This is a genomic window from Oscillibacter acetigenes, assembly GCF_025567605.1.
In the GTDB taxonomy this organism is placed as follows: Bacteria; Bacillota; Clostridia; order Oscillospirales; family Oscillospiraceae; genus Oscillibacter; species Oscillibacter welbionis.
In genome coordinates this window covers 150261-204322 of record NZ_JAOQKG010000001.1, presented here as the reverse complement: position 1 = coordinate 204322, position 54062 = coordinate 150261, and the positions used below count along the sequence as shown (strand labels likewise).

The 54062-nt window shown below is 62.4% G+C and carries 62 protein-coding genes, 3 tRNA genes and 1 other annotated feature (2 of these 66 cut by a window edge); of the genes, 32 read left to right on the top strand and 33 right to left on the bottom strand.

Annotated features, from left to right (window positions below; genetic code table 11):
• Positions 1-368: the 5' portion of a Fur family transcriptional regulator gene (locus OCV80_RS01055; protein ID WP_025544061.1), read on the bottom strand. It extends 61 nt beyond the left edge of the window; the window shows 368 of its 429 coding nt (coding positions 1-368); it begins with the start codon at positions 366-368; its stop codon lies off the left edge, out of view.
• A 200-nt stretch (positions 369-568) separates the two neighbouring features.
• Here OCV80_RS01055 and OCV80_RS01050 point away from each other — a divergent pair, with 200 nt between their 5' ends.
• Positions 569-982 carry an entericidin EcnA/B family protein gene (locus OCV80_RS01050; RefSeq protein ID WP_021748139.1) on the top strand — a complete coding sequence of 138 codons (414 nt, stop codon included), beginning with the start codon at positions 569-571 and terminating at the stop codon, positions 980-982.
• A gap of 179 nt (positions 983-1161) precedes the next feature.
• A complete protein-coding gene (locus OCV80_RS01045) occupies positions 1162-1779 on the top strand; it encodes a DUF4230 domain-containing protein (protein WP_021748140.1) in 618 nt (205 codons plus the stop codon).
• A gap of 33 nt (positions 1780-1812) precedes the next feature.
• Here OCV80_RS01045 and OCV80_RS01040 read toward each other — a convergent pair whose 3' ends face one another.
• From OCV80_RS01040 to hisG, 12 genes are all read right to left on the bottom strand, one after another.
• A complete protein-coding gene (locus OCV80_RS01040) occupies positions 1813-2463 on the bottom strand; it encodes an HAD family hydrolase (protein ID WP_021748141.1) in 651 nt (216 codons plus the stop codon).
• 128 nt (positions 2464-2591) lie between these two features.
• Complete coding sequence (locus OCV80_RS01035) at positions 2592-3425, bottom strand: PHP domain-containing protein (RefSeq protein WP_136891012.1); 834 nt, start codon at positions 3423-3425, stop codon at positions 2592-2594.
• On the bottom strand, positions 3422-4057 hold the full coding sequence (gene hisIE, locus OCV80_RS01030; RefSeq protein ID WP_021748143.1) for a bifunctional phosphoribosyl-AMP cyclohydrolase/phosphoribosyl-ATP diphosphatase HisIE: 636 nt from the start codon (positions 4055-4057) through the stop codon (positions 3422-3424). The genes OCV80_RS01035 and hisIE overlap by 4 nt, the downstream gene beginning before the upstream one ends.
• Positions 4058-4134: 77 nt before the next feature.
• Positions 4135-4890 (bottom strand): imidazole glycerol phosphate synthase subunit HisF, encoded by a 756-nt coding sequence (gene hisF, locus OCV80_RS01025; protein ID WP_136891014.1) that lies wholly within the window; start codon positions 4888-4890, stop codon positions 4135-4137.
• A complete protein-coding gene (gene hisA / locus OCV80_RS01020; RefSeq protein WP_136891015.1) occupies positions 4884-5603 on the bottom strand; it encodes a 1-(5-phosphoribosyl)-5-[(5-phosphoribosylamino)methylideneamino]imidazole-4-carboxamide isomerase in 720 nt (239 codons plus the stop codon). Before hisA ends, hisF begins: the two co-directional genes overlap by 7 nt.
• Positions 5604-5620: 17 nt before the next feature.
• Positions 5621-5803, bottom strand: coding sequence for a hypothetical protein (locus tag OCV80_RS01015; RefSeq protein WP_021748146.1), 183 nt, complete (start codon positions 5801-5803; stop codon positions 5621-5623).
• 20 nt (positions 5804-5823) lie between these two features.
• Positions 5824-6303 carry a pyridoxamine 5'-phosphate oxidase family protein gene (locus OCV80_RS01010; protein WP_267288148.1) on the bottom strand — a complete coding sequence of 160 codons (480 nt, stop codon included), beginning with the start codon at positions 6301-6303 and terminating at the stop codon, positions 5824-5826.
• Between the two features lie 11 nt (positions 6304-6314).
• Complete coding sequence (gene hisH, locus OCV80_RS01005) at positions 6315-6926, bottom strand: imidazole glycerol phosphate synthase subunit HisH (protein ID WP_021748148.1); 612 nt, start codon at positions 6924-6926, stop codon at positions 6315-6317.
• Complete coding sequence (gene hisB, locus OCV80_RS01000) at positions 6927-7514, bottom strand: imidazoleglycerol-phosphate dehydratase HisB (protein ID WP_021748149.1); 588 nt, start codon at positions 7512-7514, stop codon at positions 6927-6929.
• A 12-nt stretch (positions 7515-7526) separates the two neighbouring features.
• Complete coding sequence (gene hisC / locus OCV80_RS00995) at positions 7527-8591, bottom strand: histidinol-phosphate transaminase (RefSeq protein WP_021748150.1); 1065 nt, start codon at positions 8589-8591, stop codon at positions 7527-7529.
• A 4-nt stretch (positions 8592-8595) separates the two neighbouring features.
• Entirely contained in the window at positions 8596-9882 is a 1287-nt protein-coding gene (gene hisD, locus OCV80_RS00990) for a histidinol dehydrogenase (protein WP_267288147.1), read from the bottom strand.
• Positions 9879-11456: an ATP phosphoribosyltransferase gene (gene hisG / locus OCV80_RS00985; RefSeq protein ID WP_021748153.1), complete on the bottom strand. Its 1578-nt coding sequence runs from the start codon at positions 11454-11456 to the stop codon at positions 9879-9881. The genes hisD and hisG overlap by 4 nt, the downstream gene beginning before the upstream one ends.
• Positions 11457-11766: 310 nt before the next feature.
• Here hisG and OCV80_RS00980 point away from each other — a divergent pair, with 310 nt between their 5' ends.
• Positions 11767-12003, top strand: coding sequence for a helix-turn-helix domain-containing protein (locus OCV80_RS00980; RefSeq protein ID WP_025544054.1), 237 nt, complete (start codon positions 11767-11769; stop codon positions 12001-12003).
• A 46-nt stretch (positions 12004-12049) separates the two neighbouring features.
• Here OCV80_RS00980 and OCV80_RS00975 read toward each other — a convergent pair whose 3' ends face one another.
• Positions 12050-12862, bottom strand: coding sequence for a hypothetical protein (locus OCV80_RS00975; protein WP_136891016.1), 813 nt, complete (start codon positions 12860-12862; stop codon positions 12050-12052).
• Positions 12826-13527 (bottom strand): MerR family transcriptional regulator, encoded by a 702-nt coding sequence (locus OCV80_RS00970; RefSeq protein WP_136891017.1) that lies wholly within the window; start codon positions 13525-13527, stop codon positions 12826-12828. The genes OCV80_RS00975 and OCV80_RS00970 overlap by 37 nt, the downstream gene beginning before the upstream one ends.
• A gap of 188 nt (positions 13528-13715) precedes the next feature.
• Here OCV80_RS00970 and OCV80_RS00965 point away from each other — a divergent pair, with 188 nt between their 5' ends.
• The 3 genes from OCV80_RS00965 (at position 13716) to OCV80_RS00955 (ending at position 15712) form a co-directional block, all read left to right on the top strand.
• A complete protein-coding gene (locus OCV80_RS00965) occupies positions 13716-14060 on the top strand; it encodes a cupin domain-containing protein (RefSeq protein ID WP_021748157.1) in 345 nt (114 codons plus the stop codon).
• Between the two features lie 124 nt (positions 14061-14184).
• Complete coding sequence (locus tag OCV80_RS00960) at positions 14185-14673, top strand: RNA polymerase sigma factor (RefSeq protein ID WP_025545819.1); 489 nt, start codon at positions 14185-14187, stop codon at positions 14671-14673.
• Complete coding sequence (locus OCV80_RS00955; RefSeq protein WP_158629712.1) at positions 14657-15712, top strand: DUF4179 domain-containing protein; 1056 nt, start codon at positions 14657-14659, stop codon at positions 15710-15712. The genes OCV80_RS00960 and OCV80_RS00955 overlap by 17 nt, the downstream gene beginning before the upstream one ends.
• Positions 15713-15913: 201 nt before the next feature.
• On the opposite strand, the gene OCV80_RS00950 is transcribed toward OCV80_RS00955, so the two are convergent.
• Genes OCV80_RS00950 through mtnA form a run of 3 tightly spaced genes read right to left on the bottom strand, consistent with a single transcriptional unit; the run spans position 15914 to position 18069 of the window.
• Entirely contained in the window at positions 15914-16207 is a 294-nt protein-coding gene (locus tag OCV80_RS00950; RefSeq protein ID WP_021748160.1) for a hypothetical protein, read from the bottom strand.
• A gap of 3 nt (positions 16208-16210) precedes the next feature.
• Entirely contained in the window at positions 16211-16945 is a 735-nt protein-coding gene (gene deoD / locus OCV80_RS00945) for a purine-nucleoside phosphorylase (protein WP_136891019.1), read from the bottom strand.
• Positions 16946-16992: 47 nt separating this feature from the next.
• Positions 16993-18069 carry an S-methyl-5-thioribose-1-phosphate isomerase gene (gene mtnA / locus OCV80_RS00940; protein WP_136891020.1) on the bottom strand — a complete coding sequence of 359 codons (1077 nt, stop codon included), beginning with the start codon at positions 18067-18069 and terminating at the stop codon, positions 16993-16995.
• Between the two features lie 243 nt (positions 18070-18312).
• Between mtnA and OCV80_RS00935 the strand changes: the two genes are divergently transcribed.
• Positions 18313-18813 (top strand): hypothetical protein, encoded by a 501-nt coding sequence (locus tag OCV80_RS00935; RefSeq protein WP_119311607.1) that lies wholly within the window; start codon positions 18313-18315, stop codon positions 18811-18813.
• 136 nt (positions 18814-18949) lie between these two features.
• Here OCV80_RS00935 and OCV80_RS00930 read toward each other — a convergent pair whose 3' ends face one another.
• The gene (locus OCV80_RS00930; protein WP_021748164.1) at positions 18950-19471 is read right to left on the bottom strand and encodes a nitroreductase family protein; all 522 of its coding nucleotides are present in this window, start codon (positions 19469-19471) and stop codon (positions 18950-18952) included.
• Positions 19472-19566: 95 nt separating this feature from the next.
• Positions 19567-19791, bottom strand: a complete 225-nt coding sequence (locus OCV80_RS00925) for an HpcH/HpaI aldolase family protein (RefSeq protein ID WP_021748165.1) — start codon at positions 19789-19791, stop codon at positions 19567-19569.
• 187 nt (positions 19792-19978) lie between these two features.
• On the opposite strand from OCV80_RS00925, the gene OCV80_RS00920 reads away from it, so the two are divergent.
• The 5 genes from OCV80_RS00920 to OCV80_RS00900 all read left to right on the top strand — a co-directional run bounded on the left by OCV80_RS00920 (position 19979) and on the right by OCV80_RS00900 (position 24507).
• Entirely contained in the window at positions 19979-21142 is a 1164-nt protein-coding gene (locus OCV80_RS00920; protein ID WP_021748166.1) for a pyridoxal phosphate-dependent aminotransferase, read from the top strand.
• Positions 21143-21287: 145 nt separating this feature from the next.
• On the top strand, positions 21288-21536 hold the full coding sequence (gene spoIIID, locus OCV80_RS00915) for a sporulation transcriptional regulator SpoIIID (RefSeq protein WP_025545171.1): 249 nt from the start codon (positions 21288-21290) through the stop codon (positions 21534-21536).
• Between the two features lie 46 nt (positions 21537-21582).
• Complete coding sequence (locus OCV80_RS00910) at positions 21583-21843, top strand: hypothetical protein (RefSeq protein ID WP_021748168.1); 261 nt, start codon at positions 21583-21585, stop codon at positions 21841-21843.
• A 155-nt stretch (positions 21844-21998) separates the two neighbouring features.
• Positions 21999-22991: an LCP family protein gene (locus OCV80_RS00905; RefSeq protein WP_021748169.1), complete on the top strand. Its 993-nt coding sequence runs from the start codon at positions 21999-22001 to the stop codon at positions 22989-22991.
• 79 nt (positions 22992-23070) lie between these two features.
• Positions 23071-24507, top strand: coding sequence for an S-layer homology domain-containing protein (locus tag OCV80_RS00900; protein ID WP_119311608.1), 1437 nt, complete (start codon positions 23071-23073; stop codon positions 24505-24507).
• A gap of 64 nt (positions 24508-24571) precedes the next feature.
• Here the strand turns inward: OCV80_RS00900 and OCV80_RS00895 are convergent, their stop codons facing one another.
• The 4 genes from OCV80_RS00895 to OCV80_RS00880 are packed head-to-tail and all read right to left on the bottom strand — an operon-like array spanning position 24572 to position 28764.
• Complete coding sequence (locus OCV80_RS00895; protein WP_021748171.1) at positions 24572-24865, bottom strand: NifU family protein; 294 nt, start codon at positions 24863-24865, stop codon at positions 24572-24574.
• Positions 24862-26385 (bottom strand): ATP-binding protein, encoded by a 1524-nt coding sequence (locus OCV80_RS00890; protein WP_119311609.1) that lies wholly within the window; start codon positions 26383-26385, stop codon positions 24862-24864. Before OCV80_RS00890 ends, OCV80_RS00895 begins: the two co-directional genes overlap by 4 nt.
• Positions 26386-26397: 12 nt before the next feature.
• Positions 26398-27768 carry a vWA domain-containing protein gene (locus OCV80_RS00885; RefSeq protein WP_119311610.1) on the bottom strand — a complete coding sequence of 457 codons (1371 nt, stop codon included), beginning with the start codon at positions 27766-27768 and terminating at the stop codon, positions 26398-26400.
• Between the two features lie 18 nt (positions 27769-27786).
• Positions 27787-28764: a hypothetical protein gene (locus tag OCV80_RS00880; protein ID WP_119311611.1), complete on the bottom strand. Its 978-nt coding sequence runs from the start codon at positions 28762-28764 to the stop codon at positions 27787-27789.
• Between the two features lie 182 nt (positions 28765-28946).
• On the opposite strand from OCV80_RS00880, the gene OCV80_RS00875 reads away from it, so the two are divergent.
• The 15 genes from OCV80_RS00875 (at position 28947) to OCV80_RS00805 (ending at position 44249) form a co-directional block, all read left to right on the top strand.
• On the top strand, positions 28947-29333 hold the full coding sequence (locus OCV80_RS00875; RefSeq protein ID WP_025544972.1) for a GntR family transcriptional regulator: 387 nt from the start codon (positions 28947-28949) through the stop codon (positions 29331-29333).
• Positions 29330-30184 carry an ABC transporter ATP-binding protein gene (locus tag OCV80_RS00870; protein ID WP_025544971.1) on the top strand — a complete coding sequence of 285 codons (855 nt, stop codon included), beginning with the start codon at positions 29330-29332 and terminating at the stop codon, positions 30182-30184. Before OCV80_RS00875 ends, OCV80_RS00870 begins: the two co-directional genes overlap by 4 nt.
• Positions 30181-30792, top strand: a complete 612-nt coding sequence (locus OCV80_RS00865) for an ABC-2 transporter permease (RefSeq protein ID WP_025544970.1) — start codon at positions 30181-30183, stop codon at positions 30790-30792. Before OCV80_RS00870 ends, OCV80_RS00865 begins: the two co-directional genes overlap by 4 nt.
• 109 nt (positions 30793-30901) lie before the next feature.
• The gene (locus OCV80_RS00860; protein WP_136891022.1) at positions 30902-31129 is read left to right on the top strand and encodes a hypothetical protein; all 228 of its coding nucleotides are present in this window, start codon (positions 30902-30904) and stop codon (positions 31127-31129) included.
• 501 nt (positions 31130-31630) lie between these two features.
• Positions 31631-33241: a CTP synthase gene (locus tag OCV80_RS00855; protein ID WP_136891023.1), complete on the top strand. Its 1611-nt coding sequence runs from the start codon at positions 31631-31633 to the stop codon at positions 33239-33241.
• 172 nt (positions 33242-33413) lie between these two features.
• Entirely contained in the window at positions 33414-34487 is a 1074-nt protein-coding gene (locus OCV80_RS00850; protein ID WP_136891024.1) for a M24 family metallopeptidase, read from the top strand.
• A gap of 35 nt (positions 34488-34522) precedes the next feature.
• Complete coding sequence (locus OCV80_RS00845; protein ID WP_136891025.1) at positions 34523-34816, top strand: TipAS antibiotic-recognition domain-containing protein; 294 nt, start codon at positions 34523-34525, stop codon at positions 34814-34816.
• A 179-nt stretch (positions 34817-34995) separates the two neighbouring features.
• Positions 34996-36609 carry a putative manganese-dependent inorganic diphosphatase gene (locus OCV80_RS00840; protein WP_021748184.1) on the top strand — a complete coding sequence of 538 codons (1614 nt, stop codon included), beginning with the start codon at positions 34996-34998 and terminating at the stop codon, positions 36607-36609.
• A gap of 404 nt (positions 36610-37013) precedes the next feature.
• The gene (locus OCV80_RS00835) at positions 37014-38021 is read left to right on the top strand and encodes an ABC transporter substrate-binding protein (protein ID WP_021748186.1); all 1008 of its coding nucleotides are present in this window, start codon (positions 37014-37016) and stop codon (positions 38019-38021) included.
• Positions 38022-38311: 290 nt separating this feature from the next.
• Positions 38312-39253: an ABC transporter permease gene (locus OCV80_RS00830; RefSeq protein WP_021748188.1), complete on the top strand. Its 942-nt coding sequence runs from the start codon at positions 38312-38314 to the stop codon at positions 39251-39253.
• Positions 39246-40040, top strand: coding sequence for an ABC transporter ATP-binding protein (locus tag OCV80_RS00825; protein WP_119311617.1), 795 nt, complete (start codon positions 39246-39248; stop codon positions 40038-40040). Before OCV80_RS00830 ends, OCV80_RS00825 begins: the two co-directional genes overlap by 8 nt.
• 162 nt (positions 40041-40202) lie before the next feature.
• Positions 40203-40451, top strand: a binding site (T-box leader).
• A 157-nt stretch (positions 40452-40608) separates the two neighbouring features.
• The gene (locus OCV80_RS00820; RefSeq protein ID WP_021748191.1) at positions 40609-41613 is read left to right on the top strand and encodes an ABC transporter substrate-binding protein; all 1005 of its coding nucleotides are present in this window, start codon (positions 40609-40611) and stop codon (positions 41611-41613) included.
• A 34-nt stretch (positions 41614-41647) separates the two neighbouring features.
• Positions 41648-42511 (top strand): fumarylacetoacetate hydrolase family protein, encoded by an 864-nt coding sequence (locus OCV80_RS00815; RefSeq protein ID WP_136891026.1) that lies wholly within the window; start codon positions 41648-41650, stop codon positions 42509-42511.
• Between the two features lie 27 nt (positions 42512-42538).
• Complete coding sequence (locus OCV80_RS00810; protein ID WP_021748193.1) at positions 42539-43483, top strand: ABC transporter permease; 945 nt, start codon at positions 42539-42541, stop codon at positions 43481-43483.
• Complete coding sequence (locus OCV80_RS00805; protein WP_136891027.1) at positions 43476-44249, top strand: ABC transporter ATP-binding protein; 774 nt, start codon at positions 43476-43478, stop codon at positions 44247-44249. Before OCV80_RS00810 ends, OCV80_RS00805 begins: the two co-directional genes overlap by 8 nt.
• Positions 44250-44287: 38 nt before the next feature.
• Here the strand turns inward: OCV80_RS00805 and ilvA are convergent, their stop codons facing one another.
• Positions 44288-45481 (bottom strand): threonine ammonia-lyase, encoded by a 1194-nt coding sequence (ilvA, locus tag OCV80_RS00800; RefSeq protein WP_036629692.1) that lies wholly within the window; start codon positions 45479-45481, stop codon positions 44288-44290.
• Between the two features lie 258 nt (positions 45482-45739).
• Here ilvA and OCV80_RS00795 point away from each other — a divergent pair, with 258 nt between their 5' ends.
• The gene (locus OCV80_RS00795; RefSeq protein WP_249390830.1) at positions 45740-48217 is read left to right on the top strand and encodes a cation-translocating P-type ATPase; all 2478 of its coding nucleotides are present in this window, start codon (positions 45740-45742) and stop codon (positions 48215-48217) included.
• A gap of 51 nt (positions 48218-48268) precedes the next feature.
• Here the strand turns inward: OCV80_RS00795 and OCV80_RS00790 are convergent, their stop codons facing one another.
• The 5 genes from OCV80_RS00790 to OCV80_RS00770 form a co-directional block, all read right to left on the bottom strand.
• Complete coding sequence (locus OCV80_RS00790; RefSeq protein ID WP_136891028.1) at positions 48269-48916, bottom strand: aspartate/glutamate racemase family protein; 648 nt, start codon at positions 48914-48916, stop codon at positions 48269-48271.
• A 16-nt stretch (positions 48917-48932) separates the two neighbouring features.
• Positions 48933-49817, bottom strand: a complete 885-nt coding sequence (locus OCV80_RS00785; RefSeq protein WP_021751543.1) for a YitT family protein — start codon at positions 49815-49817, stop codon at positions 48933-48935.
• 103 nt (positions 49818-49920) lie between these two features.
• Positions 49921-50217 (bottom strand): sigma-70 family RNA polymerase sigma factor, encoded by a 297-nt coding sequence (locus OCV80_RS00780; protein ID WP_021751542.1) that lies wholly within the window; start codon positions 50215-50217, stop codon positions 49921-49923.
• Complete coding sequence (locus tag OCV80_RS00775) at positions 50198-50431, bottom strand: hypothetical protein (protein WP_036631428.1); 234 nt, start codon at positions 50429-50431, stop codon at positions 50198-50200. Before OCV80_RS00775 ends, OCV80_RS00780 begins: the two co-directional genes overlap by 20 nt.
• On the bottom strand, positions 50428-50616 hold the full coding sequence (locus OCV80_RS00770) for a hypothetical protein (RefSeq protein ID WP_025544094.1): 189 nt from the start codon (positions 50614-50616) through the stop codon (positions 50428-50430). Before OCV80_RS00770 ends, OCV80_RS00775 begins: the two co-directional genes overlap by 4 nt.
• A gap of 142 nt (positions 50617-50758) precedes the next feature.
• Between OCV80_RS00770 and OCV80_RS00765 the strand changes: the two genes are divergently transcribed.
• From OCV80_RS00765 to OCV80_RS00755, 3 genes are all read left to right on the top strand, one after another.
• Positions 50759-50834: transfer RNA gene (locus OCV80_RS00765), tRNA-Thr, on the top strand.
• 10 nt (positions 50835-50844) lie between these two features.
• Positions 50845-50929: transfer RNA gene (locus tag OCV80_RS00760), tRNA-Tyr, on the top strand.
• Between the two features lie 216 nt (positions 50930-51145).
• A complete protein-coding gene (locus OCV80_RS00755) occupies positions 51146-51892 on the top strand; it encodes an XRE family transcriptional regulator (protein WP_119311619.1) in 747 nt (248 codons plus the stop codon).
• A 52-nt stretch (positions 51893-51944) separates the two neighbouring features.
• Here OCV80_RS00755 and ymfI read toward each other — a convergent pair whose 3' ends face one another.
• Complete coding sequence (gene ymfI / locus OCV80_RS00750) at positions 51945-52679, bottom strand: elongation factor P 5-aminopentanone reductase (RefSeq protein WP_021748997.1); 735 nt, start codon at positions 52677-52679, stop codon at positions 51945-51947.
• A gap of 111 nt (positions 52680-52790) precedes the next feature.
• Between ymfI and OCV80_RS00745 the strand changes: the two genes are divergently transcribed.
• A tRNA-Val gene (locus tag OCV80_RS00745) sits at positions 52791-52867 on the top strand.
• Between the two features lie 493 nt (positions 52868-53360).
• Here OCV80_RS00745 and OCV80_RS00740 read toward each other — a convergent pair.
• Both OCV80_RS00740 and OCV80_RS00735 read right to left on the bottom strand, forming a co-directional pair.
• Positions 53361-53513 carry a hypothetical protein gene (locus OCV80_RS00740; RefSeq protein ID WP_155979286.1) on the bottom strand — a complete coding sequence of 51 codons (153 nt, stop codon included), beginning with the start codon at positions 53511-53513 and terminating at the stop codon, positions 53361-53363.
• 282 nt (positions 53514-53795) lie between these two features.
• Positions 53796-54062: the 3' portion of a hypothetical protein gene (locus tag OCV80_RS00735; RefSeq protein WP_119311621.1), read on the bottom strand. 75 nt of this gene lie beyond the right edge of the window; the window shows 267 of its 342 coding nt (coding positions 76-342); its start codon lies beyond the right edge, outside the window; its stop codon occupies positions 53796-53798.

Below are 54062 nucleotides of genomic sequence, written 5' to 3'. Positions count from 1 at the left end.
GCACAGCGCGGGCAGTGTCCGGTGAATATCAGGGTGTGGCCCGTGACCACGCAGCCCCGGGCCGCAGCCAGACGGTCCAGCCTCTCGTCATAGGGCACAGTCTCCAGATCCAGCACAGCCCCGCAGGCGCGGCAGCGGAAATGGGTATGGGGCCGAGTCACCGCGTCAAAGCGGGTCACAGGGCCGTCCAGCTCTGTCAACCGCCCCTCCCGGGCCATCTGCTGGAGATTGCGGTACACGGTCCCCAGGCTCAGCCGGGGCATCTCCGGCTTCAGCTGCTGATAGACCATCTCCGCCGTGGGATGGGCGCGGCTCTCCAGCACAGTCTGGTAGATCCGCTCCCGCTGCTGGGAAAAACGCTGCGGCATAGGCTTTCTTCCTTAAATAGTAATAATTACTATTATTTATATATCATATCCTGCTGGAAAATGCAAGCACTTTTTCAAAATTCGGACAACATTCGACTGTCCGGCGCTGGCGGAAACTTCCGCTGCTAAATCCAGACGCCACGGAGACAATAACACCTGGGTATCGCGAAACAAACGCCCGCGCAAAGGGAGGTCAACCCATGAAAAGACAGTTTACGCTCTTGCTGGCCTCTGTCCTGGTGGTGTTTGCCCTGACCGCCTGCGGCGGCAACGACAAAGACACCAACCAAGATAACAACGGCCAAAACACGGTCGGAGAGGATATCCAGAACGCTGGCGAAGACATCATGGATGCCGGCGAGGACATCCTGGACCCCGACAACAACAATAGCAACAAGGACAACGGGACCGGCGATCACAAGAACGACCAGAACACCACCGACAGAGGTGACAGTGCCCTCACCGGCGGCGACACCACCGTGGAGGATGCCGTCACCAAGCAGAACAGCCGTCCCGGCGTATCCTACGGACAAATGCTGCGCAATGCCCGGGTCCACGATTCCGACGGGCTTCTGACGGACCACGAAAATGCCGCCAGCGGCCGCACAGCATAAAAACGGACAGAGAAGCGTTTTGCCTGCTTGAACAGGAAGACGGCGCGCAGAAAACACACAGGGCCGCGGCAACAGCTGCGGCCCTGTCTTTTTCCGAAAGGGCTTGGGAAGGTCCTTGCCTTTTCCAGGGAACATGGTACAATAAGGCAAAGCATACATTTTGTGGAAAAGGAGCCGCTATGAGCACTGTGAAAGAACCCCTCCACCCCCTGAGGACAGCCCGGTACCTGTGGCTGGGCATCCTTCTCTGCGCCCTGGTGGGCGGCGCCTGCTTTCTGGGCGGGCGGTGGTCCGCCGGCCGGTCTGAGACAGCGAAAATAGACACGGTCGTCCTGCAGAATCAGCTGTCGGAGATCCGGGAGCTGGCCACGGTCACCTACGCCTACACCAACATGGCCCAGTTCGAGAGCAGCAACGACTTCTACGGGGTGAAAATCCCCTTCACCACCAAGTCCTTCATCCTTACCTACGACGGCACCGTCAAGGCCGGGGTGGACCTGGACGGGGCGGAGGTGTCCGTCAGCGGCACCACGGTCACCATCACACTGCCGGAGGCGGAGATCCTCTCCCACGAGATCGATGAGGACAGCATGGAGGTGTTCGACGAGAAGACCTCCATCTTCAATCCCTTCACAGTGGAGGATTTCACCTCCTTCCAGTCGGATCAGAAGGCAGCCATGGAGGAAAAGGCCCTGTCCCGCGGGCTTCTGGCGGAGGCTCGCGCCAAAGCCGTCTCCAGCGTAGAGCAGCTGTTTGCCGCCGCACTGCCGGACACATACACCGTCACGGTCCAATAAAAAACAGAGGCGGAGCCGCGGCTCCGCCTCTTCTCATGCCAGGATATAGTCCCCCAGGGCCTCCGGCGTGTCCGCCAGATGGTCCGCCCCGGCGTCCTCCAGCTCCTGCCGGCTCCGAAATCCCCAGGTGACGCCGCAGGCCGTCAGGCCGCCGTTGTGGGCCGTTTGCATATCCACGCCGCTGTCTCCCACAAACAACGTCTCCTCCGGGCGCACTGCCAGGTCGGCCAGCAGAGCGTGGATGCCCGCCGGGTCCGGCTTCACCGGCACTCCCTTGACTTGGCCCCGCACCAGATGGAAGACACCGGGAAAGTAGTGTTCCACGATCTCCCGGCAAAAGCCGTCCGCCTTGTTGGAGTAAACCGCCAGGGTCACTCCCCGTCTCCCCAGCCGCTCCAGCAGTGCCGGGATGCCGTCATAGGGCCGTGTCTCGTCCATGTTGTGGGCGCCGTAATAGGCGGAAAACTGGGCGAGAGTATTGGCCAGCAGCAGGGGACTGCGGCTCTTCTCCGGAGAAAACCGCCGCACCAGATTGGGGATTCCATGGCCCACCATGGTCTTGAACTCCTCTGCGGAGTACTCCGGCCAGCCGTTCCGGCGGCAGACCCAGTTTCCGGCATTGGTCAGGTCCTGAATCGTGTCCAGCAGGGTGCCGTCCAGGTCAAAGATCACTGTATGATACATGGCCCGTCTCCTTTGTTCTTCGGTAAGATTGTTTTTATTTTATCAATTTCTCCGCACCGCTACAACTGGCATTCAAACCGAAAGGCGCGGTTTTCACCGCGCCTTTTTTATGAAAGTTTCCCGTCATTTCACAGGGGGCAGGGCTTCCAACCCCTCCCGGTCAGCAGAACACATTCCCGGAAACCCGCCGCTCTTGCCAGCTCCGCCGCCTGGCCGTAGCCGTACACGACCGTTTCCGGGCTGTGGGCGTCGGCGGTGAGGATGATCTGTCCTCCCATGCCCCGCCACTCCCGCAGAAGGAACACCGCCGGATAGGGCGTGTCCCGGTATCCCCGGGAGATGGCGCCGGTGTTGACCTCCAGCAGCGTGGCATCCGGGTCCGTGTGGTGCAGGGCCTCCAGCGCCGCCGTGCGGCAGCGGGGATCGTCCTCGTCAAACAGGGCATTTCCCCGATTCAGCTTGGTCACCAGGTCAATGTGGCCCAGAATGGCGGGTCTTCGGTCCGCCATGGCGGCTACATCCCGGTAGTAGCCCTCTGTCAGGGCCAGCATATCGCCGCCGAACATCTGGTCCCGGCAGGCGATCAGCCGCTCCCGGTCCCAGTCTATGCCATGGTACTTCCCGGTCTTCGGGTCATAGAGGTTGTGGACGGAGCCGATCCAGTAGTCCGCCCAGTCCGGAACCGGCTGTGCGGACCGGCTGTCCTGCTCGATACCCAGCAGGACCTCCATCTGTCCGGCGTATTCCTCCCGGAGGCGTAGCACCTGCTCCCGGTATTCCGCCGGATCGGTTGGCAGGACGTTGCCCGCGTCGTGGGGGATCTCCGTGTGGCTGTGGCCGGAGGCGCCGAAGAAGCGGACCCCTGCCGCATACGCGGCCGCAGCCATCTCCGCCAGGGTTCCCTTCCCGTCGCAGAGAACGGAGTGGGTGTGGACGGAGCAGCATTCCGGTGTCAGATTCATTGCATCCGCTCCTGCTTCACCTTGTGGTCGATGACATGGCGCTTCTCCAACTCCGCCGTCACGTCCTCCAGGGTGATGCCCATCTGGACCATCAGCACCATCACATGGTAGGTCAGGTCGGCGATCTCATAGATGGTCTCCTCCCTGTCCTCCTTGCGGCCGCCGATGATGACCTCGGTGCACTCCTCACCCACCTTCTTCAGGATCTTGTCCAGGCCCTTTTCAAAAAGATAAGTGGTGTAGCTGCCCTCCTTGGGATCGGTCTTCCGCCCTTGGATCAAGCGGTACAGGCCCTCATAGCTGAAAGCCTTCAACTCCTCGGAGAGGTAGACCGGCCGGAAGAAGCAGCTCTCCGCCCCGGTGTGGCAGGCGGGGCCGTCCTTCACCACCTCCACCACCAGGGCGTCCTTGTCACAGTCCGCGGTGATGGACACCACATGCTGGACGTTGCCGGAGGTCTCCCCCTTGCGCCAGAGCTGCTGGCGGCTGCGGGAGAAGAAGCAGGTCCGGCCCTCGTCAATGGTGATGGCCAGGCTCTCTGCGTTCATGTAGGCCAGGGTCAGGACCTCCTTGGTGTAGTGGTCCTGGACGATGGCGGGGATCAGGCCGTTTGCGTCAAATTTCAAATCCATGGTGCTGTCTCCTTTTCTTGGGTATGCCGCCCGTGGGCGGCTGGGACTCCGCTTCCCGTCCGGGACCGGGCGTTCTGTCAGATCCGCATCTCCACGCCTTGCGCCCGCAGATAGTGCTTCAGCTCCTTGATATCCACCTGCCGGGTGTGGAAGATGGACGCCGCCAGCCCCGCATCGATGCCGGGGTGGGTGAAGAGCTGGGCAAAGTCCTCCATTTTCCCGGCGCCGCCGCTGGCGATGATGGGCACGCTCACCCGTGATGCCAGGGCGTCCAGCATCTCCAGGTCAAAGCCCTGCTTGACGCCGTCGGTGTCGATGGAGTTCAACACGATCTCCCCGGCGCCGTCGGCCACGCCCCGGGCGGCCCACTCCATAGCGTCGATGCCGGTGTCCTCCCGGCCGCCCTTGGCGAAGAGGCGGAACTGCCCGTCCACCCGCTTCACGTCCATACTGAGCACCACGCACTGGTCGCCGTACTTCTTGGCTGCCGCGCCGATGATGGTGGGGTCCGCGATGGCGCCGGAGTTGACGCTCACCTTGTCGGCGCCGCATTTCAAGACCCGGTCAAAGTCCTCCAGCGTCCGGATGCCGCCCCCTACCGTCAGGGGAATGAAAATCTCGCCCGCAACCCGCCGCAGGATGTCCGTAAACAGGTTCCGGCCCTCCGCAGAGGCGGTGATGTCATAGAATACCAGCTCGTCCGCCCCGGATTCGTTGTAGAACCGGGCCATCTCCACCGGGTCTGCCATATCCCGCAGACCCTCAAAGTTGGTCCCCTTCACCACCCGGCCGTCCTTCACGTCCAGGCAGGGGATGATCCGCCTGGCTAACATGCGCCCACCTCCCGGATGACCGTTTTTAAATCCAGACGGCCCGTGTACAGGGCCTTGCCCAGAATGGCGGCTTTGGCCCCGATCTTCCGGAGCTCCCGCAGCTCCTCCAGACTGCTGACGCCGCCGGAGGCGGTGATGTCCAGGCCCTCAATTTTTGCCAGCTCCCGGTAGAGCGCCAGATTGGTGCCCTGTTCCGCCCCATCCCGGCTGATGTCCGTATAGATGACGGTCTGGACGCCCGCGTCCCGGAGGCGGCGGCAAAAGTCCACGCCCTTTTCCGCAGACAGCTCCTTCCAGCCGCTGACGGCCACGTAGCCGTCCCGGGCGTCCACCCCCACGGCGATCCGGTCGCCGTATGTTTGGGCCATCCGCTCCGTGAAGTCGAAATCCTTCACCGCGATGGTGCCCAGGATGCACCGGCCCACACCCAGATCCAGGTACCGGCGGATGCGGTCCTCGTCCCGGATTCCGCCGCCCACCTCGATGTAGAGGCCACCCTGTCCGGCAATGGCGGCGATGGTGTCAAAGTTGGCCAGGGTGCCGTCCTTGGCGCCGTCCAGGTCCACCACATGGAGGTATCCGGCACCGGCAGCGATGAAGTCCCGGGCCACGGCGCAGGGGTCCTGGGCGTAGACCGTCTCTTTGTCATAGTCTCCCTGATACAGGCGGACCACCTGTCCGCCCCGCAGGTCAATGGCGGGAAAAATCTGCATAGACCACGTCTCCTCTGTCAATCTTTGTTCTTGTTGTCCAGAAGCACCAGCACCAGACCGATGATCCCACAGAGCAGACCCACCGGGGCCCAATAGGCCCGCATCCAACTAAGAATCGTGAGCGCAGGGGGCTCAAATCCGACCAATACCAGCAGAATGCCGAACAGGATCCAGGCAAAACCCAGCCAGATCCGCCTCATGCCGTCTCCTCCCAATCTAATTATAGGTGCTCCTTGCAGGAGAGCTCCTCCGCATCCAGCCGCAGGACGCACACGGCGTCCACCGCCGCGTCCGGAAAGGTCCAGTCCCCGCAGCAGGTAGCCTGGCGCATGATAGCCGCCAGACCCCGCCGCCTCTCTTCCGCCGTCTCTACCACACGGATGGGGCCCTCGCCGATGACGCTTTGAAACGCGGCGGTGTAGCCGCAGGCCGCCTCCGCCCCCTGAAGCCGGTAGCCGGTGTCCAGCTCGAACCCGGCCCAGCCGTTTCGGCGGACCAGGTCCACCTTCCGCCCCTCCGCGGCGCCGTGGAAGTAAAAGACATGGCGGCCGCCCTCCACCGTGTGGCCGAAGTTCACCGGCACCACGTAGACGCCTCTGCCGTCCTGAAGGCCCAGGCGGCAGACTTCACATGCGTCGATAACCGCCCGGACCTTCTCCGGAGCCGTGACGGCCCTGTCCTGTCGTCTCATAGGTCTCATGGCATCCTCCCTCACAGTTCTGCAAAGGCCCGCAGCAACCGCAGTCCCGTGTCCCCGGATTTCTCCGGGTGGAACTGGGTGCCGTAGACGTTTCCCCGGCGCACCACACCGGTGACATCCACATTGCCGTACCGGGACGCGGCCAGAGTGCCGGCGGCGCAGTCCCGGGCATAGAAGCTGTGGACGTAATACACATACTCTCCGTCCCGGACGTGGCGGAACAGGGGGTCATCTTTCAAAATCTGCAAGCTGTTCCAGCCCATGTGGGGGACCTTCAGCGTCTTGTCCGTCAGGTCCCGGCGGAGGTCCACTACTTGGCCGGGCACCAGCCCCAGGCCGGGGTGCTCCCCGTACTCAAAGCTCTTGTCAAACAGCAGCTGCATCCCCAGGCAGATGCCCAGGAGAGGCTTCTTCTCCGCCTCCTCCTGAATCACCGGCACCAAGCCGGTGGCATCCAGCTTGGCGCGGGCGTCCCCAAAGGCGCCCACGCCGGGCAGGATGATCCGGTCTGCCGCCCGGAGGCGGCCGGCGTCGCCGGTGACCTCCGCCTCCAGGTCCAGGGCCCTCAGGCTGGAGAGCAGAGAGAACAAGTTCCCCACGCCGTAGTCTACAATTGCAATCATTTACAGCACACCCTTCGTGCTGGGAATTTCATCCCGGTGTTTTTCGTCCGGGGCCACAGCCATCTTCAAGGCCCGGCCCGCGCCCTTGAACACGGCCTCCAGAATGTGGTGGGTGTTCTCCCCGGCCATCTGCCGGATGTGGAGGGACATGGGGCACGCCCGGACGAAGGCCAGGAAGAACTCCTTGCCCAGCTCCGTATCGAAGTCCCCCACCCTTTGGGCGGGCAGGTCCACGGACCAGCCCAGATAGTCCCGGCCGGAAAGGTCGCAGGCCACCAGCACCAGCGTCTCGTCCATGGGCAGGAGGAACTGGCCGTAGCGCGTGATACCCCGCTTGTCCCCCAGAGCCTCTGCAAAGGCCCGGCCCAGGCAGATGCCGATGTCCTCCACGCTGTGGTGGCCGTCCACCTGGGTGTCCCCCTGGCAGCGGATGGTCAGGTCAAAATCCCCATGCCGGGCGAACAGCTCCAGCATGTGGTCCAGGAACCCCACGCCGGTGGCGATGTCCGCCTTCCCAGTGCCGTCCAGGTTTAAAGAGAGCTGGATCCGGGTCTCCCGGGTGTCCCGCCTGATATCAGCAGTGCGCATCTCTCCGCCTCCTTACAGCTCTTCCAGGATGGCCGTCAGCTCCTCCACCAGGGTCTCCATCTGCTCCATGGATCCGATGGTAATGCGGATATAGTCCCGGATCCGGTCCGCGTCGAACCAGCGGACCAGGACGCCGTTCTCCTTCAGCTTCCGGTACAGGGTCTCGCCGGGAAGCTGGCTGTGGCGGGCAAAGACGAAGTTGGCCTGGGAGGGCAGGACAGTGAAACCCAAATTCTCCAGCTCTCCCACGGTCCAGGCCCGGGTCTGCCGGATGGCAGCGGTGCAGGCGGCGAAGTACGCCTCGTCCGCCACAGCGGCGGCCCCTGCCGCGATGGACAGCCGGTTTACATTGTAGGGATGGAAGCTGTATTTCACCCGGTTCAGGTCCGCGATCAACTCCGGGCTGCCCAATGCGTAGCCCACCCGACCGCCGGCCAGGGACCGGCTCTTGGACATAGTCTGGGTCACCAGCAGGTTGTCATAACGGTAGATCATGGGCACGCAGCTCTCGGCGCCGAAGTCCACATACGCCTCGTCCACGATCACCACTCGGTCTGGGTTCGCCTCCAGCAGCCGCTGGATGTCGTTCCGGGGCACGGCAATACCGGTGGGGGCATTGGGGTTGGCGATGACAATGGTGCCGGGGAAATCCATATAGTCGTCCACATGTAAGGTGAAGTCCTCCCGCAGGGGGATTATCTTCACATCCAGATCGAACAGGGCAGCCTGGGACTTATAGAACCCATAGGTAACATCCGCAAAGGCCACGGGTTGCCCCGCTCCGCAGAAGGCCCGGAAGGCAAAGGCCAGCACCTCGTCAGAGCCGTTGCCCGCCAGCACGTTCTTGGCTTTCAGCTCATAGCGCCTGGCGATGGCCTCCGTCAGCGCGGCACAGGTGGGGTCGGAGTACAGGTTCAGTTTCAGGATCTCCGCCCGGTTGATGGCCTTGAGAACCTTGGGCGACGGGGGGAAGGGGCTCTCATTGGTGTTCAGCTTTACATACTGCTGATCCTGGGGCTGCTCGCCGGGGGTGTAGGGGGCAAGGCGCTCCGCCTCCTGGGAAATCCAGCGGCTCATGGGATCACTCTCCTTTCTCTTCCGTGCGGGACAGGGCAGACCGGGCGTGGCCGTGGAGGCCCTCCCGCTCTGCAAAGTCCGCGATCCGGGGGGCGGCGTCTGCCAGCGCCTCCCGGGTGTAGTAGATGAACTGGGTCTTCTTCACAAAGTCGTCTACGCTGAGGGGACTGGAAAACCGGGCCGTACCGCTGGTGGGCAGGGTGTGGTTGGGACCCGCGAAATAGTCCCCCAGCGCCTCTGGCGTGTGGCGGCCCAGAAAAACGCTGCCGGCGTTTTTGACCAGGGGCAGCAGGGCAAAGGGATCGTCCACGCACAACTCCAGATGCTCCGGAGCGATGCGGTTGGCGGCCTCCACTGCCGCGGCCAGGTCCTTTGTCACCAGGATCTTACCGTTGGCCTCCAAGGACTTTTGAGCGATATCTCGCCGGGGCAGGTCCGTCAGCTGGCGCTCCACCTCGTTTTGGACGGCCTCCGCCAGGGGGCGGCTGTCCGTCACCAGCACGGCGGCGGCGTGGGCGTCGTGCTCCGCCTGGCTCAACAGGTCCGCCGCCACCCAGGCGGGGTCGCTCTTCCCGTCCGCCACCACCAGGATCTCACTGGGGCCGGCGATCATGTCGATGTCCACCTGTCCGAACACCTTCCGCTTGGCGGCAGCCACAAAGACGCCGCCGGGACCCACGATCTTGTCCACCTGGGGGACTGTCTCCGTGCCGTAGGCCAGGGCCGCCACCGCCTGGGCGCCGCCGATCTTGAACACCCGGTCCGCCCCGGCGATTTTTACCGCTGCCAGAGCTTCTGCAGAGATGGCGCCGTTTTGGTTCGGCGGCGTCACCACCGCGATCTCTTTTACCCCGGCGATCCTGGCAGGGATGACGTTCATCAAAATGGTGGAGGGAAAAGCCACCGGGCTGCCGGGTACGCAGATGCCCACCCGCTCGACAGGCGTGTATCGCTGGCCCAGCACCACGCCGGGCCGGTCCGTCAGGCAGAAGTCCCGGTGGACCTGTGCCTCATGGAAGTGCCGGATATTGTCCGCCGCCTGCCGCAGCGTCTCCCGGAAATTCCCGTCCACACAGTCCCAGGCGGCGCGCAGCTCCTCCGCCGTCACCTCAAACCGCTCCAGATCTGCGCCGTCGAACCGGCGGGTGTATTCCCGCAGGGCCTCATCCCCCCGGGTGCGGACGTCCGCCAGAATGGCGGCCACCGCCGCATCCACATCCTCCTCCGCCTGGGGGGGGCGGTCAAAGAGGGGCAGGTCCTCCAGGCGGTCCGCCTCATAGATGGGAATCATGCCTCCGTCACCTCCTTCAGCCTGCCCAGAAGCGCCTCGATCTCCTGGTGCTTGAACTGGTAGCTGGCCCGGTTGGCGATGAAGCGGGCCGAGATGGGCATGAACTCCGTCAGCACCTTCAGATCGTTCTCCCGCAGGGTGGTGCCCGTCTCCACGATGTCCACAATCACATCAGAGAGGCCCAGGATGGGGGCCAGCTCAATGGAGCCGTTCAGCTGGATGATGTCGATGTCTCGGCCCTGGGCGGCGTAGTACCGCTTGGCGATATTCCCGAATTTGGTGGCCACCCGCAGGGCCCGGCTCTGGTCCTCGGTAAAGTCTTTCGGCCCGGCCACGCACATGCGGCACCTGCCCAAGCCCGTGTCCAGCAGCTCATACACATCCGCGCCGGACTCGGCCAGGATGTCCTTGCCTACGATGCCGATGTCCGCCGCGCCGTGCTCCACGTAGATGGCCACGTCGCTGGGCTTCACCAAGAAGTAGCGGATGCCCGCCTTTCGGTTCTCCACCACCAGCTTCCGGGTGTCGGCGTAGTTTTCCGGGCAGCCGTAGCCCACGCCCGCCAGCAGGTCGTAAACCTTGTCTCCCAGGCGGCCCTTGGGCAGGGCCACGTTCAGCATCACCAGGCCAGCCGGCTCCGCCGCCGCGTCGGACAGCCGGTCCAGCTCGTCTAAGTACAGCGCAAAGCCGATGGCCCGGGCGCCGGGGCGGAACTGCTCCGCCAGGGGGTCATACTGCCCGCCCCGGAGCACTGCCCGGGGCGCTCCCGCCAGATATCCCTGGAGCACCAAGCCGTTGTAATACTCCATATCGTTCACCAGGGAGAAGTCCAGCTTCCAGTGGTCCGTCTGCCCCTGGTCCTCCAGCGCCCGACACAGGCCCCGCAGCTCTTCCAGCGCCGCCCCCATGGCGGCGTTCAGGGCCAGCACCTCCGCGGCAGCAAGAACCTCCTGCCAGGGCCCTGCCAGAGTCCCCAGGCGGCAGAGTGCGTCCGTCCCCTGGCGGGAGAGGCCCGCGGCCTCAGCGGCTTTGCGCAGCTCATGGACGTTTTTGTCCCGGATGCAGGTGAGGAGCCTGGGCCGCACAGCCTCCTGGGCGCCCACCGCGTCAAAGAGGCCGGTGACGAAGCCCATGTGGCTGATCTCCAGCACGAAGTCCCGCCCGGTCAGGGCCAGGCTCCGCAGGGCCAGGGACACCACCTGGGCCGCAGCGGCATCATCCACGGCACCGATGCACTCCAGGCCCATCTGACTGATCTCCCGGAAGGTATGGCTCTCCTGGCTGGGGCGGTAGACGTTTTCCTGATAGTAGTACCGGCCGCAGCCGCCGGGCCCCACCTGGGCATTCTTGGCGATGGAGAGGGTCACGTCCGGCTTCAGCGCCAGCAGCCGCCCGTCCAGGTCCGTAAAGGTGATGACCTGCTCGCTGGAAAGAAAACGGCGGTTCTCCTGATAGAGACCGTATTCCTCGAACCGACCCATGTGGTATTTGCGGAAGCCCTCCTGTTCATACAGCAGCCGCAGCTGCAGCGATGCCCGCTCCTGGGGCCGCAGGACGTTCAGATCCAGTTCCATGGGGACTCTCCTCCCGGCGGACTATCAGCCCGCGTTGATTTCAGCATTTATTTTACTTTATTTTATTAGCAAAGTAAAGCGGTAATTCGGTAGTAAGAAAAATTCTATGCTTTTAACAAATTCAACTTCGCACAAAACAGAAGTTAACGTGATTTTACACCCAGGATGGTGTTTTTGCAATCTCCCTTTCCCCTGTTCCCGCCCTGACATTTCCAGCCCTAAAAATGAAATTTTCTTCATAGATAGAGGATTTCCGACAAATGCTCCTTTTATCATTTAAAGAAAACCCATGATTCTATGGAGTATGGCAATGAAAAGAAGTACCCCTCTGACCCGCAACATCGGCGCGAAAGTGAAATACTACCGGAAGCTCCGCGGCCTTTCCCAGAAGCAGCTGGCCGCCCAGCTGCAGACCAACGGCTGCGATATCACGGAGACCATGCTGGGCCACATCGAGACGGGCTACCGCTCCACTTCCATTTTTGAGATCGACAAGCTGGCCGAGGCGTTGAAAGTGGACTACAACGCCCTGTTTGCCCAGGATTAACGGCACGGTACGGAGAGATCTCCGCGCCGTGCCGTTTTGCTTCCGGTCATCCGTTGTCCAGGGCCACGGTGTAGGTGAAGGAGAGGCGGTTGCCCTCCTCCACCGGCTGCCAGCCCATGCCTTGGAAGTAACAAAAGCCTGTCTGCTCCACCTCTGCCGTGATGATTACCCCCGGCTGATGAAGGGTGAAGCCCCGCTCCCAGTCCGCCTCCTCCTGCTCCCGCAGCTGGGCCTGCCGGGAGAGAGACCAGAAAGGCGCCTCCCTGCGCCCCCAGACCAGGGCCGTCACGATTTGGGGCACATAGCTGTCAGGTGTTTCCACCCACATAGCTGTGGTATTTTGGAAGGTTCCGGACATGGTGACCGCTGTGACATGGCCGTCCTCCACCGTGTAGTGGAACGCCTTGGCATCGTCCCAGGGGTTCACATCCATCAGGTCTTCCAGGGAGATGATCTGGCTGCCATCCTCCGGCTTTTCCTGCCACTGGCCGTCTTCATCCAGATAGGCCCTGCCGCCAAAGTCCAGATATTCCGCCTGGCGGTTGTAGTTCTCCGCGAACTCCGCCACAGTCAGATCCCCTCTGTTGGGCGGCAGCTGGGACCAGCTGTTGACAGCCTCTCCCACTATCAGCACCAGGAGTACCGTCAGGATCAGCGATGCGGCGTATCGGAGCCGGAAGGGCTTTGCGGTGTAGGCCACCCCGTCGTCCCAGGGCTGGGGCTCCTCTTTCCAGCACCGCCAAGCAGATCGGAGGATCATCACAAGAGACAGTATGGGGATATAAAAGCCCAATCCCATCCATAGCATCATGAGATAGCGGGTCACGCCCTCGCTGTATGGGAGGTTTTTTCCATCCATTCCAGCCAGCCGCATCCCCAACAGGGCCTGCCCGGCGTGGTGCCCCAGAGATGCAGGGACAGAGGTTCCAAAACACCCAGCAGGACCACCCCCGCGAAACTGATAGCCAGTGCGGCCCGAGTCGGGTTATACCCCAGCAGGCATAGTCCCGCCACCAGCAGCATCCGCACCAGCATCTCATCGAACATTCGGGCGAACAGCCGCCGGGAGGCGCTGCACACCGTAGGCAGCCGGTCCGTCTCCGGCAGGGCCGAAGCAGATGCCTTCTCCCACCAGGGGCCGCCCTCCCCCGGCAGGGCCGGGGCGTCCAGGTCCGCCAGGTACCTCCCCGGGTCCAGGCCGGTGAATGTGGCGCCGGTCCGCCGCAGGTCGCCGCAGACCCGCTCCACCCGGCCCAGGGCGGCCTGTTCGCCGCCCACCTCCGCCAGCCGCCGGTCCAGCACGGCAGAAAGTTCCGCCCTGCCGTCCCGCAAGGCCCGAAGCGCCTCGATGGTTACTCCCAGCCGCCGCAGCAGCTTGATCTTCTCCAGGGTCCGCAGGTCCTCCTCGCTGTAATCCCGGTAGCCGTTACCGGACCGGGCGGGGGCCAGCAGCCCCTCCGCCTCGTAGTAGCGGATATTGGCCCGGGGCACGCCGGACCGGGCCTCCATCTCCTTGCTGGTCAATGATACCGCCTCCTTTGGCCTCAGGATAAAGTATCAAGGGACTTGACAGTCAAGCCTTTTTCGCAAAAAAGCCGCCCGCCGCCGGAGATTTCCCGGCTGGACATTCCCCTTTGCCTCTGCTATGATGGTATCATCTTCGCCGGGGCTCTGCAAGACCACCGGCAGATCAATAAAAAGGAGAGACTGCCATGTTCACCCCATCCGACAAGTGCCCCCGTCGGGATGCCTGCGTCCAGAACGGCAAGGGCCTCATCCACATGAAGGACCTGACGGACAAGGAGGGCCTCTATAACCACGGCCGCCTGTTCGCCCACGTCACCGTGGACCCAGGCTGCTCCATCGGCGACCACCCCCACGACCATGAGACCGAGTTTTACTACATCATCAAGGGCGAGGGCGTGTTCAACGACAATGGCAAGGAGATCGTGGTCCGCCCCGGCGACATCTGCGCCACCGGCTACGGCGAGGTCCACGGCCTGGAGAACCGGGGCACGGAACCCGTGGAGCTGATTGCTTTAATCGTGGGAGAATAAAACCGGATCCAAGCGGCCCCAGGGGCCGCTTTTTCCTGCCCTGAAAAAAACTTTCCCCTCCCTGAAAGTTTTTTCCCCGCCGGATCGTATCCTGGGTGAGAGCGCTCCAAAGGAGTTGAGATACATGGACGATATGGAACAGGCGGAGCGGCTGGCCAACACATACGCCGACGCGATCCTCCGCCTCAGTTACACCTATCTGAAAAACACCCACGATGCCCAGGATATCTGCCAGACGGTCTTCGTGAAGCTGCTGATGGAGCCCCGGGAGTTTAAGAGCCCGGAGCACGAGCGGGCCTACATCCTGCGGATGGCGGCCAACGCCTGCAAGGACCTGCTGAAAAGCCCCTGGCGGCAGCGGTCGCAATCCCTGGATGTCGGACTGGAGGTCCCCGCCCCCCAGGCGGGCGACGGGTCTGTGCTGGAGGCGGTAAATCAGCTGCCGCCCCACTACCGGGCCGTCATTTACCTGTTCTATTACGAGGGTTACCAGGCTGCCGAGATCGGTCAAATCCTGGGCATCCCCACCGCAACCGTCCACACCCGGCTGGCCCGGGGACGGACGAAGCTGAAAGAACTTTTGGGAGGATATGGCTATGAACAGCTCGTTTGAATATCAGGAGTCCCTGAACAGCCTGCACTTTACAGAGGAGGAAAAGGCCGCCATCGCCCGCCGGGCCGCTGAGGCGGCGCGGAAGCAGACCCGGCCCGCTCGCCGCCCCGTCCGCCGGATAGCCCTGATCGCCGCTGCGGCGGTGCTGGTGCTGGCAGTGGGCACCGCCGGCGCCACCGGCATCCTGCGGTCCGCTGCGGAGGTCTTCTCTCCCCTCTTTGGCGGGGCACCCGCTCAGACGGAGATCATCGACAAGATCGGCTATCCCGTGGGCGCCAGCGACACGGACAACGGCGTCACCGTCACCGCCGACGCCGTCATGGGCGATGCGTATAATGCCGTTATCGTCTACACCATCAGTCGGGACGACGGTACCCGCCTGCTGCCGGAGGACATCACAGGCGAAATGCTGCTGGTCCACGGCAACGGCACGGACCTGAGCATTCTGGGCGGAAGCCACGGCAGCAGCTATTTTGTGGTGGAGGATCCCGCAGCCAGCTCCATCCAGATGGTGGAGACGGTCAGCGCCGACAAGCCCATCAACGACTGCACCGCCACCGGTGTGTTCGAGAACCTCTACAAGTGGGACGAGGAGGCCGGCGAGGCCGTACCCATCATCGAGGGTAAGTGGAGGCTCAAGTTTGAGATGACCTACGAGGACAGCTCCGTCACCCTGAGCGGCGGCGAGACCTTCACCCAGGACGGCATGACCTTCACCATCGACTCCATCACCCTCTCTCCCGTGGCCTACAAGGTGGACTACACCGTGGACAGCGAGGTGGTGTGGAGCAACTCCGGCAGCGGCCGGCAAAGCGAAGAGGACCGCCTCACCACACAGCGGTACTTCGAAAACGTGGAAATCCTGCTGACCCTCACCGACGGCACGGTGATCGACCTGTCTAACGCCGGCGGCAGCATCGGCCCGGAGGATGGCGTCACTGTCTGCTCCAAGGGCGAGGTGTTCTCTGAGGTCCTCCCCATGGAGGACATGGCCTCCATCTCTGTGGGCGGCGTGGTGTACGATCTGACAGCGGAGTGAGCTGAGGCATTCCCAGGCAGGCCGAACCGTTCCGGAAGCAGCGCAGAGAACTGTGCGGCCGCCTCTATCGGATGGCTCTCAGACGAAGGGGCCCGCACTGCTCTAAATTAAAACTTTGCCTGTCCTGTCAAAACGTTTTTTGCAGAAGAAGGACCCGCCGGGGCACACGCCCCAGCGGGTCCTTATCTTTTGCAGTTCCGGTTACTGGGGCGCCACGTGCTCCGGCTTTACCAGATCCGCCAGCAGCTCCTTCGCCCGCTCCACGTCCTCCGGCTTCACGGAGATGTAGTAGGTCAGCCGGTCGATCTTCCCGTTGGGGCCGAAGTCCCGGTGGTCCAGCTTGGCGCCGCAGCCGCACGCCGGCGCCTCCGTCTCATAGAAACCGGTCTCCATGACCTTGATGCCAGCATCCTTCAGCCGCTGCCGGGCTTCCTTCCACCGGGGTTTGTCGCCCCAGACCTCATAGGCCTTCTCACGCTTTCCGAACAGCGCCATACGTCAGCCCTCCAGGGACTTCCAGGCAGTCTCCAGGGCGATCTCCATCATCTCGTGGAAGGAGTCCTGCCGCTCCTGGGCGGAGAGGGACTCCCCGGTGAAGATGTGGTCGGAGATGGTCAGCAGGGACAGCGCCCGCTTCCCCAGCCGCTGGGCCGTCCAGTAGAGGCCAGCCGTCTCCATCTCCAGCGCCAGGATGCCGAACTTCCGGTACATGGCCCCGGCGTCGGGGTTGTCGTTGTAGAACTGGTCCGCCGTGAACACCTGACCTACATCTGCTCGGACGCCCATGGCCTCCGCCGTCTCCACCGCGTCCCGGAGGAGCCGGAAGTCGGCGGTGGCGCACAGCTGGCCGGGGAACCGGTACTGGTCGGCGAAGTGGGAGTTGGTAGAGGCCCCCAGGGCGATGACCACATCCCGGACCTTCACATCATCCCCGATGCCGCCGGCGGAGCCGATGCGGATGATGGTATCCACACCGAAGAATTGGTACAGCTCATAGCTGTAAATACCCATAGAGGGCACGCCCATACCGTGGCCCATGACGGAGATGCGCTTGCCCTTGTAGGTGCCGGTGTAGCCCAGCATGTTCCGGACGGTGTTAAAGCACACCACCTCCTCCAGATAGTGGTCCGCCACGTACTTGGCCCGCAGGGGGTCGCCGGGCATCAGCACAGCTTTTGCAATCTGGCTCTCTTCCGCCGCGATAGAGGCGGATGGGGATTCCTTGATGGCCATTTTTGATTCCTCCTTGTAATGTAGATGTCAGATATTCCATTTCGTTGTCACTTCTTGTCGTCAAACAGCGCCTTCAGGCTCTTGGTATAAGGCGGGCGGCAGATGCCCTTCTCTGTGACGATGCCGGCGATCAGCTCATGGTCCGTCACATCGAAGGCGGGGTTGTAGCACTTCACCTCGGGCAGAGCCATGGGCTTTTCGTACCACATGGTCTTGATCTCCTCGCCGTCCCGCTCCTCGATGGGGATGTGGTCCCCGTCGGGGCAGGCCATATCAATCGTGGAGGTGGGGCCCAGCACGTAGACGGGAATGCCGTAGTGCTTAGCCAGAATCGCCACGCCGGAGGTACCGATCTTGTTGGCGGTGTCGCCGTTGGCGGCCACCCGGTCGCAGCCCACGAAGCAGGCCTGGACCCAGCCGTTCTTCATGACAATGGAGGCCATGTTGTCGCAGATCAGCGTCACGTCCACCCCGGCCCGCTGGAGCTCATAGCTGGTGAGCCGGGCGCCCTGGAGCAGGGGGCGGGTCTCGTCGGCGAATACCCGGATGTGCATCCCTCGCTCCGCCGCCAGCAGGAAGGGGCCCTGGGCCGTGCCGTATCGGGAGGTGGCAAGGGGCCCGGCATTACAGTGTGTCAGGACGCCGTCGCCCTCCTTCAGCAGACTCAGACCGTATTCGGAGATGGCCCTGCATTTGGCGATGTCGTCCTCATGGATGACTACTGCCCGCTCGTACAAAGCGTCCAGCATTTGGCCCCGGGTATCGTGGACATGCTCCAAGGCGGTGCGCATCATCTCCCGGATGGCCCAGCCCAGATTCACCGCCGTGGGACGGGCCGCGTCCAGCTGCTGGCCATAGTCGCTGAGGCGCTTCAAAAACGTGGGACGGTCCTCGGTCCGGATGGACTTGGCCAGCACATACATGCAGTAGGCGGCGCAGATGCCGATGGCCGGGGCCCCCCGCACCCGCAGGGCCCGGATGGCCTCCACCATCTCGTCAATGGTCTGGAGGCGGATCTCCTTCTCCTCCCCCGGCAGCAGGGTCTGGTCGATGATGTAAAGGGCCTCCGCCTTCCGGTCGTAGCGGATGTTCTGGGCATGGGTTACCGCGGTGATATCTGGCATGGTGGTTCTTCCTTTCCAAACGGCGGCCGCCCCTCCGGTCTCCCGGGGCAGCGCCTTCGTGTTCTCCCGTCCAGTGTATCGCAATTTCCCCGCCGACGCAAGGGGGGGGAGGTCAGCAGTTCCCTTTTCAAGCTCCGTTGTGATGGCCTGAACTCCGTCTTTCACCAACCGACCTTGTGAAAAATGGGTTTGTATGATAAAATAGGGGTGTTTCCAGTGAGCCTGTGTATCAGGAGGGATTGTATGCGCCAGCCCCAAACGATCTGGTCCTTATGCGCTTTTATATTTGGGTTGATGGGAATCATTTTTGTTTTCCTCGGGATGCTCTTTTATATCACAGACATCCCTGTGAATGGCGGCTGCAATTGGTCTTTTATCCCAATTGGGGCGATCCTTTTATTGGGCAGTATTGTTTGTTTGGCGAGGTGCGGTCTGCAGGAGCAGCGCAGAAAGCACCTAAAAACAAACGGCATTTCAGTGGTCGGAAAAATTCAATCCGTTCGACATCTAGTTTGGATCAACTGGAACACAAAGACATTTGTAAACTGGCCCGGGCAATGCTCTCCGTGGGTCGTTCAATGCTCCTACTGTTATGGCGGACGGACTTATACAGTCAAAAGCCTCTTGTCATGGATAAAGCCGGCTACTGATTTTCAGCAGCCCGTTATTTATCTTGATCCACGCAATCCAGTACATGCCTATGTGGATATGGATACAATCAAGTGGGAACTTTCATCTTTTTGAGCGCAATCACAAGCCGATCATATCTACAGGCCTCTCTGTTGATTTCACCAAATGAAGCGATTGCATACGATTCGCCAAGGGCTACCGCAGCAAAACAGCAGGGCGGCGGGAATGCTCCCGCCGCCCTGTGTATCTGTCACACGCGGAGGATCCAGCCGTCCTTCCGGGGCTTGGGGGCGGGCAGGTCCCCCTCCACATACCCCAGGATGCAGTTGCCCACACCACGGTAGGTCTCCGGCAGCCCCCACTTCTTCAGCAGTTCCTTGCCCTCCGGCCGGTCAAAAAGCTCCATGGCCCGGTTGATCCAGCAGGAGCCCAGTCCCAAAGCCGCGGCAGCGGTCATCAGGTTTCCCATCACCAGGGAGCCGTCCTGCAGCCAGTTCAGCTTCTCTCCGTCCCCCAGAACCACCACCACGGTGGGGGCACCGTAGAAGGGATCCGTGCCGGGATTGCCCTGGATCTCCGCGTTCAGCTTGGACATCCAGGCAATGGTCTCCGGGTCCTGGACCACCACCATGACAGAGGTCTGGAGTCCCTTGGCGGAAGGCGCCCAGGTGCCCGCCTCCAGAATGGCGTTCAGCTCCTCGTCCCTGATCTGCTCCGCCTTGTACTTGCGGACGCTCCGGCGCTCCTTCAAAACCTTCAATGTCTCGTTCATGTTCGCAGCTTCCTTTCTATCGTTATGTTGCTTTGAAAATCAAATGGCTCCGGGTTCCAGCACCTGCCCCATAATCTCCCGGCACTTTTGGTACATCAGGATGGTGTCGCGCAGGCCAGGACGCACAGGTCCGCCGCTTCCCCGGCCCGGACCATCTCCACAGTTTTCTCCGGGCCGTAATAGGTGTGCTCCAGATCCACGGTCAAGAACCGGAACCCGGCGTAGCCCGCGGCCTCCACAAACTCCGGTGCAGCGGACTGGATGAAGGTCCCCAGAAAAGGCCGCCCCTCCGCCAGCAGAGCGGAAAATGCAACGTGCATGGCCGTGCCCCTTTCTCATCTATTATAGCACATCCCCCCGGAATTCCCAACGTTTTTTCACATCAGGTATCGCCCCTTTGCGGATTCCGGAGGTGACAGCTGTCCCGTGACGTGCTATACTGATAAAAATATTGCGCTTTGGCAGGACTTTTTCCCAACTGTTCCAAAGTAAGGAGTGATTTTGACCATGCCCCAGCCTCTTTCTGAACGCACCGCCAGTTTCACCGATTCCGTGATCCGGCGGATGACCCGCGTCTCCCTGAAGTACGGCGCGGTGAACCTGTCCCAGGGCTTCCCCGACTTCGAGCCGCCCCAGGCGATCCTGGAACGGCTGGCCCAGGTGGCCCGGGAGGGCCCCCATCAGTACTCCGTCACCTGGGGGGCCCAGAACTTCCGAGAGGCCCTGGCCCGCAAGCAGTCCCGCTATATGGGCCGCACCATCGACCCGGACAAGGAAATCGTGGCCACCTGCGGCTCCACCGAGGCTATGATGTGCGCCATGATGACCGCGGCCAACCCCGGGGACAAGGTCATCGTCTTCTCCCCCTTCTATGAGAACTATGGGGCAGACACCATCCTCTCCGGGGCGGAGCCCATCTATGTGCCACTGCACCCGCCCGCCTTCACCTTCGACGTGGACGAGCTGGAGGCTGCCTTCCGCCAACGTCCCAAGGCCCTGGTGCTGTGCAACCCCTCCAACCCCTGCGGCCGGGTCTTCACCCGGGAGGAGCTGCTGACCATTGCGGAGATGGCCACCAGATACGACACCTACGTCATCACCGATGAGGTGTATGAGCACATCGTCTACGCCCCCCACCGGCACACCTACTTCGCCACCCTGCCGGGGATGTGGAACCGGACGCTGTCCTGCTCCTCCCTGTCCAAGACCTACTCCATCACCGGCTGGCGGCTGGGATACATCATCGCGCCGGAGGAGATCATCGACCGGGCCAAGAAGGTCCACGACTTTCTGACGGTGGGCTGCGCCGCGCCGCTGCAGGAGGCGGTAATCCCCGGCCTGGAGTTCGGCCAGGACTACTATGACGACCTGCTGGCCAAGTACACCCACAAGAAGGACCTGTTTCTCAAGGGGCTGGATGACCTGCACATCTCCCACAATGACCCGGAGGGCGCCTACTACGTGCTGCTGGACATCAGAGAGTACGGCTATGAGAGCGATCTGCAGTTCTGCAAGAACCTGGCCCGGGAGGTGGGCGTGGGGGCCGTGCCCGGCTCCAGCTTCTTCCGGGAGCCGGTGAACCACCTGATCCGCCTCCACTTCGCCAAGAATGACGACACCCTCAACGAGGCCCTGAACCGGCTGGAGAAGATCCAGAAGCTGAAAAAATAATCCCCCTCGGGCCCGTCCGGAAAACCCGGACGGGCCCTTTTTCGTCTAAAGACAGAAGAGGTTCTCTTCCCTCCGCCCCAGTCCGCGCATATCCCTTTTTCTCCCCGCATAGGATGGAGCAACAAGAGGCGGGGAGTGTTGTGTTTTGAAGGGTAACATGGAGGAGCGGGCCGAACGGCTGGCTCAGTACATCATCGAAAACCGGACCACGGTCCGCGCCGCCGCACAGAAATTCGGCATCAGCAAATCCACAGTGCACAAGGACATCTCCGAACGGCTGCCCCAGTTCAATCGGGTGCTGTACCAGCAGGTGAAGGAAGTCCTGGAGGTGAACAAGGCCCAGCGACACATCCGCGGCGGCATCGCCACCCGGAAAAAGTACCGCGGGGAATAAAATGCGCATAGACTAGTCTTAGAAAGCTCGCAACGGAGGAATCGATATGGCAAAGCAATCCCGCTGCCGCCGCGTGGCCCGGTCCACACCGGAGCCCCCGGTCGCCGCAGTGCCGGCCACCCCGGAGCCTCCCGTCCGCCGCTGGCCTCACCCGGTGGAGGGCGTGGAGCCCATCCAGGACCTGGATCCGGCACTCCATTACATACGATGCGCCCTCTCCTATCAGAACCAATTGCTGGCTGACATCAAGACTCTCTTGCAGCAGCTGGTTCCGGAGGAGACCCGGGAAGATGCGGAGAATTCCTGAAAAATGGCGTGCCGCGCTCCGGCACGCCATTTTCCTCTTGTGTTTTTCCGCTTCCCGTTTTATAATGTTGCAACGAGTATTATGTAAATCTTCTCACCCAGTTTTTCCAAAGAAACCCCCGCGGCACCGCCGCGGCTGTAAGGAGCGTTTTGAATATGGCAAAGAGAACCCGCCGGAGACGGCGCAGCTGGAGCAGACTGCTGCTTCTCGTGGTCTTTGTGGCCGCCGCACTGTATGCCGGCTACTTCTGTCTCTTCCGTCCCCCTGAGGTCCCCGCCGAAACCACCCGGCCCGACGAAGCGGAGGAGGTCTCCGCCGAAGACACCGCCCAGGACGCAGAAGTCCTGGCCCAGGCGGCCCATCTGGAGCGCAAGCCCTATTTCTACACCATTCTGGTGTCCGGCGTGGATGACCACAATGGCGGCAGCGACACCAATATCCTGGTGGCCGTGGATGCAGAGAACGACTACATCTATGGTGTCAGCATCCCCCGGGACACCAAGGCCGTCATCAATGGAAAGAACCACAAGATCAACTTCGCCTATAACTCCGGCGGGACCGCTCTGCTGGCCGAGACCATCTCCCAGCAGCTGGGCATCCCAGTGGATTTTACGGTAACCGTAGATCTGGACGGCTTCGCCGCGCTGGTGAATGCCATCGGCGGCGTGGACTTTGAAGTCCCCATCAGCATGAATTACGACGATCCTTACCAGGACCTGCACATCCACTTCTCCGCCGGGATGCAGCATCTCTCCGGTGCGGAGGCGCTGAAGGTGGTCCGCTTCCGCCACAACAACGACGGCTCCGGCTACGGCAGCGAGGACATCGGCCGGATGCAGACCCAGCAGAACTTCCTAAAAGCCGTGGCTCAACAGACGCTGACGCTCTCCAACGTGGACAAGGTGGGGGAGTTCGCCAAGATCTTCCAGCAGTATGTGGACACGGACCTGTCCCTTGGGAACCTGGCCTGGCTGGGGAAGGAGGCCATCAGCATGGGCGTGGATAAGATCTCCTTCTCCACTCTGCCCAACGAGTGGCGCTCCCCCTACATCTATCTGGACCCGGACGCCACTCTGGAGCTGGTCAACCAGTACCTGAATCCCTATGTGGAGGACCGGACCATGGAGGATTTGGACATCCCCTCCTGAAAAGGCCCCTGTCCGCGTTTTGTTCCATCAGGCAGAAATCCTGAATTCGATCTTCCATTTTGTATAAGGAGGTGCCGTCATGAAGAAACGGGTCCCCGCGCTGGTGCTGGCACTGGCGCTTGCTCTTACTGTCCCCGCCTGGGCCGCCCAGGACACCCCGGACAATTTTGTCCGCAGCAAAACCTACGCCGGCCAGTTCTCCGACCTGACGCCGGAGTCCACGTTCTACGACAATGTGGCGGCGCTGTATGCGTATGGTCTCTCCGTAGGCAAGGCCGACGGCACTTTCGGCCTGCGAGACCAGCTGACCGTTGGGCAGGTGGTGATTTTCGCCGGCCGCATCCGCAGTCTGTACCGCACCGGAGACGCGGAGGCAGGTCCAGGCGCCTATGCCGCCGAGAATGAGGCAGCGGCCCTCCGGTACCTGCGCTATCTCCAGTCGGAGGGTGTCATCGGCACGGAGCTGGACGAGTCCCTCTCCACCCCCGCCACCCGGGCCCAGGTGGCCCATGTGCTGGCGAACACGCTTCCGGAGGAGGCCCTGCCGCCCGTTCACGCGGACCTGGTAACTCAGGCTTACGCCAGCCGGCAGTTCATCACCGACGTGACCGAGTACACCCCCTATTACCAGGACATCCTGACCCTCTACCGCACCGGCGTGTCCGTAGGCAGCGACGCCGCTGGCTCCTTCCTGCCGGACCAGCCCATCACCCGGGGCGCGGCCGCCGCCATGCTGACCCGCATGGTGGATCCAAGCCTGCGGGCAACGCCGGACTGGGACCTGGGAAAGGAGTCCTGGAGCGCCCTGGGCGCTGCCATGGGAGATCTGGTGCCCTTGGGGACGTATATCGCCGCTCCCGCCACTGCGGCGGAGATAGATGAAAGCGTCCGCTACATGCTGGCATCCAACCAGAACACGCTGGTCCTGCAGTACCCCAGTCTCTCCGTAACCTCCGCCCGACGGGTGATGGAGGCGGCCCTGGCAGCTGTGAAAACCTATTGTGAGCAATGCTACAACACGGTCAACTGCACCTATTCTGCGGACGGGTCCATCACCCTCACCTTCTCCGCCGCCAGCGCGGGAGATCAGATCCTGACTTACCGCGACGCGGCCATGGAGGCGGCCATTGCCGTCCATGATGCCCTGTGGGAGAGCGGAGAGATCACCACCTCCATGTCCGACTATGAGAAGGCCCGGGTCTACTTCACCTGGATCTGCGATAACTGCGTCTATGATTACACCGCCGGGGACAGCTCCCTGAGCCATATTGCATACAGCCTGTTTGAAAACGGCACCGCCGTGTGCGACGGGTACACCGGCGCCTACAACCTGCTGCTGAAGCTGGAGGGCATCGACTGCACAGCCCTCTCCAACAACTCCCACATCTGGACCGTGGCCACCTTGGACGGCACAGACTACCACATCGACACCACCTGGGGCGACAGCGGCCCCGCCCCCAATTACGACTACTTCGCCATGACTGCCGAAGAGTCCTGGCAGCACCACAGCTGGTAAGCTGTTGAAAAGCGCCCCCGGCTTTTGCCGGGGGCGCTTTTTTCTCTTCAGGGGCTGCCGACTTTCAAAGATGATGGTCCCGCAGCAGCCGCTTGGCCTGCTCCCACAGCTCGTCGCTGACAGTCTGGACCACCACGACCTTCTGCACCAGCTCCGGCAGGGCAGCCGTCAGCTCATGCTCGATCAGCGTCTCGTTGGTCAGGTCCGCGGAGGGGCACCCGGCACACTGGCCCAGCAGCTTGATATACAGCACGCCGTCCTCCAGGTGGTCGATCTCCAGCTCACCCCCGTGGGCCCGGAGAGACGGGCGCACCTTCTCGTCCAGCACGGCTTCGATCTGCTTCCACTCTTCCCTCATGTGTTTTCCTCCTGTTCTGCCGCCTTGGCGGCGGCAATCTCCTCCCGGATGCGGTGGCGGGTGCTGTCAAACAGCAGCTCCCGGTTGTGGCGGAAATAGGCGTCACAGCCAAACTGCTCCACGAACCAGGAGGTGTTGTACCCGACGGTGATCTCCGTGACGAAGATCACCAGCTCCTGGCTGTTGCCGAAGGTGGTCTCTAGGAAACGGAAGGCGTTGTCGAACATGTCCTTCGTCTCCATGGCCACGGCCTTCCGCCGCTCCACCTCTTCACCGAACCAGCCCCGGACGGCGTCCATAGCCCCTTCCGGGGCCACGGCCTCCCGGTCCAGCCGCTGGCGGTAGTCCTCCAGGGCGTTGATCTCCCGCTGCTTGAGGTCCCGGGACTCCTTGTCCAACTGGCCGGCCTCTTTGGCCTGCTTCATGGCAGTACGCCGCTTCCACAGCAGCTGGTCCAGCACCGTCAGCGGCGGCGCGTCCGCGATCTTCTCCCGAAACTCTGTCAGGGAGGTGTGGAGGGCGTCGGTCAGGGCGTCCTGGCAGCGGGTGTTCCGGGCTTCCTCGCTGAGCCGGGACAGCACCAGCCCCATGACGGAGAGCTTCTCATCAAAGGGCGCCTCCCGCAGCTCCAGCACGGTGATGTTCTCCCAGGTGCCGCTGAGGATCCCCTCCACGTGGTAGGTCTTTTGATACTTGTAGAACATCTCCAGGTAATTGGCGAAGTCCTTGGCAATGCGGGGCATCTGGATGTACTGCCCCACCACCTCCCGGTCCGCCCGGATGCCCAGGGTCTCATAAGCGTACAGCAGTTCGCTGAGATCCTCCCAGCCCCGGGCGGTGGCAAACTGGAGGCCGTCTGCCGTGTTCTCGATGCGGTAGAAGTTGTCCTTCTTGATGTCCAGGTAGGAGAGGATGGCCCCGTGGAGGTTCTTCCGGCGGGCGTACTCCTTCCACACGCCGTAGTCCTCCTCCACGTCGATGCGCTTCACCCGGTCCAGGGTCACCACGTCGAAGTCCCGGACGGACTTGTTGTACTCCGGCGGGTTGCCCGCCGCCACGATCAGCCACCCCTCGGGAAGGGCCTGGTTGCCGAAAGTCTTGCACTGGAGGAACTGGAGCATCATGGGGGCCAGGGTCTCGCTGACGCAGTTGATCTCGTCCAGGAAGAGGATGCCCTCCTGCAGTCCGGTCCGCTCCATCAGCCGGTAAACGGAGGAGAGGATCTCGCTCATGGTGTACTCGGTGACGGAGACCTCCTCCCCGCCATAAGTCCGCTTTTCGATGAAGGGCAGGCCGATGGCGCTCTGTCGGGTGTGGTGGGTGATGGTGTAGGCCACCAGGCCCACGCCGGTCTCGGCGGCGATCTGCTCCATGATCTGGGTCTTGCCCACGCCCGGCGGGCCCATCAGCAGCACCGGCCGCTGGCGCACTGTGGGGATCAGGTAGTTCCCCAGCTGGTCCTTGGCCAGATACGCCTTCAAGGTATTGGTGATCTCCTGCTTTGCCTGTTTGATGTTCATATCGTTAGCTCCTTACAGTTGGGGAAGTTCGTCCAAATCGATCAGGTCCAGCCCGGCGGCTTTGGCCTCCTCCGCTGCCTCCCGGGCGGCCTGTTCCAGGGCCGGGGTGGGCACCACCAGCCGGATGGCCCAGGGGGGCATCTTTACGGACAGGGGCGGCTCCTCCAACAGCACGAAGGCCGTGTCATAGGGCGGCCGCTTCCGGGGATAGACGCCCATGCCGTCGGTGAAGTATACCAGCCCCCGAAGGAAGGTGAAGGCCCCCTCTACCTGGAGCTCCGCCACGTGTTCAAACACCGGCCGGAAGTCCGTGGCGCTGCCGCCCATCAGAGAGAAGTTCTCCATATAGGCTTTCAATTCCTCCAGGTCGCGGATGGGGGTGTCGGACCGGACCTGGTCGTCGCACTGGAGAATGCGAATGTTCACCTTCCGAGTGAAGGTCTCCGTGCTGCGGAGGATGGCGTAAGTGCAGGCCAGAAACTGCCGCACCAGCTCACCGGAGGTAGACATGGAGGTGTCCACGGCGATGACGAAGTCCTCGATCCGCTTCTCCTCCTTCGTCTCCGGCGGCTCCACCAGGGGCATGTTGCCGTAGAGCTGGAGGCCGTAGGTGTAGAAGATATAGTCAAAGGCGTCGCCGTCCACCGCCATCACCTCCCGGGGCACGGCGAACCGCCGGAGGAAGGTCCGGTAGTCCACGTCGTCCCGGTTGGCCACCTGGATCTGCTCCAGCACCGCCTCGCCGCCGGTGGCCTTGCCGGCCAGCACGGTCTCCAGTCCCGTCTGGGTCTTTTCGGAGACGCCCTGCCACTTCTGCTCCCGCTGCTTCTGCTGCTCCTGGTCCTGCTGGTCCGGGTCCCACAGGCCATGGTCGTCCACCAGAAAGGTCCGCTGGAGCCGGGCCACCTCGTACTCCGGCAGGTCCAGCCGCAGGAGATGGCGGTAGATGCCCTCCGCCGTCAGCACCGGCATCTCTGCCCGGCACTCGCCGTAGAACTTCTGCTTGGCGGGGACGAAGCCCCCGGCCAGGCAGGGGTAGTCCAGCTCGTCCAGGATGCTCTCCACCGCGACATCGCAGGCCAGATCCCACAGCTCCGCCACCCTGCCCCGCTTCTTCCACAGGTGCCGCAGCATACAGTGGAGCAGCACGTGGAGATAGGCCCGGTCCACCGCCGTCCGGGACCGGAGATACCGCTCCGAGAGGAAGCTGCCGTCGTAGTACAGCGTCTCCCCGTCGGTGGCCAGGGACAGCGTCACCCCGCCGCCGGGCTGGAAGTCCAGGCTGCACAGCGCCACATCCAGATAGGGCAGATTCAGATACAGTTCATTCCGGGCCGTCTGCAAAATCTCCAGTCCGATGGCCGTCAGGTCCTTGGCCGCCATGGTGCGCCTCCTTCCCTGCTATAAGTCAAAAGTCTTGTCCAGCCCCCGGGGGGCCACATCCCGCTGCTGTTCCAGCAGCAGGGCCAGGGCCTCGGAGACCCCGCTCTCCCTCGCCAGGGCGCAGGCGGCGGACAGGGCCTCCCGGTCCGGCTCCGCCGTCCTCAGCAGAAACGCCAGCCCCGGCATGTCCCGCTCTCCCACCAGCCAGACTGCCGCCTCTCCGGCGTGGGCCCGGAGGTAGGACAGGTACTGCCCCTCCGCCCGGGGCGTCAGCTCCACCGGGTAGCGCAGCCGCCAGAAGGCCAGCCGCACCGCGCAGTCCTCATCGTGCTCCATGCCCAGAAAACCGCTCCACAGCTCGTCATACGTCCGCAGGTCCAGCCGCTTCCGGCGGAAGGAGTGGTGATAGGGATATCCGGCGCCGAAGATGTTGTAATCAAAGTGATGGGCCGGGCAGTTCTCCTCATAAACCTCCCGGTACTCCGGAAAGAGCAAACGGAACACGGTGCCGTCCGTCTCCTCCACGGTGACATCCAGCTCCCAGGGCAGTTCGTCGGCAAACCAGGCCAGGGTGTCCCCCTGCTCCCCCACCCGGGTCAGATGGAAGGCTGCCAGCCGTCGGCAGTTCATCAGCACCCCGCCGCCCCACTGACCGATGCCGTCGTGAAGCCGCAGGGTCCGCAGGCCGCCGCAGTTCATCAGGGCGTAATCCCCCACCCGCTCCAGGGACCGGGGCAGGGTCAGGTCCTCCAGGTCCCGGTTGCTCCAGGTCCCCGGGTCCGTCCCGGTGCCGCAGGTCACCAGCAGGTCCTCCCCCTCCGCGGAAGCGGCGGTGGGCGAGAGGGCGTGGTCCCCCAGGGCCGTCACCGGCAGGCCGTATAACGTCTCCGGCAGGCGGGCCCGGGCGTCGCAGGTGGCCGCCCGCAGGATGGTAATCCCCGCCGCCTCCCGGCGAATGGTTAGCTTCCAGTTTCCGCTGCCGGGGATGGTCTCCACGGCGCTCACCTCCTTTTCTCCGGACAAGCCGTCAGTCTCAGCTTTAGTAGTGTATCACATTTTCTGTTGAGAGCCTAGCCCCAAGGACCACAAAAATTTTTGCGGGATCCAGCATTTCCCTCTTGACAATCCGTGCATACTGTATATACTGTAAATGTACAGTACGAACAGGAGTGACTTCCATGGAACTCATCATCCGCAATACCACCAACCAACCCATCTACGATCAGATCTACTCCCAGATCAAAGCCCAGATCATTGCCGGGAAGCTCTCCCCCGGAGAGGCGCTGCCCTCCATCCGGGCCCTGGCCAAGGACCTGCGGATCTCCGTCATCACCACCAAGCGGGCCTACGACGAGCTGGAGGCCGACGGCTTCCTCTACACCGTGGCCGGCAAGGGCTGCTTTGTGGCGGAAAAGAATCTGGACCTGATCCGGGAGCAGAAGCTGAAGGAGCTGGAGGACCACCTGGACGCCGCCGTGGAGCTGGCCGCCCAGTGCGGCGTCTCGGCACTGGAGCTGATGGAAATGCTCCGCATCCTGCTGAAAGAGGAGGAACCTCACGTATGAACGCCATTGAATTGAGCCATGTGACGAAACACTTTCCCGGCTTTACCTTACAGGACCTGTCCCTCACCGTGCCCAGCGGCACCATCTGCGGTCTGGTGGGAGAGAATGGCGCCGGCAAGTCCACCACCATCCGCCTGCTGATGGGGGCCCTGCGGCCGGACAGCGGCACCTGCACCGTCCTGGGGGCGGATTCCGCCGCGCCGGAGTTTCTCTCCCTGAAAGAGGACATCGGCGTGGTGCTGGACGAGGCCTATTTCCCAGAGAGCCTGAACGCCCTTCAGGTGGGAGGCGTCATGGCCAAGACCTACCGCCGTTGGGACGGAAAACAGTACCAGAATTACCTCACCCGCTTCGGCCTGCCGGAGAAAAAGCCCTTCAAGGACTTCTCCCGTGGCATGAAGATGAAGCTGGCCATCGCCGTGGCCCTGAGCCACAGCCCCAGGCTGCTGGTGCTGGACGAGGCCACTGCCGGCCTGGACCCCATCGTCCGGGACGAGGTGCTGGAGATCTTCAACGAGTTCACCCGGGAGGAGGACCACTCCATCCTGATCTCCTCCCACATTTTGAGCGACCTGGAGAAGCTGTGCGACTATATCGCCTTCCTCCACCAGGGGCGGCTGCTGTTCTGCGACGAGAAGGATCGGCTGCTGGAGGAGTATGGCATCTTCGTGGGCACGGCAGATCAAGTGAACAGCCTTCAGGACGGGGCCGTGGTAGCCCGGGAGAACAGCAGCTTCGGCGGCGTCCGGTGCCTGGTGAAGCGGGCGCTGGTGCCTGCGGGCTGGGCGCTGGAGCGGCCCACAGTGGAGGATATCGTCCTGTTTTTGGTGAAAGGAGCGAAGGAGCAATGAGTGCCCTGCTTTTGAAAGACTACTACGTGATCTTCCGGCAGATGAAGATCTTCCTGCTGTTAATTCTGGTGTTCTCCTGCATCCCCGGCACGTTTTACAGCACCTTTGCCGTGGTGTATGCCTCTATGCTGCCCTACACCGCCCTGGCCTATGACGAGCGGAGCCGCTGGGACCAGATGGCTGCCATGATGCCGTATTCCGCCCGGGACGTGGTGCTGAGCAAGTATCTCTTCGGCTGGATCGCCGTGGCCGTCTCGGCGGCGGCCACCTTTGTCCTTCAGACCATCCTGTCGGTCATCTGGCTCAGCGATGTGGAGGGTCCCTCCATCCCCGTCATCCTGCTGTCCGTGTGCGTGGCCGTGTGCATCCTGGACATCACCCTGCCCATGATGTTCCGGTTCGGCGTAGAAAAGGGGCGGCTGGCGATGTTCCTCATCATCTTTCTGGTGTGTGCCAGCGCCGGAGGCATCGCCACCATTGAGCAGTCCTCCCTGGACGGCGGCTTCTATCTGTCCCTCTCCCTGGTTCCCGCCGCCATCGCCGCCGTGGTGCTGACCGTGGTGTCCATCCCTCTCGCCATCCGGTTTTACGGCCGCCGGAGCCGGTGAGCGGTATGGAGGATACACCGAAAACGCTCTGCCCGGCGCCGGCCCCGGCGGACCTGGCCGCGTTGCTGGCCCTGTGCGGGGCGGCCCTCCTGAATCGAAAGGAGCCGAAATGAAGAATTCGCACACCTGTCCCAAGTGCGGCAGCAGAGACATCGTCCGAATCCCCGACCACCCCAGCCGCTACGCTAGCGGCAGCAACATTTACACCACCCGGTACACCCTGCTGGGCAAGGTCCCGGTGATCCGCTACGTCAGCTGCGGCTGCGGGTATGTGGAGAATTGGGTGGAGTCCCCCATGGAGCTGGTCCAGATCCACCAGACCTACGGGGCTCCATGACTCTTCCAAAGGCCGGGCGCGGAGTTTCCGCGCCCGGCCTTTGCCGAAATCCACAGAAAACCAGTTGGAATCGCCCTGCGGATTCTGCCGGTTTTGCCATCTGACGGCCGTTGACATTTTCCCAAGCCGGTGCTACACTGAAACAGTATTTTTTGGAAACGCTTTGGGCAGCGGTTTGCGGCGGATGCCGCAACGCGACAACCGAACAGACACACCGCGGACCGCGGCCGAACGTCCCGAAAGAGACTGGGACTTTCAGCCGCAAAATCGGTCCGGCGGTGTTTTTTGTTATGCTTTTGCATAACAAAAAACGAAAATGCGCCATTTCCCCGCCCCTTTGGGGCAACCGGAAATGATGCGCAAAACTTCATGCGCAGCGGCATTTGCCTGTATTCGTGGTGCACTGTACCGCGCATGAAGTTTGTTTTTTGTTTGTCGGCCCGGGGCGTACAATTCGGTTTCCTGCTAAAACTGTTTGCGTGGAAAGGCAAGGTGAGCGGCATGTCAACGAAATTCGTATTCGTTACCGGCGGCGTGGTCTCCGGCTTGGGCAAGGGGATCTGCGCGGCCTCCCTGGGGCGGCTTCTGAAGCAGCGGGGCGTCCGGGTGCGGAACCAGAAGTTCGACCCCTATATCAATGTGGACCCGGGGACTATGAGTCCCTATCAGCACGGCGAGGTGTTCGTCACCGAGGACGGAGCCGAGACGGACCTGGACCTGGGCCACTACGAGCGGTTCGTGGACGAGGACCTCACCGGCAACAGCTCCGTGTCCTCCGGCAAGATCTACTGGTCCGTGCTGAACCGGGAGCGCCGGGGCGACTACCTGGGCGCCACGGTGCAGATCATCCCCCACATCACCGACGAGATCAAGCGCCGCATCTACGCCATGGCGGAAGAGGACGTGGACGTGGTCATCACGGAGATCGGCGGCACCGTGGGCGACATTGAGTCCCAGCCCTTCCTGGAGGCTATCCGGCAGGTGGCGGCGGAGCGGCCCCAGGGGGATGTGGTGTTCATCCACGTGCCCCTCATCGTCCAGATCCCCGGCAGCGGCGAGCTGAAGAGCAAGCCCACCCAGCACTCCGTGAAGGAGCTTTTGTCCCTGGGCATCCAGCCGGATATTCTGGTATGCCGGTGCGACGTGCCCATCACAGAGGACATCCGCCGGAAGATTGCCCTGTTCTGCAATGTCCAGCCGGACTGCGTCATCCAGAACGCCACGGCGGAGACGCTGTATGAGGTGCCCCTGCTGATGGCCAAGGAGGGTCTGGACGAGGTGGTGTGCCGGAAGCTGGGCCTCATCACTCACCAGCCGGATCTGCGGGAGTGGAGCGCCATGGTGAAGCGGGAGAAGAACGCCCGCAAGCGGGTGTCCATCGCCCTGGTGGGCAAGTACACCCAGCTCCACGACGCCTACCTCTCCGTGGTGGAGTCCCTGAACCATGCGGGCACCGCCAACGACGCGGTAGTAGACATCCGGTGGGTGGACTCTGAGACCCTGACGGAGGCCAGTGCGGCGGAGCGGCTGGCGGGCTGCAGCGGCATCCTGGTGCCCGGCGGCTTCGGCGACCGGGGCATCGAGGGCATGATCGCGGCCGTGCGGTACGCCCGGGAACACTGCATTCCCTACTTCGGCATCTGCCTGGGGATGCAGATGGCGGTGATCGAGTTCGCCCGCCACGTGCTGGGCTGGGCAGACGCCAGCTCCTCCGAATTTTCCTCCACCGCCCACCCGGTCATCGACCTGATGCCGGACCAGGTGAATGTCACCGCCAAGGGCGGCACCATGCGGCTGGGCCGCTACCCCTGCGTGCTGGCAGAGGGCTCCCGCAGCCGGGAGCTGTATGGCGCGGCAGAGATCTCCGAGCGCCACCGCCACCGCTACGAGTTCAACAACGATTTCCGGGCGGAGATGCAGGTGGGCGGTATGCGGCTGGCGGGCCTGTCCCCGGACGGCCGCCTGGTAGAAATCATCGAGCTGCCGGACCACCCCTGGTTCGTGGGTGCCCAGTTTCACCCGGAGTTCAAGAGCCGTCCCGACCGGCCGCATCCGCTGTTCTATGGGTTTATCAAAGCCTCTGTGGAGAAAATGGAAGCTGACACTCAATAAGTCCCGGGCGGGACGGCTATCTGCCATGTGGGCGGTTGCCCCGCAAGGGGCGAGCCCGCCAGCATCTCTCGCGGACTGCCGCTGCGGCCGTCCGTCCCGACCGGCCGCATCCGCTGTTCTACGGATTTGTAAAGGCCTCTGTGAAGAAAATAGAGGCTCAGGAGGTAACACGATGAATCATTTTGCTAAAATCGCCGCCCAGCTGGAATCCCGTGACCTGGACGGTATGCTGCTGACCCATGAGGCCAACCGTTTTTACGCCTCCGGCTTCCACTCCGCCGGAACCGACGGCATGGCCCTGGTCACCCGAGAGAAGTTCTATTACTTCACCGACTCCCGGTACACAGAGGCCGCCCGGCGGCATGTGCAGGATGCGGAGGTCCAGGAGGCAGGCCACGGCCGGGGCTATTCCGCCCTGCTGATGGAGGCCGTCCAGCGCCACAGCATCCAGCGCCTGGGGTTTGAGGACGCCTATATGACCGTCCGGGAGCACGACGCCTATGCCCGGGCTCTGCCCTGTGAGCTGGTGCCCGCGGCGGACCTGCTGGCAGAACTGCGGGCGGTAAAGGACCCGGAGGAGCTGGAGATCATGATTGCCGCCCAGCGGATTGCGGAGAAGGCCCTGACGGATATCCTGAACGAGATCCGGCCCGGCGTCACGGAGAAGGAGATCGCCGCCCGGCTCCAGTATCTCATGCTCCACTACGGGGCGGAGGACAAGTCCTTCGATCCCATCGTGGTGTCCGGCCCCAACGGAAGCCTGCCCCACGGGGTACCCTCGGAAAAGGTCATCCAGGCCGGGGAGTTCGTCACCATGGACTTCGGCTGCATCTATCACGGCTACTGCTCCGACATGACCCGTACCGTGGCGGTGGGATCCGTGACGGATGAGATGCGCCAGGTCTACGACACGGTGCTGCAGGCCCAACTGGCGGGTATCGCAGCCGCCCGGGCCGGGGCCACTGGAAAGGCCGTGGACGGCGCCGCCCGGGACATCATCCGGCAGGCGGGCTACGGTCCCTGTTTCGGCCACAGCTTCGGCCACAGCGTGGGAGTGGAGATCCACGAGGGGCCCAACGCCACTCCCTCCAACGACAAGCCCCTGCCCGCCGGGGCGGTGATCTCTGCCGAGCCGGGCATCTACCTGCCCGGGAAGCTGGGTGTGCGGATTGAGGACGTGCTGTACCTCACACCGGAGGGCTGTCAAAACCTCACTCTGGCCCCCAAGGAGCTGGTCATTCTCTGACCCCGATTCAATCCCACGCAAGGAGGAAAAATCCCATGGCAAGCTATATCGGCGCGTCCGCCGAGCAGGAGGACGCCGACCCCATTCTCATGGCCTTTGCCGCTGAGGCGACCAAGGGCGACCCCGCCAGTCCGGAGGCCCGGGAGCTGGTGCTCCGCTGGCAGGCCCATCTGGTGAAGTTCAGCCGCAGCTGCGACGAGGAGAAGCTCCGCCGCCTGGCGGACCTGTACAGCTGGGACAACCGCTTTGCAGAGGTTCTGGACAGCTACGGCCCCGGCACAGCCCACTTCATGGGCGAGGCCATCGAGGCCTATTTGGAAACCCTGTGAACGCCGTCGCGCACCGGCGCAAAACCGCCTCCGCCCCCGCTGGCGGAGGCAGTTTTTGCCCTTCCGGCCCCCGGTTTTCCGGCCTGCGGGCTGTTGACAAACCTGCGCCGGAGACGCATAATAAAGCTATCAACACGCCAAAAATTGGATGCCCCGCATCCACTTGAGAGGGAGTATTCATGGACACCATCTATATCACCGGACACCGGAACCCGGACACGGACTCCATCGTCTCCGCCATGGCCTACGCGGCGCTGAAGAACGCCCTTGGCCAGCGGCAGTACGAGGCCGCCCGCCTGGGCCAGATCAGTGACGAGACCCAGACCGTGCTGGATCGCTTCGGCTTCCAGCCCCCCAAGCTGCTGAACAACGTGCGTACCCAGGTCCGGGACCTGGATTACGACACGCCCGCCACCCTGTCCGCCGCTGCCACCATCAGCCGGGCCTGGCGGACCATGCAGAAGGACAAGATCTCCGCCATCCCCGTGGCCAATGAGGACGGGACCCTGTTCGGAATGCTCTCCGCCGGGGATGTGGCCAACTATGACATGTCCTCCGTCCGCAACCCTAAGGTGGGCGAGATCCCGGTGTACAACCTGCTGTCCGTGCTGGAGGGCAAAATTCTCAACCAGGGCGGCGAGATGCGGGACGTGATCTCCGGTGAGGTCACCATCGCCCTGCCCGCCAGCCGGGAGAACCTGGTGTTCTCCGACCCGGGCAGCATCGTGGTCTGCGGCGACCAGCCAGACATGATCCGCCGTGCGCTGGAGATCGGCGTCAGCTGCATCATCGTCTGTCAGGCGGAGGTGGACCCGGAGCTGCTGGCCATGCAGACGGACACCTGCATCATCTCCACCGCCTATGACGCCTACCGGGCAGTGCGGCTCATCTACCATGCCATGCCCATCAGCAGCATCTGCAAGAACAAGGATCTGGTGTGCTTCCACCTGGACGACTATATCGACGACGTGCAGAACACCGTGCTGGAAAGCCGCTTCCGGGCCTATCCCATTCTGGATGAGGAGGAGCGGGTGGTGGGCACCCTGTCCCGCTACCATCTGCTGCGGCCCCGCCGCAAGCAGGTGATCCTGATGGACCACAACGAGAAGGCCCAGTCCGTACCGGGCCTGGACCAGGCGGAGATTCTGGAGATCATCGACCACCACCGGCTGGCGGACATCCAGACCAAGAATCCCATCACTGTCCGGAACGAGCCCGTGGGCAGCACCACCACCATCGTGGCGGGGATGTATCAGGACAAGGGCCTGATGCCCACCGCCAAGATGGCGGGATTGATGGCCGCGGCCATCGTCTCTGATACGGTCATGTTCAAGTCTCCCACCTGCACCCAGCGGGACATCGACGTGGCCAACCGCATGGCCCGGATCGCCAACATCTCCCTCCAGGCGCTGGGACAGGTGATCTTCTCCGCCTCCGGCGGCGGTGCGAAGTCTGCAGAGGAGATCTTCCGCACAGACTACAAGGAGTTCCACATCGCAGGCCACAACCTGGCGGTGAGCCAGGTCACCTGCATGGACTCCGACCAGCTGCTCCAGCGCAAGGGAGAGTTTTTGCAGCTCATGAGCTCCCTGCAGAAGAAGCAGGGCTTCGACATGGTAATCCTGATGATTACCGATGTACTGCTGGAGGGCACCCAGCTGCTGTTCGTGGGCGACAGGGACAGCATCCGCCAGGCCTTCAATGTGGAGGATGCGGAGGACGTGGTGTTCCTGCCCAAGGTCATGTCCCGGAAAAAGCAGGTCATTCCCATGCTCTCCGCCCTGTGGGGCTGAGGAGCGCGTGGCCCCGCCGCCCGGCGCTTTCTGCTGAGGAAGCTGCCGGGCGGCTCTGTTTTTTGGGAAATCTCCTGCCTCTGAAACATTTTCCAGAGATTTTGTATAAATTCACCATTGACTTTGCCTGTTTAAAGCAGTATGGTGTAAAAGTACAAAGGCCGGTCGGCAGAAGGGAGCTCTTCCATGGTTTTGTTTGCAGCAGCGTTCCGCACTGTGGCGGGGTTCTCTCGATTTTATGGCTGCCAGGTCCGCTATGCGGGCCGATATTGTCATAGGCAGAGCAGCCAGTGAAGGTCCGGCGGCCGGTGGATCTCACCCCGTATGGAAGGCGGCTCTGCTCTTCGGACAGAGCCGCTTTTTGTAATTTCCCCGCGATCAATCTTGAAAAGGAGATCTCTGCGATGAAAAAGAAGTTTCTTGCCCTTGCGCTGACCGCCGTCATGGCTCTGAGCCTGGCTGCCTGCGGCGGCGACACCCAGTCCACAGATACCGATGCCGATACCAGCGGCGACGAGTCCGCCTCCGGCAGCCAGACCTACACCGTGGGTATTATCCAGCAGGTCCAGCACGAGGCCCTGGACGCCGCCACCCAGGGCTTTCAGGACGCCCTGACGGAACTGCTGGGCGACAGTGTCACCATCGACCCCCAGAACGCCTCCGGCGATACCGCCAACTGCACCACCATTGCCAACAACTTTGTCTCCCAGGGCGTGGACCTGATCATGGCCAACGGCACCACCGCTCTCCAGGCCGCTGCCACCGGCACCAGCACCATTCCCATTCTGGGCACCTCCATCACCGAGTACGGCGTGGCTCTGGGCATTGACGGCTTTACCGGCACCACTGGCTACAACGTCTCCGGCACCTCCGATCTGGCGCCCCTGGACCAGCAGGCTGAGATGCTGCACACCTGGTTCCCCGACGCCCAGACTGTGGGCCTGCTGTACTGCTCCGCCGAGCCCAACAGCCAGTATCAGGTGGACACCGTCCAAGGCTACCTGGAGGATCTGGGCTATACCTGCACCCAATACTCCTTCTCCGACTCCAACGACCTGTCCGCTGTGGCCTCCTCAGCCTGCACGGCCAGCGATGTCCTGTACGTTCCCACCGACAACACCGCTGCCAACAACGCCGAACTGATCGGCAACATCTCCCTGGACACCGGCACTCCCATCATCGCCGGTGAGGAGGGCATCTGCAAGGGCTGCGGCGTGGCCACGCTGACCATCAGCTACTATGACATCGGCTACAAAACCGGTGAGATGGCCTATGATATCCTGGTGAACGGCGCCGATCCCGCCACCATGCCCATCGAGTACGCCCCCCAGTTCACCCCCAAGTACAACCCCACCATGTGCGAGGCTCTGGGCCTGACCCCGCCCGACGGCTATGAGGCCATCGCCGAATAAGGACGAATGGACGGAGAACCGATAAAGAGCCGGCGGATGTTTTCAAATTCTTGTCTGCAAAACTTCCGCCTTCACCGGCGGGGAGCCCTCTCCGGGGCTCTCCGCCGCCCGGTCTCCGTCCTATGGGCGGCGTCTGCGGTATGCCACCCTTCCGCCCCGTCATCCAAATCTTATCAACACACTTTCAGCGGAAAAGGGGCTTCCCCTTTCCGCTGAACTTTGCTAGAATAGAGCAGCAAATTGCCTCCGGAAACAGCCGGGGGATTTTGGAGGGATTTCACTTGAACATCATGCATCTGGTCAACGCCCTGCCGGGTGTGGCCGCCCAGGGACTGATCTGGGGCATCATGGCCATCGGCGTCTACATCACGTTCCGGATCCTGGACGTGGCCGACCTGACGGTGGACGGCACCATGGCTACCGGCGGCGCCGCCTTCATCATGCTGACCATGGCGGGGGCGCCGGTGCCGCTGGCGATGCTGGGGGCGTTTCTGGCGGGTGTGCTGGCGGGACTGGTCACCGGCCTGTTCCACACCGCCTGCGGCATTCCGGCAATCCTCGCCGGTATCCTCACCCAGCTGGCCCTGTACTCCGTCAACCTGCGGATCATGGGACAGGCCAACCGGCCCGTCAGCTCCCGACAGTATGACCTGCTGGTGGACCAGCAGAGCGTCCGCTCCCTGAGCCTGGACAACCCCATCCTGGTGGTAGCCATTTTTGTGGCGGCGGTCATTGCCCTGCTGTACTGGTTCTTCGGCACGGAGCTGGGTGCCTCCCTGCGGGCTACTGGTTCCAACCCCAATATGTCCCGGGCCCAGGGCATCAACACCAACTTCACCAAGGTGCTGGGCCTGATGCTGTCCAACGGACTGGTGGCCCTGTCCTCCGCCCTGCTGGCCCAGTACCAGGGTTTCGCGGACGTGAACATGGGCCGGGGCGCCATCGTCATCGGCCTTGCCGCCGTCATCATCGGCGAGGTGATCTTCGGCAAAGTGTTCCGCAACTTTGCGCTGAAGATGCTGGCTGTGGCCATCGGCGCCATTTTGTACTACCTGGTGTACCAGGTGGTCATCTGGCTGGGCCTGAACACCGATGACATGAAGCTCATCACCGCCCTGATCGTGGCGGCCTTTCTGGCCATCCCCTACTGGAAGGGGAAATACGCCCACGTCAAGGTGCCCGCCGGGAGCGCCAATGCCGGAGCAAAAACAGGAGGGGATCAGGATGCTTGAGATCAAGGAGATCTGGAAGACGTTCAACGCCGGGACGGTCAATGAAAAGCAGGCCCTCCGGGGCGTCAGCCTGACGCTGAAGGACGGTGACTTCTGCACGGTCATCGGCGGCAATGGCGCCGGCAAGTCCACCATGCTCAATGCGGTGGCCGGCACCTTTTCTGTGGACAGCGGCGCCATCGTCATCGACGGGGTGGACGTGACCCGCCTGCCGGAGCACAAGCGGGCCAAATTCATCGGTCGGGTGTTTCAGGACCCTATGATGGGCACCGCCCCCACCATGCAGATCGAGGAAAATCTGGCGCTGGCGGCCCGCCGGGGCCAGCCCCGCGGCCTGGGCTGGGGCATCACCAAGACGGAGCGGGCGGACTACCGGGAGCTGCTGCGGGACCTGGGGCTGGGTCTGGAGGACCGTCTGACCAGCAAGGTGGGGCTCCTCTCCGGCGGCCAGCGCCAGGCGCTGACGCTTCTGATGGCCTCTTTGAAGCGGCCCAAGCTTTTGCTGCTGGACGAGCACACTGCCGCCCTGGACCCCAAGACCGCCGCCAAGGTTCTGGCTCTCTCCGACCGGATCGTGGAGGAAAACGGCCTCACCACCATGATGGTCACTCACAACATGAAGGACGCCATCGTCCACGGCAACCGGCTCATCATGATGTACGACGGCCGTATTGTCATCGACGTGTCCGGCGAGGAGAAGAAGAAGCTCACCGTTCCCGACCTGCTGGCCCTGTTCAGCAAAGTCAGCGGCTCTGACGAAGCCGACGACAAGCTGCTGCTTTCCTGAGCCGCGGAAAACCCGATTCAAACTGCATGTTACTCCCCGGCAGGGCCATCCTGCCGGGGTAGTTCTTGCCCCGGATTTTATCTCTTTAAAGCAGCAAAAAAGATTTGTGCAAAATCACGGTTGACATTTCCGCCGCCGCTTCGTATAATGCAAAGCAATCAAGCAAAACCGATGAGCAAGAGGAGTACCTGGTCAGGTCACCTTTCAGAGAGCCGTGGATGGTGGGATCACGGCAGAGAACTTTCCAGCGAATGGACTTGCGAGGGCAGCGCAAACGGCAAAATGCTCAGTAGCGTCTGACGGGGCCCGCACCCGTTATCCGGGCGGCGCGTATGAATGTACGTGGAACGAGCGGGCGCTTTGCGTCAACTTGGGTGGTACCGCAGGATGGTTTCAAGTCTTGTCCCAAATATGGGGCAGGGCTTTTTTTGATTCCCCTGATCGGTCCGGGAAAGGAGTATGGAGATATGAAACACAATACCAGACGATGGCGCGGCCTGTGCTGCAATATCAATTCCCTGAACGGACCCCTTTCAAATATTCTGTATCAAAGATTGGAGAATCTATTATGATGAATCTGCTGAAGAAGCTGGCCGCCTGCGGCCTGTCCCTGACCATGATCCTGTCCCTGGCCGCCTGCGGCGGCACCGATGACACCTCCTCCGGCGAAAGCGGCGGTGAGCCCGTCAAGTATCTGATCGGCATCAGCCAGTACGGCCAGCACGGCTCCCTGGACAACTGCCGGGAGGGTTTCCTCCAGGGCCTGGAGCAGGCCGGTCTGGTGGAGGGCACGGACTTTGAGGTGGACTACCAGAACGCCAACTTCGACGACAACCAGGCTACCCAAATCGGCCAGATGTTTTCCGCCGAGGACGCGGACCTGATGGTGGGCATCGCCACCAACTCCGCCATCGCCTGCTTCAATGCCGCGGAGGACAAGGACATCCCCGTGATCTTCACCGCCATCACCGACCCGGTGGGCGCCCACCTGGACGCGGGCAACATCACCGGCACTTCCGATGCCCTGCCGGTGGAGGGCCAGCTCCAGCTGATCCGGGCCCTGCAGCCGGATGCCGACACCATCGGCATCGTCTACACCACCAGCGAGGCCAACTCCGTCTACTCCATCAGCGTCTATGAGGAGCTGGCAACGGACTACGGCTTCACCATTGACGCGGTGGGCGTCACCTCCCAGGCAGAGGTCACCCAGGCGGTGGATACCTTGCTGTCCCATGGGGTGGACTGCCTGTCCAACCTGACGGACAACAATGTGGTGGGCGTGCTGGGCGCCATTCTGGAGAAGACGGACGAGGCGGGTATCCCTGTCTACGGTTCCGAGGTGGAGCAGGTAAAGCTGGGCTGCGTGGGCGGCGCGGGCCTGGACTACATCCAGCTGGGCATCCAGACCGGCCTGATGGCCGCCAAAGTCCTCACCGGCGAGGCCGCCTGTGAAGACCTGCCCTACGAGACCATCGAAAACTATGGCCTGTATATCAACTCCGACGCGGCGGCCGAGCTGGGCATCACCATTCCCGACGACATCGCCCAGGAGGCCCAGGAGTGCGCGGAATAACATCTGTAACATCCATTACCAAGGAGAACTCTTCATGAAGCTTGTCACCTATCGTCTCAGCGGCGCCGAGCATGTGGGCGCCCTCACCGCCGATGGAAAGGGCGTGCTGCCCCTCCCCGCCGCCGATATGAACACCTTGATCGAAACCATGACCCTTGCCGACCTTCGCTCTGCCGCCGCGGCGGCAGAGCGGGGCGGTGCGGTCCCGCTGTCAGATGTGGAGCTGCTGGCTCCCATCCCCCGCCCCCGGCAGGATGTGGTCTGCCTGGGCATGAACTACCGGGACCACGCGGAGGAATCCGCCCGGTACAGCGCCGATGCCTTCACCAAGAACAGTACAGCGGCGGTCTACTTCTCCAAGCGGGTCAGCGAGGCCGGGAAGCCCGACGGCGTCATCCCCCGTCACGCGGGCCTTACGGACCGGCTGGACTATGAGGCGGAGCTGGCGGTGGTGCTGGGCAAAGCCGCCCGGGACGTGAAAGCCGTCGATGCGGCAGACTGCATCTTCGGCTACACCGTCCTCAACGACGTATCCGCCCGGGACCTGCAGACGGGCCATAAGCAGTGGTATTTCGGCAAGAGTCTGGACGGCTTCACGCCCATGGGCCCCGTACTGGTCACCGCCGACGAGATCGCCTATCCCCCGGCGCTGGAGATCACCAGCCGGGTCAACGGCGAGCTGCGGCAGAAGTCCAATACCGCTCTGCTGATTACCTCCATCGGGCAGATCCTGGAGGAGCTGACCGGGGGAATGACGCTGCTGCCGGGCACCATCATCGCCACCGGCACCCCGGCGGGAGTGGGCATGGGCTTCGATCCGCCCAGATTCCTCCAGTCCGGCGACACGGTGGAATGCGCCATCGAGGGCATCGGCACCCTCTGCAGCACCGTGATCTGATCTTTTCACAAGGAGGCTTCTCATCTCATGGATGTGATGGAACTGCTGACCAGCACTCTGATCCAGGGGCTGATCTACGCCCTGATCTCCTACGGCGTGTATATCACCTATTCCATTCTGGACTTTCCGGATCTGGGGGTGGATGGCACGTTTCCCCTGGGGGCCGCTGTCACGGCGGTGCTGATGACCAAGGGCGTCGATCCCTGGCTGACCCTGCCCGCCTCCCTGATAGTGGGCGGTCTGGCGGGACTTTTCACCGGTCTGGTCCACGTGAAGCTGAAGGTGCGGAACCTGCTGGCGGGCATCATCACCATGACCGCCCTGTTCTCTGTGAACCTGCAGATCGCCGGGTCCAACCTGACCATCGACCGGGGTACGGACACCATTTTCACCTCTGCCCCGGTGATGGCCCTGTTTGGGGATCTCTCCCTCTCCGGGCGGAAGCTGATTGTGTCCCTGGCGCTGGTCATCGTCATCAAGCTGCTGCTGGACGCCTATTTCCACACGAAGTCCGGCCTGCTGCTGCGGGCTGTGGGCGACAACGCCACCCTGGTGACCACCTTGGCCAAGGACCGAGGCACAGTAAAGATCCTGGGGCTGGTGATCTCCAACGCCCTGGTGGCCTTCGGCGGCTGCATCGTCTGCCACGAAACCCGCAGCTTCTCCGCCACCATGGGTACCGGCCAGCTGGTGTACGGCCTGGCGGCGGTGATTATCGGTGTGTCCATCATACACTTCTACACCGGCACCCGGCTGGCCCGGGGACTGCGGAAGTCCGGGCCCCTCCGCTTCCTGGGTTCCCCCCAGGGCACCACGGCGGTAGTGCTGGGCAGTGTGCTCTACAAGCTGTGCATCCAGGTAGCCATGAGCCTGGGACTGCCCACCAATATGATGAAGCTGATTACGGCTGCACTGTTCCTGCTGGTGCTGGTGCTGTCCGGCCGGAAGGGGGAGGCGATCATCCATGCTTGAAGTACGGGACATCACGAAGATCTACAACCCCGGCACCCTGACGGAGCAGCGGCTGTTCGAGCACTTCTCCCTGACAGTGGAGGAGGGCCAGTTCGTGGCCATCGTGGGCAGCAATGGCAGCGGCAAGACCTCCCTGCTGAACATCATCTGCGGCTCTATCCCCATCGAGGGCGGTGACGTGTTGGTGGGCAGCCGGAGCATCTCCAAGCTGAAGGACTACCAGCGGTACGCCACCATGGGCCGGGTCTACCAGGACCCCGCCGCCGGCACCTGCCCCAACCTCACCATGCTGGAAAATCTGTCCCTGGCGGATAACAAGGGCGGGTCCTACGGCCTGGGCCGGGGCGTCAATAAAAAGCGTATCGACTTCTATCGCCAGCAGCTGGCCTCCCTGGGCCTGGGACTGGAGGATAAGCTGGATGTGCGGATGGGGGCTCTCTCCGGCGGCCAGCGGCAGGCGGTGGCGCTGCTGATGGCCACCATGACGCCCCTGAAATTCCTGATTCTGGACGAGCACACGGCGGCCCTGGACCCCAAGACCGCTGAGGTCATCATGGCCCTGACGGACAGAGTCATCCGTGAAAAGCATTTGACGGCCATGATGGTCACCCATAACCTCCGCTACGCGGTGGAGTATGGAGACCGGATCCTGATGATGAACCGGGGCCGGGTGGTGCTGGACCGGGCCGGAGCGGAAAAGCGGGCCACCTCTATGGACGATATCCTGACCATGTTCAATCAGATCTCTCTGGAGACCGGGAATTGAGGGAAAAGAAAGCGGGCATCCTTTGGATGCCCGCCTTTTTACTCCTTTTCCAGCTCATAGCCCATGGCCGTCAGCTCCCGTCGGATCTGCTCCACATGGGCGGCGTCCCGGGTCTCCAGCACCATGGAGACCATGCAGGCTCCCACGTCGGAATGCTGATCCTCCCGGGCATGGTTGATGCTGAGGATGTTGGCGCCGCTGTCCGCCACCACCTTCAAAAGCTGCAGCAGGCTGCCGGGCTTATCCGCCACCTTCGTGCTGATCTCTGCGATCCGCCCGGCCTTGGACAGGCCCTTGGTGATGATCCGGGACAGCGTGGTCACGTCCACATTGCCGCCGGAGACCACGCACACGGTTTTCTTCTCCGACGTGTCCACCTTGCCAAACATCACCGCCGCCACCGGCACGGCGCCGGCGCCCTCCGCCACGGTCTTCTGCCCCTCCATCAGCGCCAGGATGGCGGAGGCGATCTCGTCCTCGCTGACAGTGACCACCTCATCCACATACTGCTGGCACAGGGCAAAGGTCAGATCACCTGGCTTCTTCACCGCGATGCCGTCCGCAATGGTGGACACGCTCCGCAGCTCCGTGGGGCCCCCGGCGTGGCGGGACAGGTACATGGACGCCGCGCCCGCCGCCTGGACGCCCACGATCCGGCAGTCCGGCTTCAGCTGCTTCACCGCAAAGGCGATGCCGCCGATGAGGCCGCCGCCCCCGATGGGCACCACGATCTGCTCCACGTCCGGCAGCTGCTCCAGGATCTCCAGGCCGATGGTGCCCTGGCCGGCGATCACCAGCGGGTCGTTGAAAGGGTGGGCGAAGGTGTAGCCCTGCTCCTTCGTCAGCCGCTCCGCCTCCGCCGCCGCGTCGTCATAGACGCCGGGCACCAGCACCACCTCTGCGCCGTAGCCACGGGTGGCCTCCACCTTGCTGATGGGCGCCCCGGCGGGCATGCAGATCACCGCCTTGATCCCCAGCCGGGATGCGGACAGGGCAATGCCCTGGGCGTGGTTCCCCGCAGAGCAGGCGATGACGCCCCGGGCCGCCTCCTCCGGCGTCAGGCTGCGGATCTTGTTGTAGGCGCCCCGGAGCTTGAAGGCCCCGGTCAGCTGCAGGTTTTCCGCCTTGATGTACACGTTCTCCCCAAATTTCGGGGCCCTGTCCAGCGGTGTCCGCCGGGCGATGCCCCGCAGGGCCTCCTGGGCCTCCCGGACCATATCCAAAGTCAGCATGGACTCCCCTCCCACGTCTTTCTTATGCTTCATTATATCGGCGTGCCCGGCAGAATACAATGCACAACTCCTCCAATGTTTTTCATTCAATGACATCGTTTTTACAGTTTGTCTTTATACAAAGGATATCCATATTCTCTCCGCGGGCAGCAAGGCGTTCCTCCGCCTGCTGCGGCACGGAAAGTTTTCAATTCATCTCTATACAAATCTTCCGAAAATTGCTATAATGAATCAAATTTTGTCGAAGGAGGAGTGTCCGTGAAACCGCACCGGAAAGCGGCCCCCGCGGAGGCCGCGGCCGCTGGCCGCCAGGAGATGCCCCGCTGTGCCCCCAAGGCGGACAGCGGCCTCTCCTCCGCCCAGGCTCAGGCCCTGGCGGAGGCCGGCTGGGACAACCGCCCGGTGGAGTCTCCCACCAAAAGCGATAAGCAGATCATCCGGGAGAATATCTTCACCTACTTCAACCTGATTTTCGTGGTTCTGGCGGTGTGCCTGCTGCTGGTAGGGGACTGGAAGGACATGACCTTCCTCCTCATCGTGGCAGCCAATGCCGTCATCGGCATCGTCCAGCAGCTGCGCTCCAAACGCACCATTGAGAAGCTGTCCCTCCTCTCCGCCGCGAAGGTGCGGATCATTCGGGACGGAAAGGTCCGGGAGCTGCCGGTGGACCAGCTGGTGCGGGAGGACGTAGTAGAGCTCACCGCCGGCTGCCAGATCCCTGCGGACGGACCGGTCCTCACCGGGCAGGTGCAGGTGAACGAGGCCCTCATCACCGGCGAGGCGGACGCCGTCACCAAGGAGCCTGGGGACCAGCTGCTGTCCGGCAGCTTCGTCATCTCCGGCAAGTGCCGGGCCCGGATGGACCAGGTGGGAGCAGACTCCTACGCCTCCAAGCTGACGCTGGCGGCCAAGAAAGATGACGGCCCCGGCAAAAGCGAGATGATGCGCTCCCTGGACAGCCTGATCCGCTTCATCGGCATCGTGTTGATTCCCATCGGCGCAGCGTTGTTCTACAACCAGTTCATCAATCAGGATCTGGGCCTGCAGCAGTCCGTGGTCAGCACGGTGGCGGCCCTGATCGGCATGATCCCGGAGGGGCTGTTCCTGCTGACTTCCGTGGCCCTGGCGGTCAGCGTGGTGCGGCTGGCCCAGAATCGGACGCTGATCCACGAGATGAACGCCATCGAGACCCTGGCCCGGGTGGACGTGCTGTGCGTGGACAAGACCGGCACCGTCACCAGTCCTCAAATGCAGGTGCGGGAGGTGGTGCCCCTGGACCCGGAGTCCTGTTCCGACACGGACATCACCGACATTCTGGGTGCCTTTTACCGGGTGCTGGATCCGGATAACGACACGGCGAAGGCCATCGCGGACAAGTTTCCCCGGGGGCCCGGCTGGCCGGACCGGGGAGCCGTGCCCTTCACCTCCGCCACCAAGTGGAGCGCCGTGAATTTCCTGGACCGGGGGGCTTATGTGGTGGGCGCACCGGAGTATATCCTGGGGCAGGACTTCGCCGCCCTGGAAAAGCGTACTGCCCCCTACGCCGCCCAGGGCTGCCGGGTACTGCTGCTGGCCCAGTGCGACGGGGCGGAGATCGGGCGCCTCCACGGCGTGGTGATCCCCCTGGCCCTGCTGGTGCTGGAGAATCCCATCCGCCCCAACGCTCCCAAAGTCTTCGATTACTTCCACACCCAGGGCGTGGATGTGAAGGTCATCTCCGGCGACAACCCGGTGACCGTCTCCGCTGTGGCGGCCCAGGCAGGCATCCGGAACGCAGAGCAGTGGGTGGACGCCCGGGAGCTCCAGACGGATCAAGACATCGCCGCGGCCGTGCGGGAGTACACTGTGTTTGGCCGAGTGGTCCCCAACCAGAAGCGGAAGATCGTCCGGGCCCTCCAGAGCCAGGGCCACACGGTGGCCATGACCGGCGACGGTGTGAATGACGTGCTGGCATTGAAGGACGCCGACTGCGGCGTGGCCATGGCCTCCGGCGCGGATGCCGCCTGCCAGGTGGCCCAGCTGGTGCTGCTGGACAGTGACTTTGCCGCCATGCCCAAGGTGGTGGCGGAGGGCCGCCGGGTCATCAACAATATCCAGCGGGCCTCGGCATTGTACCTGGTGAAGAACATTCTGTCCTTCTTTCTGGCCCTCATCACCCTGTTCGCCGCCTTCCCCTATCCCTTTGTTCCCATCCAGCTGACGCTGATCTCCGCCCTGACCATCGGCGTGCCCTCCTTCTTCCTGGCGCTGGAGCCCAACCACGACCTGGTGAAGGGCAAGTTCCTCCACAATGTGCTGCGGCGGGCTTTTCCCGGCGGTCTCACAGCCATCTTCGTCATCCTCTTTGCGGAGCTGTTCGTCTACACCTTCGACCTGACGCTGGCAGAGCTCTCCACCATCTGCGTGATCCTGATGGCGGTAAACGGTCTCATGGTGATCTACTACGCTGCCCGACCCCTGGATGCCAAGCGGCTGGTGCTGCTGGTGGCCATGAGTGCGGCCATGTTCGTGGCGGTGGTGTTCTATGGGGCGTTCTTCTCTCTCTCCTCCCTGTCCTTTGCAGCCTGGCTGGTGCTGATCGTGCTGGTGCTGCTGGTGGTGCCCATCCAGATGGGCCTGGAGTGGTGCTTTGACCGCTGCACCACGGCCCTGGACCGCCGCCGGGAGCGGCTGGCAAAGCGCCGCCGCGCTCCCCGCAGACCCCGGCCGGCGCACCGCTCCCGGCGCCGTCGGTGATCTTTCCCACGCCAAATAGAGCGGACCGTGGAAAACCACGGTCCGCTTTCTTCATTGGGTCAGCAGGCGGAGCATCTCCTCCGCCGGGTCCACCAGCGGCAGCCTTGTCCGGGCCGCCAGGGCCTCCTTAAAATAGGGGAAGTGCGTGCAGCCCAGCACCAGCGCCTCCATCCCGCCGTCGGCAAACCACGCTGCCAGCGCCGCCAGACGGTAGCGTTCCACCAGCTCCTCCGGCGGCATCCCCGCCTCCACGGCCAGCACCACCGGCAGCGCACAGGCCCCCAGCAGATCCAGGGCGGGATTGGCCTCCAGCAATACCTTCTCGATGCCGGAGAGTCCCTGGGCGTTGGCGGCGATGACTCCCAGCGCCCGGTAGCGGAGCGCCAGCCGCCGGTACACGTCCAGCGGCGTCACGATCCGCATCCCCGTCTCCTCCGCAAGCCCCGGGAAATCCACTGCCGCAGACAGGGAGTTGCAGTAGACGAAAGCCCGCCGACAGCCCTGGGCCATGGCGCCCCTCAGCACCGCCAGGGCCTGGCGGCGCTTGTCCGCTGCCGGGGCGTGCTGAAAGGCAGTCTGCTCCCTGGGTCCCCGGGAGAGGGGAAACGGCACGCCCGGCAGCCCCCGTTCCTCCAGATATGCCACGCCCATCCGGGTGTCCACCGGTGTGCCGGCCAATACAGCAATGGGTCCGTTCATGGCGATCCTCCTCTCCTCATCCCAGCTTCCGCGGAAAGTTGCCGAATACCCGGACGCCCTCCTGCACAGTCAAAAACGCGTGGGGGTCCACAGAGTGCACCATGTGGAGCAGCTCCTCGATCTCATATTTGGAGAGGCACACGCACAACACACGGACATCGTCCTTGGTGTAGGCGCCCACGCCGTCCCAGTAGGTCACGCTCCGCCCCAGCTGTTTGATAATGAAGTCCGCCAGGACGCTCTCGTCCTCCCGCGTGAAAATCAGAGCCTGAACGGTAACATTCTGCTGGTGCATCCTGTCCAGGATCATGGAGTTTGCGAAGTTGTAAATCACGGAGTAAATGGCGACCTCCGGGTCAAACAGGATCAGGATGGCCGTATAAAGCAGGGCATTGAAGCCCAGCGCAAATTTACCCACCGTAAAAGCACTGTCCCGCTTGCTCATGATGAGTCCCAGCACGTCCAGTCCGCCGCCGCTGCCGCCGCAGGTGAGGACGATTCCGCTGCCGATCCCGGTGAGGATGCCGCCCAGCAGGCAGGCCGTCAGATAATCGTCCACAATGGGCTGCGTGGGAATGGGAATGATGCTGTAAAAAACAGAGTAGGATACCGTACAGATGATGGTCCGCACCGCCAGTCCCCTGCCCAGGTTCCGATACCCGATCATGAGCAGCGGGATGTTCAGCAGAAAATAGAGGACGCCTGCGATGTCGTAGGCCCCGAAGCTCACGCCCAGGAAGTCCTGCAGCAGCGTTCGCACCAGTTGGCAGAAGCCCAGCAGGCCGCCGGTGTACAGGCTCAGGGGGACAATGAAGAGATTCAGCGCCGCGGCCGCGATCAGCTCGCCCAGCACGGCGAGCACCAGCCGCAGGATTCGGTTGTGCAGGGTAGTGTACAGCATGGGTAAAACCTCCCTTGGGAGTGCAGCTCCCTTCTGCGGATATCCATGGTCCCTCTTTGATACCGATTATACGGTGTATCCCGCAAAACCTCAAGAGGGAAAATTACAGGGCGTACCGCAGGCAGCGGTACAGCCGCTGTTTAGCCCGCTTCACCGTGCGGGAGACGGTGGAGCGGTTCACCCCCAGCTTTTGAGCAATCTGGGACATTTTCAGTCCCCGGTCGTAATAGAGGAACACCATCTCCCGCTGCCGGGGCGTCAGCTCCTGCTCCCGGGCCCGGCGCAGGCCGCGCCGCAGCCGCTCCAGCTGCTCACTGTTATCCTCCGCATGGTCCCGCAGCCAGACGGTCATGTCCCCGATCCACTCGCTGCTGCGGGCGTCAAAGCGTGTATCTCTCATGTCTGTGATAGCTCCTGTCGTAATAATGGGCCGTCAGCGCCGCCAGCTCCCGGGTCTCCTGCAGCAGCGGCGTCAGCTCTGTGATCCGCCGCCGCAGAAGGCGGCGGTCCTCCTCGTCCTTCAGCTCCCGCGCCGCCTGCCGCAGCTCGCCGATCCGCCGCCGCAGGGCGGCCGCGCTCTCCGCGTAGAGGGCGGACATCTCCAGCAGCGTCATGGCGCCGCCTCCCTTCCCCGCACCTGGCGGAAGGGAGCCAGCTCCGCCCGGGCGAACACCGGGAGGCAGGCCCCACATACGCTGCTGCCGTTGCAGTACCAGTAGTCCTCTCCCTCTGTGATCTCCAGCCCGCAGAGCGAGCAGCGCAGCGTCCGCCGTCGGCGGGTATGTTCCTTTGTTTCCAAATGCGATGCTCCTTTCCTGTATACAGATCCCGGCAAGTCTCATGTGCCCCGCCGGCAAAATGAAAAAAACGGGTGGAAAAGCAAAAATTTTCTGTTGACAAACAGGCGCTTATCTGGTAAGATAAATTCTGCTGTTGGAACTGCTGGTGTAGCTCAGCTGGTAGAGCAGCTGATTTGTAATCAGCAGGTCGGGGGTTCGAATCCGTCCACCAGCTCCAGTTTTAATATGGGGGAATTCCAGAGCGGTCAAATGGGGCAGACTGTAAATCTGTTGCCTTCGGCTTCGGTGGTTCGAATCCACCTTCCCCCACCAAAAAGGTGCCTGCAATCGCGGGCGCTTTTTTCATTTTGATAAACAAGATACTTGTAAATTTTTATTTATTTTACAAGTATCTTGTTTACAGCTATACAGTAGCACAAGTTTTTTTGAAAGTCAAGTATAATTTTACAAGTTTCTTGTAAAATTGGATTGACAGCTTCCTTGAAATCCGATAGGATACTGTCAAGAACATCGGAAAGGATGGGATCCATGGCATTTGGAGACCGGATCAAAGCCCGTCGGGAGGAGCTGGCTCTCTCCCGCCCCCAGCTGGCGGATCGGCTGGGCGTCACACCGTCCACTGTCAGCAACTACGAGACCGGTGTCAGCTTCCCTAAGGAGGAGATGATGCTCCGGCTGTTCGACTGTCTGGAGACGGACCCCAACACCTTGTTTCAGGACAGCTTTCGCCGCGGCGCGGACGTCCTGACTGAGCGGGAGCGGCAGCTGCTGGAGCAGTATCGCTCCCTCTCTCCCCTGGGGCGGGAGAGCGTCCAGACGATGGTGGAGGCGCTGCGGGCCTGTCAGCAGGAATCCGCAGCCCCGGAGCAGGAGCCCCGGGTCATTCCCCTGTACCGGACCCCTGCGGCGGCCGGTTATGCGGCGCCAGTGTTCGGCGAGGATTTCGACTACCTCCAGGTCACAGACGGCGTGCCTCAGGCCGCAGAGTTTGCTGTGCGTATCCAGGGGGACTCCATGGTCCCCTACATCCCGGACGGCTCCGTGGTCTATGTGAATCGCGATCCCCTGAAGGCCGGGGACGTGGGGATCTTCTGCGTGGACGGGGATATCTTCTGCAAGCAGTATTACAAGGATCCCGCCGGAACGGTGTATCTTTTCTCCCTAAACCGGGCGCGGGCCGATGCGGACGTGGTACTCACCGCCGGCAGCGGCCGGACGCTCGCCTGCTTCGGCCGGGTGATCCTCCACGCGCTGCCGCTGCCGGGGCGGACGTAACGGAGAGCCGGGCGCCGCCTATGCGGCGCCCGGCTCTCTTGTTCGGCAGTCTTCAAACGATGAACCCGCCGTCGGCGGCGAGGATTTGCCCCGTGAGGAAGGATGCCTTGTCGGAGGCCAGAAAGGCAACGGCGTGGGCCACGTCCTCCGGCGTCCCCAGCCGTCCCAGAGGCGTCTGCTCCGCCAGATCCCGCAGGGTCTCCTGTCCCAGAACCTGAACCATGTCGGTGTTGATGACGCCGGGAGCCACGCAGTTGACCCGGATGTGGGAGGGCGCCAGCTCCAGCGCCAGGGACCGGGTCAGCCCCACGAGAGCGGCTTTGGTGCAGGCATACGCCACCTCGCAGGAGGCTCCCCGCAGTCCCCAGATGGATGAGATGTTGACGATGCAGCCCGCCTTCTCATGGAGCATGTGGGGCAGTACTGCCTGGATGGTGTTCCGGGCGCCGCCCAGGTTCACGCCCAGATAGCGATTCCACTGGGCATCTGTGATATCCTGAAATTGGATCTGCCCCGCAATGCCGGCGTTGTTCACCAGCAGGCTCACGGGTCCCAGCTCCGCTTCCGCAGTGCGAACCATCGTCTCCACAGCCGCCCGGTCCGCCACATCCGCCTGAACTGCAATGGCATTTCCACCATGGTTCCGGATTTTTTCTGCCAGCGTCTCCGCCTCCTGCCGGTGCGTCAGGTAATTGATACAGACAGCATGTCCCGCCTCCGCCAGCTCTGCCGCAATCGCTCTCCCGATCCCCCGGGAAGCCCCAGTGACCAATGCCACACGATTCATAGTGATCCTCCTGTCATAGTGCTGTCAGCAGTATAACAAAAAAAACAGGATCGCGCAAGAAAAGTGTTGACAAAAGGTGCGTTTTCGTGTATCCTATATACGTTCCGTTTTGGACGATTAGCTCAGCTGGCTAGAGCACCTGCTTGACGTGCAGGGGGTCACAGGTTCGAGTCCTGTATCGTCCACCATCGAAAGTTCCGCTTTCTGTTGAAAGCGGAACTTTTTTATAATTTTTTCGCAATTTTCATGCGTGTTATGTAACCTTATTTTATCCCTGACCACTCAACCAGCCACAGTCAGGAAAAATACGGGCCTCCGAGAGCAGTTCGCCCTGGGAGGCCCGTTTGTTCAACCTGCCAGTTCTGCCTGCTTCCGCCGCTTTTTCTCGGCGGCGATCTCCGCGATCAGCCGGGCCAACTTCTCCTTGCACGCCGCCTCTGTATGGACGGAGACGTTGGTGCCATTCGTTTCCCGTTCACTTTCGGGGAGTAGAGAGGCTGGGACGCTCCAGTTCCCAGAAAAACCGCTGGTGCAGGGCCTTCATGTAGTCGTTCATACGTGTCGCCTCCCTTGTTCAGCAACACAACATACCACAGAAACAGAGAATAGCCAGGGCTCCGGCGCACCGGGCCGCGGACTCCGCTTTCTTCCAGGAGACTAATAGCGGAACCCGTAATCGTCTTATTTCTCAGACACCTGCACTCGGCTCTCCGCTCCCCCACTCACCTCCAGAAATGCGCAGAGGGACTGCTTGCTTATCGTGTAATACTTGGGCGGGTCCAAGAACAGAAACAGAATCCGGATGGCAGTCTCCTCGCCGGTGTCGGCATCCATGGCCGCAGGAATCCCATCGATAGTTTTCCATCGCACCGCCGGTAGTACCCGGTATAGTCCCGCCCGCCCAGCATACCCTCCCCCCATTCCATGTTCTGCTTTCAGTATAGTGGGGTAAGGAGCATCTGCAAAGCATTCACATCTCATCATCTGATTTTATGGGTAAGTGTGAGCAGAGGGGCGACCGTTTGGCTGCCCCTCTGTTTCACGTTTACATTACTGCACTTCTGATGAATATTTATAGTGCCCCACAGAGCAACTTGCAGTCCTGAGAAAGAAAACTTATGGTGCCAGGAAACTGGCTCCCGTGTATAGCCAGTTGACGCATACAGACGTACGGGCACCGCCTCGGGAAGAAAAGATTCGGATCTCACACATGGACCAAAGACCGGTAGAGGGCTCTTGTTGCCGGATTCGTGTCCAGTGCATCTCCTGAGACTGGCTGTAGATCAGATCATCCACTACGAACACACCTGAGATTGTCAGGTTGTCATTGGTCTGGCTGTCAATAGAAGCTCCATCGTAAATACTTGCGCGGCGAATATCGGC

Coding starts and splice junctions, on each gene's coding strand:
- OCV80_RS01050 (WP_021748139.1), top strand. CDS start 569: ATGAAAAGACAGTTTACGCTCTTGCTGGCCTCTGTCCTGGTGGTGTTT.
- OCV80_RS01045 (WP_021748140.1), top strand. CDS start 1,162: ATGAGCACTGTGAAAGAACCCCTCCACCCCCTGAGGACAGCCCGGTAC.
- OCV80_RS01040 (WP_021748141.1), bottom strand. CDS start 2,463: ATGTATCATACAGTGATCTTTGACCTGGACGGCACCCTGCTGGACACG.
- OCV80_RS01035 (WP_136891012.1), bottom strand. CDS start 3,425: ATGAATCTGACACCGGAATGCTGCTCCGTCCACACCCACTCCGTTCTC.
- hisIE (WP_021748143.1), bottom strand. CDS start 4,057: ATGGATTTGAAATTTGACGCAAACGGCCTGATCCCCGCCATCGTCCAG.
- hisF (WP_136891014.1), bottom strand. CDS start 4,890: ATGTTAGCCAGGCGGATCATCCCCTGCCTGGACGTGAAGGACGGCCGG.
- hisA (WP_136891015.1), bottom strand. CDS start 5,603: ATGCAGATTTTTCCCGCCATTGACCTGCGGGGCGGACAGGTGGTCCGC.
- OCV80_RS01015 (WP_021748146.1), bottom strand. CDS start 5,803: ATGAGGCGGATCTGGCTGGGTTTTGCCTGGATCCTGTTCGGCATTCTG.
- OCV80_RS01010 (WP_267288148.1), bottom strand. CDS start 6,303: ATGAGACCTATGAGACGACAGGACAGGGCCGTCACGGCTCCGGAGAAG.
- hisH (WP_021748148.1), bottom strand. CDS start 6,926: ATGATTGCAATTGTAGACTACGGCGTGGGGAACTTGTTCTCTCTGCTC.
- hisB (WP_021748149.1), bottom strand. CDS start 7,514: ATGCGCACTGCTGATATCAGGCGGGACACCCGGGAGACCCGGATCCAG.
- hisC (WP_021748150.1), bottom strand. CDS start 8,591: ATGAGCCGCTGGATTTCCCAGGAGGCGGAGCGCCTTGCCCCCTACACC.
- hisD (WP_267288147.1), bottom strand. CDS start 9,882: ATGATTCCCATCTATGAGGCGGACCGCCTGGAGGACCTGCCCCTCTTT.
- hisG (WP_021748153.1), bottom strand. CDS start 11,456: ATGGAACTGGATCTGAACGTCCTGCGGCCCCAGGAGCGGGCATCGCTG.
- OCV80_RS00980 (WP_025544054.1), top strand. CDS start 11,767: ATGAAAAGAAGTACCCCTCTGACCCGCAACATCGGCGCGAAAGTGAAA.
- OCV80_RS00975 (WP_136891016.1), bottom strand. CDS start 12,862: ATGGATGGAAAAAACCTCCCATACAGCGAGGGCGTGACCCGCTATCTC.
- OCV80_RS00965 (WP_021748157.1), top strand. CDS start 13,716: ATGTTCACCCCATCCGACAAGTGCCCCCGTCGGGATGCCTGCGTCCAG.
- OCV80_RS00960 (WP_025545819.1), top strand. CDS start 14,185: ATGGACGATATGGAACAGGCGGAGCGGCTGGCCAACACATACGCCGAC.
- OCV80_RS00955 (WP_158629712.1), top strand. CDS start 14,657: ATGAACAGCTCGTTTGAATATCAGGAGTCCCTGAACAGCCTGCACTTT.
- OCV80_RS00950 (WP_021748160.1), bottom strand. CDS start 16,207: ATGGCGCTGTTCGGAAAGCGTGAGAAGGCCTATGAGGTCTGGGGCGAC.
- deoD (WP_136891019.1), bottom strand. CDS start 16,945: ATGGCCATCAAGGAATCCCCATCCGCCTCTATCGCGGCGGAAGAGAGC.
- mtnA (WP_136891020.1), bottom strand. CDS start 18,069: ATGCCAGATATCACCGCGGTAACCCATGCCCAGAACATCCGCTACGAC.
- OCV80_RS00935 (WP_119311607.1), top strand. CDS start 18,313: ATGCGCCAGCCCCAAACGATCTGGTCCTTATGCGCTTTTATATTTGGG.
- OCV80_RS00930 (WP_021748164.1), bottom strand. CDS start 19,471: ATGAACGAGACATTGAAGGTTTTGAAGGAGCGCCGGAGCGTCCGCAAG.
- OCV80_RS00925 (WP_021748165.1), bottom strand. CDS start 19,791: ATGCACGTTGCATTTTCCGCTCTGCTGGCGGAGGGGCGGCCTTTTCTG.
- OCV80_RS00920 (WP_021748166.1), top strand. CDS start 19,979: ATGCCCCAGCCTCTTTCTGAACGCACCGCCAGTTTCACCGATTCCGTG.
- OCV80_RS00910 (WP_021748168.1), top strand. CDS start 21,583: ATGGCAAAGCAATCCCGCTGCCGCCGCGTGGCCCGGTCCACACCGGAG.
- OCV80_RS00905 (WP_021748169.1), top strand. CDS start 21,999: ATGGCAAAGAGAACCCGCCGGAGACGGCGCAGCTGGAGCAGACTGCTG.
- OCV80_RS00900 (WP_119311608.1), top strand. CDS start 23,071: ATGAAGAAACGGGTCCCCGCGCTGGTGCTGGCACTGGCGCTTGCTCTT.
- OCV80_RS00895 (WP_021748171.1), bottom strand. CDS start 24,865: ATGAGGGAAGAGTGGAAGCAGATCGAAGCCGTGCTGGACGAGAAGGTG.
- OCV80_RS00890 (WP_119311609.1), bottom strand. CDS start 26,385: ATGAACATCAAACAGGCAAAGCAGGAGATCACCAATACCTTGAAGGCG.
- OCV80_RS00885 (WP_119311610.1), bottom strand. CDS start 27,768: ATGGCGGCCAAGGACCTGACGGCCATCGGACTGGAGATTTTGCAGACG.
- OCV80_RS00875 (WP_025544972.1), top strand. CDS start 28,947: ATGGAACTCATCATCCGCAATACCACCAACCAACCCATCTACGATCAG.
- OCV80_RS00870 (WP_025544971.1), top strand. CDS start 29,330: ATGAACGCCATTGAATTGAGCCATGTGACGAAACACTTTCCCGGCTTT.
- OCV80_RS00865 (WP_025544970.1), top strand. CDS start 30,181: ATGAGTGCCCTGCTTTTGAAAGACTACTACGTGATCTTCCGGCAGATG.
- OCV80_RS00860 (WP_136891022.1), top strand. CDS start 30,902: ATGAAGAATTCGCACACCTGTCCCAAGTGCGGCAGCAGAGACATCGTC.
- OCV80_RS00855 (WP_136891023.1), top strand. CDS start 31,631: ATGTCAACGAAATTCGTATTCGTTACCGGCGGCGTGGTCTCCGGCTTG.
- OCV80_RS00850 (WP_136891024.1), top strand. CDS start 33,414: ATGAATCATTTTGCTAAAATCGCCGCCCAGCTGGAATCCCGTGACCTG.
- OCV80_RS00845 (WP_136891025.1), top strand. CDS start 34,523: ATGGCAAGCTATATCGGCGCGTCCGCCGAGCAGGAGGACGCCGACCCC.
- OCV80_RS00840 (WP_021748184.1), top strand. CDS start 34,996: ATGGACACCATCTATATCACCGGACACCGGAACCCGGACACGGACTCC.
- OCV80_RS00835 (WP_021748186.1), top strand. CDS start 37,014: ATGAAAAAGAAGTTTCTTGCCCTTGCGCTGACCGCCGTCATGGCTCTG.
- OCV80_RS00830 (WP_021748188.1), top strand. CDS start 38,312: ATGCATCTGGTCAACGCCCTGCCGGGTGTGGCCGCCCAGGGACTGATC.
- OCV80_RS00825 (WP_119311617.1), top strand. CDS start 39,246: ATGCTTGAGATCAAGGAGATCTGGAAGACGTTCAACGCCGGGACGGTC.
- OCV80_RS00820 (WP_021748191.1), top strand. CDS start 40,609: ATGATGAATCTGCTGAAGAAGCTGGCCGCCTGCGGCCTGTCCCTGACC.
- OCV80_RS00815 (WP_136891026.1), top strand. CDS start 41,648: ATGAAGCTTGTCACCTATCGTCTCAGCGGCGCCGAGCATGTGGGCGCC.
- OCV80_RS00810 (WP_021748193.1), top strand. CDS start 42,539: ATGGATGTGATGGAACTGCTGACCAGCACTCTGATCCAGGGGCTGATC.
- OCV80_RS00805 (WP_136891027.1), top strand. CDS start 43,476: ATGCTTGAAGTACGGGACATCACGAAGATCTACAACCCCGGCACCCTG.
- ilvA (WP_036629692.1), bottom strand. CDS start 45,481: ATGCTGACTTTGGATATGGTCCGGGAGGCCCAGGAGGCCCTGCGGGGC.
- OCV80_RS00790 (WP_136891028.1), bottom strand. CDS start 48,916: ATGAACGGACCCATTGCTGTATTGGCCGGCACACCGGTGGACACCCGG.
- OCV80_RS00785 (WP_021751543.1), bottom strand. CDS start 49,817: ATGCTGTACACTACCCTGCACAACCGAATCCTGCGGCTGGTGCTCGCC.
- OCV80_RS00780 (WP_021751542.1), bottom strand. CDS start 50,217: ATGAGAGATACACGCTTTGACGCCCGCAGCAGCGAGTGGATCGGGGAC.
- OCV80_RS00775 (WP_036631428.1), bottom strand. CDS start 50,431: ATGACGCTGCTGGAGATGTCCGCCCTCTACGCGGAGAGCGCGGCCGCC.
- OCV80_RS00755 (WP_119311619.1), top strand. CDS start 51,146: ATGGCATTTGGAGACCGGATCAAAGCCCGTCGGGAGGAGCTGGCTCTC.
- ymfI (WP_021748997.1), bottom strand. CDS start 52,679: ATGAATCGTGTGGCATTGGTCACTGGGGCTTCCCGGGGGATCGGGAGA.
- OCV80_RS00740 (WP_155979286.1), bottom strand. CDS start 53,513: ATGGATGCCGACACCGGCGAGGAGACTGCCATCCGGATTCTGTTTCTG.